52 protein-coding genes (1 of these 52 running past the window's edge) are annotated in these 55825 nt (G+C 72.9%); 24 read left to right on the forward strand and 28 right to left on the reverse strand.

Features of this window, described 5'->3' with window-relative positions; all coding sequences use genetic code 11:
- Nucleotides 1-250 precede the first annotated feature (250 nt).
- The 3 genes from ACFWBN_RS10630 to ACFWBN_RS10640 all read right to left on the reverse strand — a co-directional run bounded on the left by ACFWBN_RS10630 (nt 251) and on the right by ACFWBN_RS10640 (nt 2457).
- Complete coding sequence (locus ACFWBN_RS10630; protein ID WP_385173748.1) at nt 251-1471, reverse strand: PP2C family protein-serine/threonine phosphatase; 1221 nt, start codon at nt 1469-1471, stop codon at nt 251-253.
- A 164-nt stretch (nt 1472-1635) separates the two neighbouring features.
- Nucleotides 1636-1854 (reverse strand): three-helix bundle dimerization domain-containing protein, encoded by a 219-nt coding sequence (locus tag ACFWBN_RS10635; RefSeq protein WP_385173751.1) that lies wholly within the window; start codon nt 1852-1854, stop codon nt 1636-1638.
- 183 nt (nt 1855-2037) lie between these two features.
- The gene (locus ACFWBN_RS10640; protein WP_385173754.1) at nt 2038-2457 is read right to left on the reverse strand and encodes a MarR family winged helix-turn-helix transcriptional regulator; all 420 of its coding nucleotides are present in this window, start codon (nt 2455-2457) and stop codon (nt 2038-2040) included.
- A gap of 62 nt (nt 2458-2519) precedes the next feature.
- Here ACFWBN_RS10640 and ACFWBN_RS10645 point away from each other — a divergent pair, with 62 nt between their 5' ends.
- Nucleotides 2520-3371, forward strand: coding sequence for an alpha/beta fold hydrolase (locus ACFWBN_RS10645; protein WP_385173757.1), 852 nt, complete (start codon nt 2520-2522; stop codon nt 3369-3371).
- Here ACFWBN_RS10645 and ACFWBN_RS10650 read toward each other — a convergent pair.
- Nucleotides 3335-3715 carry a winged helix-turn-helix transcriptional regulator gene (locus ACFWBN_RS10650; protein WP_385173760.1) on the reverse strand — a complete coding sequence of 127 codons (381 nt, stop codon included), beginning with the start codon at nt 3713-3715 and terminating at the stop codon, nt 3335-3337. The genes ACFWBN_RS10645 and ACFWBN_RS10650 overlap by 37 nt on opposite strands.
- Before the next feature lie 144 nt (nt 3716-3859).
- Between ACFWBN_RS10650 and ACFWBN_RS10655 the strand changes: the two genes are divergently transcribed.
- Nucleotides 3860-4267: a RidA family protein gene (locus ACFWBN_RS10655; RefSeq protein WP_385173763.1), complete on the forward strand. Its 408-nt coding sequence runs from the start codon at nt 3860-3862 to the stop codon at nt 4265-4267.
- Nucleotides 4268-4309: 42 nt separating this feature from the next.
- Here the strand turns inward: ACFWBN_RS10655 and ACFWBN_RS10660 are convergent, their stop codons facing one another.
- Nucleotides 4310-6010, reverse strand: a complete 1701-nt coding sequence (locus ACFWBN_RS10660; RefSeq protein WP_385173766.1) for a serine/threonine-protein kinase — start codon at nt 6008-6010, stop codon at nt 4310-4312.
- Nucleotides 6011-6344: 334 nt separating this feature from the next.
- Between ACFWBN_RS10660 and ACFWBN_RS10665 the strand changes: the two genes are divergently transcribed.
- The 18 genes from ACFWBN_RS10665 (at nt 6345) to hypE (ending at nt 25388) form a co-directional block, all read left to right on the forward strand.
- Nucleotides 6345-7754 carry a family 2B encapsulin nanocompartment shell protein gene (locus tag ACFWBN_RS10665; RefSeq protein WP_385173769.1) on the forward strand — a complete coding sequence of 470 codons (1410 nt, stop codon included), beginning with the start codon at nt 6345-6347 and terminating at the stop codon, nt 7752-7754.
- A gap of 98 nt (nt 7755-7852) precedes the next feature.
- Nucleotides 7853-9250, forward strand: coding sequence for a family 2 encapsulin nanocompartment cargo protein terpene cyclase (locus tag ACFWBN_RS10670; protein WP_385173772.1), 1398 nt, complete (start codon nt 7853-7855; stop codon nt 9248-9250).
- A 2-nt stretch (nt 9251-9252) separates the two neighbouring features.
- Nucleotides 9253-10155, forward strand: coding sequence for a geranyl diphosphate 2-C-methyltransferase (locus tag ACFWBN_RS10675; protein ID WP_385173775.1), 903 nt, complete (start codon nt 9253-9255; stop codon nt 10153-10155).
- A gap of 206 nt (nt 10156-10361) precedes the next feature.
- Nucleotides 10362-12131, forward strand: coding sequence for an enoyl-CoA hydratase-related protein (locus ACFWBN_RS10680; RefSeq protein ID WP_385174080.1), 1770 nt, complete (start codon nt 10362-10364; stop codon nt 12129-12131).
- Nucleotides 12132-12227: 96 nt separating this feature from the next.
- On the forward strand, nt 12228-13283 hold the full coding sequence (locus tag ACFWBN_RS10685; RefSeq protein ID WP_385173778.1) for a hydrogenase expression protein HypE: 1056 nt from the start codon (nt 12228-12230) through the stop codon (nt 13281-13283).
- A gap of 70 nt (nt 13284-13353) precedes the next feature.
- A complete protein-coding gene (locus ACFWBN_RS10690; RefSeq protein ID WP_385173781.1) occupies nt 13354-15138 on the forward strand; it encodes a nickel-dependent hydrogenase large subunit in 1785 nt (594 codons plus the stop codon).
- Entirely contained in the window at nt 15135-15677 is a 543-nt protein-coding gene (locus ACFWBN_RS10695) for a hypothetical protein (protein ID WP_385173784.1), read from the forward strand. The genes ACFWBN_RS10690 and ACFWBN_RS10695 overlap by 4 nt, the downstream gene beginning before the upstream one ends.
- Nucleotides 15674-16339 carry a DUF5947 family protein gene (locus ACFWBN_RS10700; protein WP_385173787.1) on the forward strand — a complete coding sequence of 222 codons (666 nt, stop codon included), beginning with the start codon at nt 15674-15676 and terminating at the stop codon, nt 16337-16339. Before ACFWBN_RS10695 ends, ACFWBN_RS10700 begins: the two co-directional genes overlap by 4 nt.
- Nucleotides 16336-17040: a DUF6084 family protein gene (locus ACFWBN_RS10705; protein WP_385173790.1), complete on the forward strand. Its 705-nt coding sequence runs from the start codon at nt 16336-16338 to the stop codon at nt 17038-17040. Before ACFWBN_RS10700 ends, ACFWBN_RS10705 begins: the two co-directional genes overlap by 4 nt.
- On the forward strand, nt 17037-18467 hold the full coding sequence (locus ACFWBN_RS10710; protein WP_385173793.1) for a hypothetical protein: 1431 nt from the start codon (nt 17037-17039) through the stop codon (nt 18465-18467). Before ACFWBN_RS10705 ends, ACFWBN_RS10710 begins: the two co-directional genes overlap by 4 nt.
- Nucleotides 18464-19027 carry a hydrogenase maturation protease gene (locus ACFWBN_RS10715; protein ID WP_385173796.1) on the forward strand — a complete coding sequence of 188 codons (564 nt, stop codon included), beginning with the start codon at nt 18464-18466 and terminating at the stop codon, nt 19025-19027. The genes ACFWBN_RS10710 and ACFWBN_RS10715 overlap by 4 nt, the downstream gene beginning before the upstream one ends.
- Nucleotides 19024-19128, forward strand: a complete 105-nt coding sequence (locus ACFWBN_RS10720; RefSeq protein ID WP_385173799.1) for a DUF6893 family small protein — start codon at nt 19024-19026, stop codon at nt 19126-19128. Before ACFWBN_RS10715 ends, ACFWBN_RS10720 begins: the two co-directional genes overlap by 4 nt.
- A 131-nt stretch (nt 19129-19259) precedes the next feature.
- Complete coding sequence (hypA, locus tag ACFWBN_RS10725) at nt 19260-19655, forward strand: hydrogenase maturation nickel metallochaperone HypA (RefSeq protein ID WP_385173802.1); 396 nt, start codon at nt 19260-19262, stop codon at nt 19653-19655.
- 3 nt (nt 19656-19658) lie between these two features.
- The gene (hypB, locus tag ACFWBN_RS10730; RefSeq protein ID WP_385173805.1) at nt 19659-20465 is read left to right on the forward strand and encodes a hydrogenase nickel incorporation protein HypB; all 807 of its coding nucleotides are present in this window, start codon (nt 19659-19661) and stop codon (nt 20463-20465) included.
- Complete coding sequence (gene hypF / locus ACFWBN_RS10735; protein ID WP_385173808.1) at nt 20465-22885, forward strand: carbamoyltransferase HypF; 2421 nt, start codon at nt 20465-20467, stop codon at nt 22883-22885. The genes hypB and hypF overlap by 1 nt, the downstream gene beginning before the upstream one ends.
- A complete protein-coding gene (locus tag ACFWBN_RS10740; protein WP_385173810.1) occupies nt 22854-23186 on the forward strand; it encodes a HypC/HybG/HupF family hydrogenase formation chaperone in 333 nt (110 codons plus the stop codon). The genes hypF and ACFWBN_RS10740 overlap by 32 nt, the downstream gene beginning before the upstream one ends.
- The gene (gene hypD / locus ACFWBN_RS10745; protein ID WP_385173813.1) at nt 23183-24316 is read left to right on the forward strand and encodes a hydrogenase formation protein HypD; all 1134 of its coding nucleotides are present in this window, start codon (nt 23183-23185) and stop codon (nt 24314-24316) included. The genes ACFWBN_RS10740 and hypD overlap by 4 nt, the downstream gene beginning before the upstream one ends.
- Nucleotides 24309-25388 (forward strand): hydrogenase expression/formation protein HypE, encoded by a 1080-nt coding sequence (gene hypE, locus ACFWBN_RS10750; protein WP_385173816.1) that lies wholly within the window; start codon nt 24309-24311, stop codon nt 25386-25388. The genes hypD and hypE overlap by 8 nt, the downstream gene beginning before the upstream one ends.
- Nucleotides 25389-25398: 10 nt before the next feature.
- On the opposite strand, the gene ACFWBN_RS10755 is transcribed toward hypE, so the two are convergent.
- The 10 genes from ACFWBN_RS10755 to ACFWBN_RS10800 form a co-directional block, all read right to left on the reverse strand.
- Complete coding sequence (locus tag ACFWBN_RS10755) at nt 25399-25767, reverse strand: low affinity iron permease family protein (RefSeq protein WP_385173819.1); 369 nt, start codon at nt 25765-25767, stop codon at nt 25399-25401.
- 75 nt (nt 25768-25842) lie between these two features.
- Nucleotides 25843-26076, reverse strand: a complete 234-nt coding sequence (locus ACFWBN_RS10760; RefSeq protein WP_385173821.1) for a hypothetical protein — start codon at nt 26074-26076, stop codon at nt 25843-25845.
- 218 nt (nt 26077-26294) lie between these two features.
- The gene (locus ACFWBN_RS10765; RefSeq protein WP_385173824.1) at nt 26295-26468 is read right to left on the reverse strand and encodes a CsbD family protein; all 174 of its coding nucleotides are present in this window, start codon (nt 26466-26468) and stop codon (nt 26295-26297) included.
- A gap of 64 nt (nt 26469-26532) precedes the next feature.
- On the reverse strand, nt 26533-27780 hold the full coding sequence (locus tag ACFWBN_RS10770) for a methyltransferase domain-containing protein (protein ID WP_385173827.1): 1248 nt from the start codon (nt 27778-27780) through the stop codon (nt 26533-26535).
- 283 nt (nt 27781-28063) lie between these two features.
- Nucleotides 28064-30463: a protein kinase gene (locus ACFWBN_RS10775; RefSeq protein ID WP_385173829.1), complete on the reverse strand. Its 2400-nt coding sequence runs from the start codon at nt 30461-30463 to the stop codon at nt 28064-28066.
- 2 nt (nt 30464-30465) lie between these two features.
- Nucleotides 30466-32730, reverse strand: a complete 2265-nt coding sequence (locus tag ACFWBN_RS10780; RefSeq protein WP_385173832.1) for a PQQ-binding-like beta-propeller repeat protein — start codon at nt 32728-32730, stop codon at nt 30466-30468.
- Nucleotides 32731-32917: 187 nt separating this feature from the next.
- Nucleotides 32918-34207, reverse strand: a complete 1290-nt coding sequence (locus tag ACFWBN_RS10785) for an MDR family MFS transporter (protein ID WP_385173834.1) — start codon at nt 34205-34207, stop codon at nt 32918-32920.
- A complete protein-coding gene (locus ACFWBN_RS10790; protein ID WP_385173837.1) occupies nt 34204-35316 on the reverse strand; it encodes a PLP-dependent cysteine synthase family protein in 1113 nt (370 codons plus the stop codon). The genes ACFWBN_RS10785 and ACFWBN_RS10790 overlap by 4 nt, the downstream gene beginning before the upstream one ends.
- A 75-nt stretch (nt 35317-35391) precedes the next feature.
- Complete coding sequence (locus ACFWBN_RS10795; protein ID WP_385173840.1) at nt 35392-35844, reverse strand: hypothetical protein; 453 nt, start codon at nt 35842-35844, stop codon at nt 35392-35394.
- Nucleotides 35845-36020: 176 nt separating this feature from the next.
- On the reverse strand, nt 36021-36395 hold the full coding sequence (locus tag ACFWBN_RS10800) for a hypothetical protein (protein WP_385173843.1): 375 nt from the start codon (nt 36393-36395) through the stop codon (nt 36021-36023).
- A 220-nt stretch (nt 36396-36615) separates the two neighbouring features.
- Here ACFWBN_RS10800 and ACFWBN_RS10805 point away from each other — a divergent pair, with 220 nt between their 5' ends.
- Nucleotides 36616-36894 carry a hypothetical protein gene (locus tag ACFWBN_RS10805; protein ID WP_385173846.1) on the forward strand — a complete coding sequence of 93 codons (279 nt, stop codon included), beginning with the start codon at nt 36616-36618 and terminating at the stop codon, nt 36892-36894.
- A gap of 41 nt (nt 36895-36935) precedes the next feature.
- Here the strand turns inward: ACFWBN_RS10805 and ACFWBN_RS10810 are convergent, their stop codons facing one another.
- From ACFWBN_RS10810 to ACFWBN_RS10820, 3 genes are all read right to left on the reverse strand, one after another.
- Nucleotides 36936-37604, reverse strand: a complete 669-nt coding sequence (locus tag ACFWBN_RS10810) for a DUF305 domain-containing protein (protein ID WP_385173849.1) — start codon at nt 37602-37604, stop codon at nt 36936-36938.
- Nucleotides 37605-37684: 80 nt separating this feature from the next.
- Nucleotides 37685-38101, reverse strand: a complete 417-nt coding sequence (locus tag ACFWBN_RS10815; protein WP_385173852.1) for a DUF6153 family protein — start codon at nt 38099-38101, stop codon at nt 37685-37687.
- A gap of 43 nt (nt 38102-38144) precedes the next feature.
- Nucleotides 38145-39671 carry an aminotransferase class I/II-fold pyridoxal phosphate-dependent enzyme gene (locus ACFWBN_RS10820; RefSeq protein ID WP_385173855.1) on the reverse strand — a complete coding sequence of 509 codons (1527 nt, stop codon included), beginning with the start codon at nt 39669-39671 and terminating at the stop codon, nt 38145-38147.
- A gap of 72 nt (nt 39672-39743) precedes the next feature.
- On the opposite strand from ACFWBN_RS10820, the gene ACFWBN_RS10825 reads away from it, so the two are divergent.
- Complete coding sequence (locus ACFWBN_RS10825; RefSeq protein ID WP_385173858.1) at nt 39744-40667, forward strand: LysR substrate-binding domain-containing protein; 924 nt, start codon at nt 39744-39746, stop codon at nt 40665-40667.
- A 78-nt stretch (nt 40668-40745) separates the two neighbouring features.
- A complete protein-coding gene (locus ACFWBN_RS10830) occupies nt 40746-41300 on the forward strand; it encodes a YbaK/EbsC family protein (RefSeq protein ID WP_385173861.1) in 555 nt (184 codons plus the stop codon).
- A 21-nt stretch (nt 41301-41321) separates the two neighbouring features.
- Here the strand turns inward: ACFWBN_RS10830 and ACFWBN_RS10835 are convergent, their stop codons facing one another.
- The 7 genes from ACFWBN_RS10835 to ACFWBN_RS10865 all read right to left on the reverse strand — a co-directional run bounded on the left by ACFWBN_RS10835 (nt 41322) and on the right by ACFWBN_RS10865 (nt 51347).
- Nucleotides 41322-42692: a (2,3-dihydroxybenzoyl)adenylate synthase gene (locus ACFWBN_RS10835; protein WP_385173865.1), complete on the reverse strand. Its 1371-nt coding sequence runs from the start codon at nt 42690-42692 to the stop codon at nt 41322-41324.
- Between the two features lie 193 nt (nt 42693-42885).
- Nucleotides 42886-44985: a SpoIIE family protein phosphatase gene (locus ACFWBN_RS10840; RefSeq protein ID WP_385173868.1), complete on the reverse strand. Its 2100-nt coding sequence runs from the start codon at nt 44983-44985 to the stop codon at nt 42886-42888.
- A 223-nt stretch (nt 44986-45208) separates the two neighbouring features.
- The gene (locus tag ACFWBN_RS10845; RefSeq protein WP_385173870.1) at nt 45209-46324 is read right to left on the reverse strand and encodes an alpha/beta hydrolase; all 1116 of its coding nucleotides are present in this window, start codon (nt 46322-46324) and stop codon (nt 45209-45211) included.
- 75 nt (nt 46325-46399) lie between these two features.
- The gene (locus ACFWBN_RS10850) at nt 46400-47143 is read right to left on the reverse strand and encodes a carbonic anhydrase (RefSeq protein ID WP_385173873.1); all 744 of its coding nucleotides are present in this window, start codon (nt 47141-47143) and stop codon (nt 46400-46402) included.
- A 146-nt stretch (nt 47144-47289) separates the two neighbouring features.
- Nucleotides 47290-48921: an AMP-binding protein gene (locus tag ACFWBN_RS10855; protein WP_385173877.1), complete on the reverse strand. Its 1632-nt coding sequence runs from the start codon at nt 48919-48921 to the stop codon at nt 47290-47292.
- A 104-nt stretch (nt 48922-49025) separates the two neighbouring features.
- On the reverse strand, nt 49026-50264 hold the full coding sequence (locus tag ACFWBN_RS10860; protein WP_385174083.1) for a serine hydrolase domain-containing protein: 1239 nt from the start codon (nt 50262-50264) through the stop codon (nt 49026-49028).
- An 81-nt stretch (nt 50265-50345) separates the two neighbouring features.
- Nucleotides 50346-51347 carry a TetR/AcrR family transcriptional regulator C-terminal domain-containing protein gene (locus tag ACFWBN_RS10865; protein WP_385173880.1) on the reverse strand — a complete coding sequence of 334 codons (1002 nt, stop codon included), beginning with the start codon at nt 51345-51347 and terminating at the stop codon, nt 50346-50348.
- Nucleotides 51348-51546: 199 nt separating this feature from the next.
- On the opposite strand from ACFWBN_RS10865, the gene ACFWBN_RS10870 reads away from it, so the two are divergent.
- A complete protein-coding gene (locus ACFWBN_RS10870) occupies nt 51547-52683 on the forward strand; it encodes an FAD-dependent monooxygenase (protein ID WP_385173884.1) in 1137 nt (378 codons plus the stop codon).
- A 68-nt stretch (nt 52684-52751) separates the two neighbouring features.
- Here the strand turns inward: ACFWBN_RS10870 and ACFWBN_RS10875 are convergent, their stop codons facing one another.
- The 3 genes from ACFWBN_RS10875 to ACFWBN_RS10885 all read right to left on the reverse strand — a co-directional run.
- Entirely contained in the window at nt 52752-54239 is a 1488-nt protein-coding gene (locus ACFWBN_RS10875; RefSeq protein ID WP_385173887.1) for a cellulose binding domain-containing protein, read from the reverse strand.
- Between the two features lie 168 nt (nt 54240-54407).
- Nucleotides 54408-54779 carry a VOC family protein gene (locus ACFWBN_RS10880; protein ID WP_385173890.1) on the reverse strand — a complete coding sequence of 124 codons (372 nt, stop codon included), beginning with the start codon at nt 54777-54779 and terminating at the stop codon, nt 54408-54410.
- A 37-nt stretch (nt 54780-54816) separates the two neighbouring features.
- Nucleotides 54817-55825, reverse strand: the 3' portion of a protein-coding gene (locus ACFWBN_RS10885) for a PP2C family protein-serine/threonine phosphatase (RefSeq protein ID WP_385173893.1). Its footprint extends 119 nt past the window's final position; the window shows 1009 of its 1128 coding nt (coding positions 120-1128); its start codon lies beyond the right edge, outside the window; its stop codon occupies nt 54817-54819.

Here is a 55825-nt window from a genome sequence, read left to right on the forward strand (position 1 = left end):
GGGCCGGCGCACTCGGGGGGTGGTGCGCCGGCCCCCGGGGGAAGGCCGCCGGATCGGGGGCGGTGGTACGACGGCCGTGGTCGGCGGCCCGCGGTGCAGCTGAGCTGCGGGCGGACCGATGGTTGCACTGTAAACCATGTGGCTGTGGGGGCGTCGCTCGGATGTCCCGCGGGCCTGATGCGCAACGCCGACTCGCCCGCAGGGCCCAGGCCGGCGAGACCGGAGCCCGCGGGCCGCTGCCGACCCGCGATCAGGCGCCCATGCGCTCGGGCTGAACGGCATTGCCGCTGGGGTCGTGGGGTGGCCGGGGGCGGACGCGGGCGGCGAGGACGGCGACGTCGTCCTCGGCGTGCTGTGCGTCGAGTCCGTCGCAGACCGCGTCCACCACATCCGAGACCCCTGCTCCGATGGTCATGCGCAGCGCCGCGAGCCGGGCCAGCGAGGTGTCGATGTCCTCGCCGCGGCGTTCCACCAGGCCGTCCGTATAGAGGAGGACGGTCTGCTCGGGCGTGACCGGCAGGGCGACGGCTTCGTATCCGCCGAGTCCTGTGCCCAGGGGAGGGCCGACGGGAACGTCCAGCAGTTCGCCCGGTCCGTCGGCCGTGAAGACCGCGGGCGGCAGATGTCCGGCGCTGGCGTACACCGCCAAACCGCGGGCGGGATCGACGCGCACGATGAGGCAGGTCGCGGGGCGCCGGTTCTCGTCCGCCGCCGACAGCGCGTCCAGTTGGCGCAGCACCCGGTGCGGGGCGAGATCCGTGGAGGCGACGTCGCGCAGGAGGGAGCGGTAGGCGTTCATGTCGACGGCGGCTTCCAGGCCGTGGCCCATGACGTCTCCGACCACGAGCAGGGTCCTGCCGAAGTGCAGCCGCACGGTCTCGAACCAGTCGCCGCCGACGAGGGCGCGCGCTCCGAGCGGCAGGTAGCGGCTGGCGACCTCCAGGTTCGGGTGCGGTCGTCCCGGCTCGGCCACCAGGGCGCGTTGGAGGTCGATCGCGATCTTCTCGGTGGCCGCCAGGCGCCGTGCGTGTCCGATGTGCACGCAGGCGAGGCGTGCCGCGAAATGCAGGGTCGCCGTCTCGTGGTCGCTGAAGCCGCCACGCGTCCGGGCCGCGAGCAGCCTTCCGTAGAGCCGGCCCCGGCCGACGAGCGGCACGGAGACGAGATGGACGAAGCCTCCTGTGCCACGGCCGGTGTACGCGTGCACGGGATGCCCCTCGTCCCGGGCCCGGACCGCAGGGGTGGGTTCGGCGGGGAGACCGTCCAAGAGGTCCGTCGTGCCGGCCGCGGCCACGCGATCGGTCCTGCCGCCGCGGCCGATCACGTCCACAGCCGCGGCGTCGCACAGGGTTCGGAACGCGAATGCCGCCAGCTCCCGCCAGGTCGCCCGCTCGTCGAAGGACGTTCCGATCCGCTCGAGAGCCTCCTCCATCGTGCGCAGGCGTGCCTCCAAGCCATCGCGTTCCGGCACGACGCCTCCATATCCCCTGGTCCGCCCCAGGGAGCCCGACGAGGAAGGCATTTCATCACCCCCATCCGTTCCGGTGGGCCATGCGGGGCGAGGCGTTGCCCTGATCGGGGCCGCTGCAACCTGTCTGGGTGCGCCGGGCGCGCCACCCCGCGGCTCCGCGCCGATCAGGTACTGCGTTCCGCCTGTTCGTCGGGGGGCAGCAGGTCCTTGGCCCTGCGTTCCATCAGGACGGGCAGGTAGGTACGCACACGTGCGTACCTGAGCTCCTCGTACGCCGTCCGTACTGAGCTTTGTATGAGGCCGGCGTCCAGTTGAGGGTGCTCCTTCATCAGCCGCTCGGCGACGTGCCGGATGGTGAGGGCATCCTCCGATTCCGCCATCATGCACCTCAGTCTTCCTTCGGGGATCGCCTTTCCCCAGTCTCGCGGAGCGGTCTTCCGCCGGGAAGTCGATCTTTCGCCGCTCTGCGCGGGCGCCGGCGGTGCCCACCGGCCGGAACCTGCCGCACCGGATCCGGCCGGCCTACGCACCCGGTCCGGCCGGCCTACGCACCCGGTCCGGCCGGCCTACGCGCCCACGCCGCCGTCGATGCGTTGGAGCAGGTCGAGCAGGGTGGTGCGGTCGGTCGGGGACAGGCTGGAGTAGCAGGCGGCGAGGACCTCGTCGGCGATGCGGTGTCCTGCGCTCAGGACCTCTTCCCCGGCAGGGGTGAGGTAGTGCTCGATGCGCCGGCCCGTGCCCGGCCTGCGGTCGATCAGGCCCAGGGCCGTCAGCCGGCCGGCGAGCGTGCCGAAGGCCTGCTCGCTCTGGAACGTCGCCGCGGCCAGGGCGCGGGCCGGCGCCCCGGGCTCCCGGCTGATCGCGCGGAGGGCGTCCCATTGCGCCAGTGTCGTGCCGGCGGCGGCGAGGCGGCTGTCCAGTGCGCGGTGCTGCTTGTACTGGGCGTGCTTGACCGCTCTTCCAAGGGCCTGCAGTTCATCGGGCATGAACCAAGTCTAGGGCACAACTAAGCTTGTTTATATAAACAAGCTTAGTTAGTGTGCCGGGCATGCCCTCACCCAAGAGCGTCGCCTTGTACCCGGACCTGTCCCTCACCCTGACCGAAGCCGGAACCGGCAGGCCGTGCCTGATCCTGCACGGCGGCGGGGGACCGGCCACCGTCGCCGGGCTCTCGTCCCACCTCGCACGGTCCGCGCACGCCATCACGCCCGTCCACCCGGGATGGGACGGCACCCACCGCCCGGCATGGCTGACCGGCATCGACGATCTCGCCCTCGCCTACCTGCACCACCTCCACGACCGCGGGCTGCGTGACGTCCTGGTCGTAGGCTCCTCGATCGGCGGCTGGACCGCGGCGGAGATGGCCGTACGGGACGCCGGTGGCATCATCACCGGACTCGTCCTGATCGACCCCGTCGGAGTCCACGTGGAGGCCGAGCCGATCAGGGACTTCTTCGCGCTCGACGCGCGCGGTGTGGCCGAGTACGCCTGGCACGACCCGGCCCGCTTCCACCGTGGTCCCGAGACGCTGCCCGCCGGGCAACTCGCCCTCCAGCGCGACAACATGGCCGCCCTGCGCGTCCTCGCCGGCGATCCGTACATGCACGACCCGAAGCTGCTCCGCCGGCTGGGGCGAGTCGACGTTCCCGCTCTCCTGCTGTGGGGTGAGAGCGACCGCATCGTCACTCCCGCCTACGGTGCCGCGTACGCCGAAGCCTTCGGCGGTGGCCGGCTCCACGTCATCCCCGGGGCGGGCCACCTGCCACAGCTGGAACAGCCCGAAGCGACCTTCGCCGCGATCGACGGCTACCTGCGCGAGACGATCGCCGGCACCGGTGACCGCGCCGACCCCGCCGACTCCCGTCAGGCGTCGAAGCGGTGGCGGGAGGCTTCGATGTGACCGAGGTACCGGTGGGTCCAGTCGCACAGTCCGTCGATCGTCACCCGCAGGGCCTGGCCCGCTTCGGTGAGGGTGTACTCGACCCGCGGCGGCACGGTGGGATGCGCGGTCCGCACCATCAGTCCGTAGCGCTCCAGCATGCGCAGGTTCTGGGTGAGCATCTTGTGGCTGATGCCCTCGATCTCGTTCCGCAGCTCGCTGAAGCGCAGGGTGTCGTCACCCACGGCCTCGATGATCAGGAGCGCCCACTTGTTGGCGACTTCGGAGAAGATCTCCCGCGCCAGTGAGTCCGCGCGTCTCAGGTCCGCTTCGTCGGGCGCGCCCGTGAACTGCTTGGTTCCCATGAGGTTCCTCAGTCACCAAAAAGTGCGTTCTTCCATGTCAGTGGCCACTTTCCTACGGTTCCTGAGTAACCACAAGAGAGCGATCGCGCCGTGGCTCGCTGCGAGCGGGCTCGCGGGCTCTCATGACAATGGAGGCAGGAAACCATGCCCATCACCCTCGTGAACCCCAGCGGATTGCCGGAAATCGACGCCTACCGGCAGGTGTCGATCGCGACCGGGTCGAAGCTGGTCTTCGTCGCCGGGCAGGTCTCCTGGGACGCCGACGGCGTCACGGTCGGCGAAGGCGACCTCGCCGCGCAGGTCGAGCAGTGCTACCACAACGTCGCCACCGCCCTGGCCGAGGTCGGTGCCACTTTCGACGACGTGGCGAAGCTGACCCTGTACGTCGTCGACTGGACCCCCGACAAGATGCCCCAGCTCATGGAGGGCATCACCCGGGCGGCCGCGAAGCTGGGGGCCGCACCGGTCCCGCCGGCCTCGTTGCTGGGCGTCGCGGCACTGGACGTACCCGAGCACCTGGTCGAGCTGGAAGCCACCGCGGTCATCGACTGAACAGCCGGCGCGAGTTCGTGGGTCCGCCGCGGCCCACCCCGCTCACCCCTTCTTCTGCGGATCCTCGGCGTTGCGCCAGATGGTCAGGTCGAGGGTGATGTACTTGCTCGGATCGTTGCCGCCCGACTTGCCGCGGTACGTCGCCAGCGCGATGTGTCCGGCATCGCTCAGGACGCAGAGCTGGGAGCCGTCGCCGAGCTGGTCGAGGCGGATCGACTTGCTGTAACGGGTCTCCGAGCGGCAGGTGTCCAGAGATCCTTGCTGCCCGCTGTTCAGCAGCACCAGCTTGCCGTTGCCCGTGGTGATCTCGTCGCGGTCCACCACGTTGAGCACCCTCGGCTGGTAGTACACGTCGCCCTTGCTGCCGAAGCCGGCGCCCTCCTTGCCGGTCGGACGCGGCGGGTTGTCGGCCAGCATCACGAAGTAGTTCTCGGTCAGGTTGATGCCCTTGTACTCGACGGGCTGGGGGTCCGGCCGCTTCCCGCCCGACGCCGATGCGGAGCTGCCGGTGGCGGGGGGCTTGGAGCCGTCCTCGCCCGAGCCGTCGTGCAAGAACGGGTTGTAGACGAACAGCGCGACCACCAGCACCGCCACCGCACCGCCGAGGATCCGGCCGAGGGCCTTCCGTTCCCGGCGAGGCGGCGGGGTGGGCGGGAAACCAGGTCCCGCCGGCGGCATTCCCGGCCTGCCCGGCGCGGTCTGCGTGGGTGCGGACGGCGGCCCGAAGCCGGTCGGCGCGTACGGGTCGACCCCGCGGGGCGGCGGCACGTGAGGGGAGTACGCGGTGGGAGTCGGCGCGGCGGGGGGCGGCGGCGTGCGGGCGGGCTCCGGGAGCTGCCGGCGGGCGGTGAGGGACCCGGCCAGCGTCTGCGGCAGCCAGTCCCCGCCCTGCCGCAACGGTTCGGGGGAGAGGCCGTGACACAGCTCGATGATCTCGGTCAGGGCGGGCCGCCCGGCCGGATCGCGGCTGAGGCAGCGGGAGATCAGCGGCCGCAGCTCGGAGGGCAGCCGGCTGAGGTCGGGGTCCTCGTGGACGATCCGGTACAGGACGGCGTGGGAGGGGCCGTCGCCGTAGGCGGGCGCCCCGATCGCCGCGTAGGCCGCGATCTGGCCGAGGGCGAAGATGTCGGTCGCGGGCGTCACGGTGGCGCCCGCCGCCTGTTCGGGCGCCATGAACGACGGCGTGCCCACGCTGATGCCGGTGCCCGTGAGGGCCGTGGTGTCGGCGGCGCGGGCGATGCCGAAGTCGATGACGCGCGGGCCGTCCGAGGCGAGCAGGACATTGCCGGGTTTCAGGTCGCGGTGCACGATGCCGGCGGCGTGGATGACGTGCAGGGCCTCGGCGGCCCCGACGGTCAGCAGGAGCACGCTGCGCAGCGGCAGTGCGCCGTATGTCGACACCGCTTCGGCGAGCGAGGGCCCGGGGACGTAGAGGGTGGCGAGCCAGGGCTGTGCGCCGTCGGTGTCGAAGTCGATGACCGGTGCCGTGTACAGGCCCTGCACCCGCTGGGCGGACTGCACTTCCCGCTGGAAGCGGCGGCGGAACTCGGGATCCTCACCGAACTCGGGCCGGATCACCTTCAGCGCGACGGGCCGCCCGCCGGGCGTGAACGACAGGTACACCTTGCCCATGCCGCCCGCGCCCAGGACCGCCGCCAATCGGTAGCCGCCCACGACGACAGGGTCGTCGTCCCTCAAGGGCTGGAAGGGTTCCACGGACGGTGCACCGCTCATACGACTCATCCCCTGGTGACGACAGTTGCGCCCTACCCGTGCCCCGAACGCCGCAGAGAGCGTATCGAAGTCCTCCGACGCCTCCCGGCGGCGGGACGTCCGGCCAGATCCGGCCATCGCCAACCGGTGGCCGAATACGGTCCGCAGTCCTCGCAAACGCCACCGGAGACAAGATCACTGCATCGAGGTAATGCCGGGGGTTTCTCAAGGGCGTCCGGGCGCACGGGCCGTTAGTGTTCCCCGGGATCTGGATGGATTCCCGGATATTCGCCCCCTTTTTTCTCTTTCACCGGTGATGCGCACGCATGCCCATCGCCGCCCTTGCGAAGGAGCGCCCGCCCCGATGACCGTTGACACCAGCCCGGAAGCCCAGCTGGAAACGCCCCAGTCCAGCCTGAGCACGGCTGCCGCCCGCAACCTTGCCAGCACGACCAAGTCCGCCCCGCAGATGCAGGAGATCACCTCCCGGTGGCTGCTGCGGATGCTCCCCTGGGTGGAGACCAAGGGCGGCACCTACCGGGTGAACCGCCGGCTGAGCTACACCGTCGGCGACGGACGCATCGAGTTCATCCAGGACGGCGGCGACGTCCGGGTGATCCCCCGCGAGCTCGGCGAACTGGCCCTGCTGCGCGGCTTCGACGACGAGGAAGTGCTGGCCGCGATCGCCGGCCGGTGCGTCCAGCGCGACTTCCGGGCCGGCGAGGTACTGGTCGAGCGCGGTACCCCCGCCGATCAGATCCACCTGATCGCCCACGGCCGGATCAGCCAGACCTCCGTCGGCAAGTACGGCGACGCGGTCGCCGTCGCCGTCCTCGCCGACGGCGAACCGTTCGGCGAGAACGCCCTGCTGGACGCCGACGCCCAGTGGGACTACACCGCCACCGCCGAGACCCCCGGCACCCTGCTCACCCTGTCCCGCACCGAGTTCGCCGCCGTGCTGTCCTCGGCACCGAGCCTCCAGGCCCACATCCAGCGGTTCAGCTCGCTTCCCCACCAGCGGCAGAACAAGCACGGCGAGGCCGAGATCGCGATGTCGGCCGGCCACACGGGCGAGGCCGAACTGCCCGGTGCCTTCGTCGACTACGAGCTCAAGCCCCGCGAGTACGAGCTCTCCATCGCGCAGACCGTGCTGCGGATCCACACCAGGGTCGCCGACCTCTACAACGGGCCGCACAACCAGACCGAGGAGCAGCTCAGGCTGACCATCGAGGCGCTGCGCGAGCGCCAGGAGCACGAACTGGTCAACAACCGGGAGTTCGGTCTGCTCCACAACGCCGCCTTCAAGCAGCGGATCCAGACCCACTCGGGCCCGCCCACCCCGGACGACCTCGACGAGCTGCTCTGCCGCCGCCGTGGCACCAAGCTCTTCCTCGCCCACCCCCGGACGATCGCGGCGATCGGCCGCGAGCTCAACGCCCGCGGGCTCTACCCGGACCACGTCGACGTCGGCGGACAGTCGGTCCCGGCCTGGCGCGGGGTCCCGATCCTGCCCTGCAACAAGATCCCCGTCACCAAGGACAACACCAGCTCGATCCTCGCCATGCGAACCGGCGAGGACAACCAGGGCGTCATCGGCCTGCGCCAGACCGGTCTGCCGGAGGAGTACGAGCCGGGCCTGTCGGTGCGCTTCATGGGCATCGACGAGAAGTCGATCATCTCCTACCTGGTCACCACCTACTACTCCGCCGCCATCCTGGTGCCCGACGCGCTCGGCGTGCTGGAGAACGTACAGATCGCCCGCAGGCGCGACTAGCGGACCTGCCCGAGGGCCACGACCACCCGGACCCACCCGGGTCGACCGAGCATGCCCGGGATCAGGAACAGCCCACCCACCTCAACAAGGAGCCACGGATGCCCGATCCCGGGCCTTCCCCTCAGCAGTCGAGTTTGCCTGGCGCCGCGGCCCGCTTCGGGGCCCATGTCCTCGCCACCGCCCAGGGCGCCGGCTCCGAAGCGGCCGTCGCCACCCGGCCCGCCCTGCCGTCCCTGCCCTCCGTCCCCGGCGCGATGCGTCCCCCCGGGGCCGTGCCCGTACCGCAGGAGGGTGCCGCTCCGGCGTGGCAGCCGGACCCCGCCCTGGCACGGATCCTGCGCGGCCCGAGCGGTCTGGGAACGGAGGGGCTGCACCTGGCCCGGCGCGAGGAGCCCGCGGCGCCTCCGGAGCCCGCGGCGCCTCCGGAGCCCGCGGCGCCTCCGGAGCCCGCGGCGCCTCCGGAGCCCGCGGCGCCTCCGGAGCCCGCGGCACCTGCGGAGCCCGGCGCACCGGTGCCGGGCAATCCGATCCCGGGCCTCTACTACCACCCGGTGCCGGATCCCGATCCGGCGCGGGTGGAGGAGGTCAGCCGCAGGATCAAGGCGTGGGCGCTCGACGAGGTCGAGCTGTATCCCGAGGACTGGGAGGACCAGTTCGACGGCTTCCACGTCGGGCGCTACATGGTCGCCTGCCACCCGGACGCCCCCACCATCGAGCACCTGATGCTCGCCACCCGGCTGATGGTCGCCGAGAACGCGGTCGACGACTGCTACTGCGAGGACCACGGCGGCTCGCCCATCGGCCTCGGCGGACGCCTCCTGCTGGCGCACACGGCGCTCGACCCCCTCCACACGACGAAGGAGTACGAGCCGGAGTGGGCGCGGTCGCTCCATTCGGACGCGCCCCGGCGCGCCTACCGCTCCGCCATGGAGTACTTCGTCCAGCTGGCCACCGCCTCCCAGGCGGATCGTTTCCGGCACGACATGGCCCGCCTGCACATGGGGTACCTCGCCGAGGCGGCGTGGGCCGAGACGGAGTACGTCCCCGAGGTGTGGGAGTACCTGTCGATGCGGCAGTTCAACAACTTCCGCCCCTGCCCCACCATCACCGACAGCGTCGGCGGCTACGAACTGCCGGCGGACCTGCACGCCCAGCCCGCCATGCAGCGCGTCATCGCCCTCGCCTCGAACGCCACCACCATCGTCAACGACCTGTACTCGTACACCAAGGAACTCGCCAGCCCCGGCCGGCACCTGAACCTGCCCGTGGTGATCGCCGAACGGGAGGGCGTCTCCGTGCAGGAGGCCTACCTGAAGGCGGTCGAGGTCCACAACGACCTCATGCACGGCTTCGAAGCCGAAGCCGCCGCGCTGGCCGCCGCCTGCCCCGTCCCGAGCGTGCTGCGCTTCCTGCGGGGCGTGGCCGTATGGGTCGACGGCAACCACTACTGGCACCAGACCAACACCTATCGCTACAGCCTGCCCGACTTCTGGTAAGGATGGACTTATCCGTGACTGGCACCGATCTCACCACCGCCACTTCTGCCGACACCGCCGTGATCATCCCGTCCCCGGCGACGCCGTACCAGGGGGACATCGCCCGGTACTGGAACAACGAGGCCAGGCCCGTGAACCTGCGGCTCGGCGACGTCGACGGCCTTTACCACCACCACTACGGCATCGGCGACGTCGACCACGCCGCCCTCGGCGACACCACCGACAGCGAGTACGAGAAGAAGCTGGTCGCCGAGCTCCACCGGCTGGAGTCGGCGCAGGCAGAGGTCCTCCTGGACCACCTCGGCCCCATCGGGCGCGACGACACCCTCGTGGACGCCGGCTGCGGCCGCGGCGGCTCGATGGTCATGGCCCACCAGCGCTTCGGCTGCAAGGTCGAGGGCGTCACCCTGTCGGCCAAGCAGGCCGAGTTCGCCAACCAGCGTGCCCGCGAACTCGGCATCGAGGACCACGTCCGCGCCCGCGTCTGCAACATGCTCAACACGCCCTTCGAGACCGGGCAGGCCGCCGCCTCGTGGAACAACGAGTCGAGCATGTACGTCGACCTGCACGACCTCTTCGCCGAGCACTCCCGCGTCCTCTCGGTCGGCGGCCGCTACGTGACCATCACCGGCTGCTGGAACCCGCGTTACGGCCAGCCCTCGAAGTGGGTCTCGCAGATCAACGCGCACTTCGAGTGCAACATCCACTCCCGCCGGGAGTACCTGCGCGCCATGGCCGACAACCGTCTCGTACCGCAGGCGGTCATCGACCTGACTCCGGCGACCCTGCCCTACTGGGAGCTGCGGGCCACGTCCTCGCTGGTCACCGGCATCGAAGAGGCGTTCATCGAGTCCTACAAGGACGGCTCCTTCCAGTACGTCCTGATCGCGGCCGACCGCATCTGACCGACCGGCGACCCCAAGGGGCCGGGCCCGTCACCCGACGGGCCCGGCCCCGGCGCGCATCCACCAGGTGGCGGCCCACCCGCCCCCCTTCCGAGTGACACCCCCGCACCGCCTCGGCGTCCGGCGGGCGGCCGCGGCCGACGATCGCCAGCGGCCGTACCCGTTCCGGCTGACGATCACCGAGGTCCGGTCGCTTGGGAGATCACGTGCACGTCCTGCTCGCCGCCAGCGCGTTCAACAGCCTCACCCAGCGGGTCCACGCCGAACTGAGGGACCACGGCCACCACGTCGCGGTCGAACTCGTCCTGTCCGGCGACTCCCTGGCCGACGCCGTCCGCCGCCACCGGCCCGACCTCGTCCTGGCACCGATGCTGAAGACGGCCGTCCCCCGCGAGGTCTGGTCCGCGCACACCTGCCTGATCGTCCACCCGGGGCCCGTCGGCGACCGGGGTCCCTCCTCGCTCGACTGGGCCATCACCCAGGACGCGACGCGATGGGGCGTCACCGTCCTGCAGGCCGACGAGGAAATGGACGCCGGCGACGTCTGGGCATCCGTCGACTGCCCGCTGCCGCCCGTCGGCAAGAGCGACGCCTACCGCGGCGAGATCGCCGACGCGGCGCTGGCCGCCGTACTCCTGGCCGTCGACCGCTTCGCCTCCGGCACCCACGTGCCGCAGCCGCAGCGCTCCGGCCGCGCCCGGCCCTACCTGCGCCAGGAACAGCGCCGGATCGACTGGGCCCACGACACCACGGAGAGCGTCGTACGAGCCCTGCGCGCCGCCGACTCGCAGCCCGGAGTCCTCGACGAACTGCTCGGCGGCCAGTGGTACCTCCACGGCGGACATCCGGAGGACCGGCTGCACGGCCGTCCCGGAGCGCTCCTGGCCACCAGGGCGGGCGCGGTCTGCCGGGCCACGGCCGACGGAGCCGTGTGGATCCCCGAACTGCGGGCCCGGCGCGTCCCCGGGGAGCCCGCCCCCGTCAAACTGCCCGCCACGCTCGCCCTCGGGGACCGGCTCCCGCCGCTGCCCGAGATCCCCGCCCCGCCGTACGCCGACCCCCCGGTGCGGACCTGGGCCGACATCGGCTACCGGGAGCAGGGAGGCGCCGGCTTCCTGTCGTTCTCCTTCCCCGGCGGCGCCATGAGCACCGAGCAGTGCCGGCGCCTGCTGGCGGCCTACCGTACGGCCTGCTCCCGCCCCACCTCCGTACTCGTCCTCGGCGGCGGCCGCGACTTCTTCTCCAACGGCATCCACCTCGGCGTCATCGAGGCGGCCGCCGACCCCGCCGCCGAGTCCTGGGCCAACATCGGCGCCATGGACGACCTGGTGGAGGCCGTGCTGACCACCACCGACCGGCTCGTCGTGGCCGCCCTCGGCGGCAACGCGGCCGCCGGCGGGGCCATGCTCGCCCTCGCCGCCGACGAGGTCTGGTGCAGGGCGGGGGTGGTCCTCAACCCGCACTACCGGCTGATGGGGCTGTACGGGTCGGAGTACTGGACCTACACCCTGCCCCGCCGCGTCGGCACCGGAGTGGCGGAGCGCCTCACCACCGAGGCCCTGCCGCTCAGCGCCGACGCCGCCCGCCGGCTCGGGCTGACCGACCGCACCATCACCTGCGGCCCACAGGACTTCGCGGCCGAGACCGCCCGGCTCGCGGCCCGCCTGGCGGCCTCACCCGCCACACAGGCCGCGATCGCCCGCAAGAAGGACCGGCTCGACCGGGACGAGGCGGTCCGGCCGCTGTCCGCCTACCGGCAGGCGGAGCTGGCACGGATGCGGGAGACCTTCTTCGACCCGCAGGCCCCCCACCACGCGCTGCGCCGCGCCTTCGTGCGCAAGGAGCCCCCGGACCGGACCCCGCCACACCTGGCGCGGGCCGTGCCCGGCCGGCGCACGGCCCCGCTCCCCGCCCGGCGGCCCGCCGTCACTGGACCGGCCCAGCACGACAGGGCAACGGGCCCCGCGGACTGCTAGCAAGAAGGGTGAGGCGGACCGGAAACCCCCCGCCTCCACGGCACCCCCGGCCCCCGGCCGCACCCCTCCCGCATCCCTCCCCAAGGAGCGATCCTCATGGATGCAGCAACGCCCAGCACGGTAGAGGACCCCCCGATCCACATCCTCTGGATCAACGCCGGACTGAGCTGCGACGGCGACTCGGTGTCCCTGACGGCAGCGATGCAGCCCAGCATCGAGGACATCGTCACGGGCACGCTCCCCGGCCTGCCCAAGATCGCCGTGCACTGGCCGCTGATCGACTTCGAATGCGGTCCGGTCGGCGGCGCGGACACCTTCATCGAATGGTTCTTCAAGGGGGAGCGCGGCGAGATCGACCCCTTCGTGCTCGTCGTCGAAGGCTCGATCCCCAACGAGAGGATCAAGCCCGAGGGCTACTGGTGCGGCTTCGGCGACGACCCCGAGACCGGCCAGCCCATCACCACCAGCGAGTGGATCGACCGCCTCGCGCCCAAGGCGCTCGCCGTGGTGGCGATCGGCACCTGCGCCACGTACGGCGGCATCCACGCGATGGAGGGCAACCCCACGGGCGCCATGGGCGTGCCCGACTACCTGGGCTGGGACTGGACTTCCAAGGCCGGCATCCCGATCGTCTGCGTGCCGGGCTGCCCGATCCAGCCGGACAACTTCGCCGAGACCCTCACCTACCTGCTCTACCAGGCGGCCGGCTCCGCCCCGATGATCCCGCTCGACGACAAGCTCCGCCCGACCTGGCTGTTCGGCGCCACCGTGCACGAGGGGTGCGACCGCGCCGGCTACTACGAGCAGGGCCAGTTCGCCAAGACCTACGACTCCCCGAAGTGCCTGGTCAAGATCGGCTGCTGGGGTCCCGTCGTCAAGTGCAACGTCCCCAAGCGCGGCTGGATGAACGGCATCGGCGGCTGTCCGAACGTCGGCGGCATCTGCATCGCCTGCACGATGCCCGGCTTCCCCGACAAGTTCATGCCGTTCATGGACGAGCCCCCCGGCGCGAAGGTGTCGAGCAAGGCCAGCGGGGCGTACGGCGCCGTGGTCCGCAGGCTCCGTTCGATCACGGCGCACACCGTGGACCAGGAGCCGAAGTGGCGCCGCTCCGGCCAGAAGCTGACCACGGGCTACCGCCCGCCCTGGTGATACCGGCCCCGACGTCCTCACCCGCTACGAACTCCGCGCAAGAGCAGCAAGAAGGGTCACGGCAGACACGATGGCACCGAAGACGAAGGCGGCCGGCGACGGCAGCGGCCTGGTGGAGATGGCCTGGGATCCGATCACCCGGATCGTGGGCAGCCTCGGCATCCACACGAAGATCGACTTCAAGCAGAAGCGGGTCGCGGAGTGCTACAGCACCTCCTCGGTCTTCCGCGGCTACAGCGTCTTCATGCGCGGCAAGGACCCCCGCGACGCGCACTTCATCACCAGCCGCATCTGCGGGATCTGCGGCGACAACCACGCCACCTGCTCCGTGTACACCCAGAACATGGCCTACGGGGTGAAGCCGCCCCACCTCGCCGAGTGGATCATCAACCTGGGCGAAGCCGCGGAGTACATGTTCGACCACAACATCTTCCAGGAGAACCTGGTCGGGGTCGACTACTGCGAGAAGATGGTCCGCGAGACGAACCCGGGCGTCCTCGAACTGGCCGAGCGCACCCAGGCCCCGCACGCCGGCGAGCACGGCTACAAGACCATCGCCGACATCATGCGCTCCCTCAACCCCATCGAGGGCGAGTTCTACCGCGAGGCCCTCCAGGTCAGCCGCTACACCCGCGAGATGTTCTGCCTCATGGAGGGCCGCCACGTGCACCCCTCCACCCTCTACCCGGGCGGCGTGGGCACGATCGCGTCCGTCCAGCTCTTCACCGACTACATGAGCCGCCTCATGCGGTACGTGGAGTTCATGAAGCGCGTCGTCCCGCTCCACGACGACCTCTTCGACTTCTTCTACGAGGCACTGCCCGGGTACGAGGAGGTCGGCCGGCGCCGGGTGCTCCTCGGCTGCTGGGGCGCGCTCAACGACCCCGAGTACTGCGACTTCACGTACGCCAACATGTCCGACTGGGGACGGAAGATGTTCGTCACCCCGGGCGTGGTCGTCGACGGGAAGCTGGTCACCAACGACCTCACCGAGATCAACCTCGGCATCCGCATCCTGCTCGGCAGCTCGTACTACGACGACTGGCAGGGCCAGGAGCAGTTCGTCACCCACGACCCGCTCGGCAACCCGGTCGACCCGCGCCACCCGTGGAACCAGCACACCATCCCCGCCCCGCAGAAGCGGAACTTCGACGACAAGTACAGCTGGGTGATGTCCCCGCGCTGGTTCGACGGCAAGGACCACCTCGCCCTCGACACCGGCGGCGGCCCCATCGCCCGCCTGTGGTCCACTGCGCTGTCCGGACTCGTCCACACCGACTACGTCCAGGCCACCGGGCACAGCGTCGTCATCACCCTGCCCCGCACGATGACCAAGCCCGAGACCCGCTTCGAGTGGAAGATCCCGAAGTGGAGCAACGCGCTGGAGCGCAACCGCGCCCGCACGTACTTCCAGGCCTACGCCGCCGCCATCGCCCTGCACTGCGCCGAGAAGGGGCTCGCGGAGGTCCGCGCCGGACGCACCCAGACCTGGGAGAAGTTCGAGGTGCCGGACGAGTCCATCGGCGTCGGCTTCACCGAGGCCGTGCGCGGCGTGCTCTCGCACCACATGGTCATCCGGGACGGCAAGATCGCCAACTACCACCCCTACCCGCCGACCCCGTGGAACGCCAGCACCCGCGACACCTTCGGCACCCCCGGACCGTACGAGGACGCCGTCCAGAACACCCCGATCTTCGAGGAGAACACCCCGGAGAACTTCAAGGGCATCGACATCATGCGCGCCGTGCGCAGCTTCGACCCCTGTCTGCCCTGCGGAGTCCACATGTACGTCGGCGGCGGCAAGACGGTGAAGTCGATGCACGTCCCCACCGGCCTGAGCGGACTGGGCGGATGAGCGCCGGAACGACCGCGGCCAGGGAAGCGGGCCGGAGGGTCGAGGAGGCCCTCGACGCGCTGGCGGCCTCCGGCGACCGGCAGGCCCGCGAGGCCGCCGAGGAACTGGTGCGCGCGCTCATGGACTTCTACGGGGGCGGACTGGCCCGGATCGTGGAGCGGATCGGCGAACTCCCGCCCGGCGCCGACCCGCTCGCCCGGCTGCTCGACGACGAGCTGGTGTCGAGCCTGCTGGCCCTGCACGACCTGCACCCCGAGGACGTGCACACCCGGATCGCCCGCGCCCTGGACGCCGCGGCGCAGCCGGTGGAGCCGGTCGGCTTCGAGGAGGCCACCGGCACCCTGCGGCTGCGGTCCGCGGCCGCCACCGAGAGCGGCTGCGGCTGCGGGAGCACCGGTGACGCGGTCCGGCAGCAGGTCGAGGACGCCGTGGCCGCCTTCGCACCCGAGGTGACCTCGGTGGAGCTGGAGCCCGCCGCTCCGCAGCCGACGCTGCTCCAGATCGGGACCCGGCCGCAGACCCCGGCGCGGGTTTCGTGAGCACGGGCCACCCGCGGGCCGCGCCCGCGCGCGGCCTGCGGCGGTTCACCGGGCCCCGCGCACCGCGTCCCGAGAGCTGCGAACTGTGCGGGGTGGCGGTGGCCGAGGACGGGCACCGCCACCTGGTGGAGACCGAGAAGCGGTCGCTCGTCTGCGCCTGCACGGGCTGCGCCCTGCTGTTCGACCGGCCGGGCGCGGGCGCGGGGCGGTTCCGCGCCGTCCCGGACCGCTACCTGTCCGACCCCGGCCACCGGCTGGACGACGGCGCCTGGGAACTCCTCCAGATCCCGGTCGGCGTCGCCTTCTTCTTCCGCAACGCCGCCCTCGACCGGCTCGTCGCCCTCTACCCGAGCCCGGCCGGAGCCACCGAGAGCGAACTCGATCCGCGGACCTGGCAGCAGGTACTCGGCGCCGGCCGGCTGGCCGGACTCCTCGAACCCGACGTGGAGGCCCTGCTGCTGCGCCGCTCCGAGGGCCGGACCGAGTGCTACCTGGTGCCGATCGACATCTGCTACGAACTGGTGGGGCGGATGCGGCTGCTGTGGCAGGGATTCGACGGCGGAGCCGAGGCCCGCGCCGCGCTGCGGACCTTCTTCGACGAGGTCGAACGGCGCTCCAAGGCCGTGGCGCCCCCGGCCGCGGTCGCGGAGGCACGGCCGTGACCGAATTCGCCTTCACCTGTACCGGAGTCCGGGCCGATCCGTACGCCGCCGGCCCCACCCTCGTCTTCCGGCTGCGCATCACCGCCTCCCCGGACACCCGCGTCCACGCCCTCGCGCTGCGCTGCCAGCTCCGCATCGAACCGGCCGGACGGGGCTACGGACCCGGCGAAGCCGCCGCGCTGCACGACCTGTTCGGCGAGCGGTCCCGCTGGGGCAGCACGCTCCAGCCCCTCCAGTTCGCCCAGGTCGCCGTCATGGTCCCGAGCTTCACCGGGGAGACCGAGACCGAGGTGGCCGTGCCCTGCACCTACGACATGGACATCGCGGCCGCCCGCTACTTCGACGCCCTCGAAGAAGGCGAGGCACCACTGTTGATGCTGTTCTCCGGAACCGCCTTCACCGGGTCCGGGGGCTTCCACGTCGAGCCCGTGCCCTGGGACCGCGAAGCCCCGTACCGGATGCCCGTGGCCGTGTGGCGGGAGATGATCGAGCAGCACTTCCCCGGCTGCGGCTGGCTGCGCCTGCCGCACGACACGATGGCGGAGCTCCTCGCCTACCGGTCGCGGCACGCGCTCGCCTCCTGGGAGTCGACCGTACGGGCCCTCCTGGACGCCGCGGTGATCGCCGAGCCGCCGCCCCCGGACCCGCACCGGACCGGCGCCCCCGTACTGCAGCGCGTCACCGGGAGGGCCGCCCCATGACCACGACCTCCCTGCCCGCGGCGAACGCCCGCTTCGCGGCCGCCCGGCAGGTTGCCGATGCCGTCCTGTTCGAGGGGTACGTGCTGTACCCCTACCGGGCCTCGGCGGCCAAGAACCGGTTGCGCTGGCAGTTCGGCGTACTGGTCCCGCCCGTGTGGGGCACGGCGCACGACGAGCACTCCTGCCAGCGGACCGAGCTGGTGATGGAGCCCAGAGGGGCGGCGACCCTCGCCGTCGAGCTGCGCTTCCTGCACGCGCAGCGGCGTACGGTCGAAGAGGCCCGCGCCGACGGCGCCTTCGCGGCCGTGCCCGAGCTCCACCTGCCGGACCGGGTCCTGGTCCCCTGGGACGAAGGGACCGAGGAACGCGTCGAAATGACCGTCTCCGTGGCCGAGTTGGCGGCCGGAGAGATCACCCTCGCCTTTGCCCGGCCGGCCCGTACGGAGACCGAGCCCGTCCTCGGAGCCGACGGCCGGGAGCGGGGCCGCCTGGTCCGCCGCACCGAGCGGATCGACGGCGTGCTGCGGCTGCACGCCGAGGAACTGAACGTCCCCTACCGGGCGTTCAAGCTCACCGCCGTCGTGGAGAACACCAGCGCCTGGACCCCGGAGGCGGACGGCGCCGACCGGGACGCGGCCCTGCCGCGGTCGCTGGTCGCGGCCCACTTGCTGCTGGGTCTCGACTCCGGCTCCTTCCTGTCGATGACCGACCCGCCCGAGTGGGCCAGGGCCGCCGTCGCGACCTGCGAGAACCGGCACACCTGGCCCGTGCTCGCCGGGGAACCGGGCCGCGCGGACGTGGTCCTCTCCTCCCCGATCATCCTGGAGGACCACGCCGCCATCGCCCCCGAGAGCGCCGGCGCGATGTACGACGCCACCGAGATCGACGAGATCCTCGCCCTGCGCACGGCCGCCCTGACCGACCAGGAGAAGCGCGAGGCCCGCGGGACGGACGCCCGCGCCGCCGCCGTGATCGACCTGGCCGACTCCATGCCCCCCGAGGTACTGGAACGCCTGCACGGCGCGGTCCGGGCCCTGCGGGAGATCACCCACCCGGCCGCGCCCGACCTGCCGCTGGCCGTCGGCGAACTCCTCGGGGACGAAGCGGTGTTCAAGCCGGACACCCCCTGGTGGGACCCGGCGCACGCCGACCCCGCCGACCCGGCCCGCGACCGGATCCTGATCGACGGCACGTCCGTGGGCGCGGGCAGCCGCGTCCTGCTGCGGCCGGGCCTGCGCCGCACCGATGCCCAGGACCTGTTCCTCCACGGGCGCAGCGCACAGGTCGAGGGCGTCCTGCACGACGTCGACGGGGGAGTGCACCTCGCGGTCACCGTCGAAGGCGACCCCGGGGCCGACATCCGCCGGGAGCAGGGCAGGTTCCTGTACTTCCAGCCCGACGAGGTCACCCCCCTGGAGGACGCGTGAGGGCCCGGATCCTGGTCGCGGGCATCGGCAACGTCTTCCTCGGCGACGACGGCTTCGGCGTCGAGACGGTGCGCGCTCTGGGCGCGCACCCCCTGCCGGAGGGGGTGGAGGTGGTGGACTTCGGCGTGCGCGGGGTCCACCTCGCCTACCAGCTCCTCGACGGCTACGACACGCTCGTCCTCGTAGATGCCACCGCCCGGGGCGGCGCCCCGGGAACGCTCCACCTCATCGAGGCCGGTGCGTGCACCGAACCCGCGGAGCCCGACGGGGCCGGGGAGGCCGGGGAGGCCGCCGGGCCCGGCGCCGCCGTACTCGACGGGCACCACATGACCCCCGACGCCGTCCTGGCCCTGCTGGGCACCCTGTGCGCCGGCACCGGCTCCACCCCGCCCCGGCGCACCCTGGTCGTGGGCTGCGAACCCGCCTCCGTCGAGGAGGGCATCGGCCTGAGCCCGCCCGTGGCCGCAGCCGTGCCGCAGGCCGTCCGCATGGTCCTGGACCTGCTCACGCCCCAGACCGAAGACCCGAGGCCTCCCCGTGAACTGAGGAGAACCCCATGAAGAGAGCCTTCATCTGCGGGGCGGCGGCCGCCGCCCTGGCCGCCGTGGCGATCCAGGTCTTCCCCGACCTCAGGCGCTATCTGAGGATGGCCCGGATGTGACGTGACACTGGTGTGATGTGACACTGCCCGCCCGGGCGCCCGAATGGCGTACCGGGCGGGCGTGGTGTCGGCGTGCTTGCCCGCCGCGCTCCGGTCCCGCCGGTGTAATGGCCCCGGCAGGACGGAGTCCGATGCACGAGATGTCGATCGCCATGGCCGTCGTGGGCCAGGTGGAAGAGGCGGCGCGAGCCGGCGGGGCGCGGGCCGTGACCTCCGTACGGCTCCAGGTCGGAGAGCTGGCGGGCGTGGTTCCCGACTCCCTCGCCTTCTGCTTCGAGCTGGCCTGTGCCGGAACGGTCCTCGAAGGGGCCGAGCTCACCACCGAATCAGTCCCCGCCCGCGCGCGCTGCGGCTCCTGTACGGGCGAATGGGCCGTCGGGATGCCCCCCGACCTGTGCTGTCCCGGTTGCGGCAAGGCCACGGCGGTGGAACTGCTCGCGGGCCGCGAGCTGCAGATCCTCAGCGTCCACTGGGACGACGGCCCCGCCCGGCGCCCCGACCGCGAACCGATCCCCGAGGAGGCCTGAACCATGTGCCGAGTGGTCGACCTGCAGCAGGCGGTGCTCGCCAAGAACGAGGAGGCGGCGCAGGTCCTGCGCGCCGAACTCACCGCCCGCGGAACGACCGTCGTCAACCTGCTCTCCAGCCCGGGCAGCGGGAAGACGGCACTTCTGGAACAGGAGCTGCTGCTCGCCCGGCAGCGGGGAGTGGCCGTCGCCGCGCTGACCGCGGACCTGGCCACCGAGAACGACGCCGTACGGCTGGCGCGTTCGGGCGTCCCGGTCAAGCAGGTGCTCACCGACGGGCTCTGCCACCTGGAGGCCCGAATGCTCGGCCGCCACCTGGACGGCTGGCTGCCGGCCGACACCCGGCTGCTGTTCGTGGAGAACGTCGGCAACCTCGTCTGCCCGGCCTCGTACGACCTGGGGGAGTCCCTGCGCGTCGTGCTGGCCTCGGTGACGGAGGGCGAGGACAAACCGCTCAAGTACCCGACGGCGTTCGGACTGGCCCACCTGGTGGTGGTGACGAAGACGGACATCGCGCGGGCCGTGGAGTTCGACGAGGACGCCTTCCGCGCGCACGTCCAGCAGGTCAACCCCGGGGTGGAGGTGGTGCTGACCTCGGCCCGTGCGGGCGAGGGCGCGGGAGCACTGCTGGACCGGGCTCTGGCGGTCGGCGCCGGCGGTGCGGTGCACGCACCCGTGATGGCCCAGGAGCCCCAGGCGCACCACCACCACCACTACGAGGAGGGGCAGGCAGGTCACGTGCATCCGCATCCGCACCCTCACACGCACCCACACGCGCACCCGGACCCCGCCGTGGCGCAGGCCCGCTGATGGAGGCCGTCCAACGGCGCCGCGTGCTCGTCCGCGGGGTGGTGCAGGGCGTGGGCTTCCGCCCGTACGTGTACACCCGCGCGACCGGACTCGGCCTCGCCGGGCACGTCACCAACACCCCCGAGGGCGTCGTCGCCGAGGTCGAAGGCGCGCCCGCGGCCGTGTCCGCCTTCTGCGAGCGCCTCGCGGCGGACGCCCCGCCGCTGGCCGTCGTGGACGCCGTCGACCACTGCGAGGTCCCCGTCGCGGGCGGCGCCGGCTTCACCATCGTCGCCTCCCGCTCCGGCGGACCCGCGCGCACGCTCGTCTCCCCGGACGTGGCCACCTGTGCCGACTGCCTCGCCGAGCTCGCGGACCCGGCCGACCGGCGCCACCGGCACCCCTTCATCACCTGCACCCACTGCGGGCCCCGCTTCACCATCGTCACCGGGTTGCCGTACGACCGGGCCCACACCACCATGGCCCGGTTCCCGATGTGCCCCGACTGCGCCCGGGAGTACGCCGACCCGGCCGACCGGCGCTTCCACGCCCAGCCGGTGGCCTGCCCGGCCTGCGGGCCCCGGCTGCGGCTCCTCGCCGGGACGCCGCCGCGCGAGGTGGCAGGCGGGGCGGCGGGCGCCGACCCGGTGGCGGAGGCCCGCCGGCTGCTGGCCGAGGGGGCGATCCTCGCGGTCAAGGGCCTCGGCGGCTACCACCTGGCCTGCGACGCCACCCGGCCGGCGGCCGTGACCGAGCTGCGCCGCCGCAAGGCCCGGGGGGACAAGCCGTTCGCCCTGATGGTCCGCGCCCTCACCGACATCGAACCCCTCGTGCACCTCGACCCGGCCGAGCGGGCCCTGCTCACCGGTCCGGCCCGGCCCATCGTGCTGCTGCGCCGCCGCCCGGAGCCGGCGGCCCCGACGCCCACGGCGCTCGGCAGGGCCCTCGACGAGGTCGCCCCGCGCTGCCCCGACCTCGGCGTGATGCTCCCGTACACGCCCGTGCACCACCTGCTCCTCGGACTCCCCGGAGACCCGCCCGGCCCCCGCCTGCTCGTGATGACCAGCGGCAACCTGTCGGGCGAACCCATCGTCACCGACGACGCCGAGGCCCTGGAGCGCCTCGGCCGGCTCGCCGACGCCTGGCTCACCCACGACCGCCCCATCCACGTGCCGTGCGACGACTCCGTGGTGCGCGTCTGCGACGGCGAACCGCTGACCGTCCGCCGCTCGCGGGGCCACGCCCCGCTGCCCCTGACGCTGCCGCTGCCCGTACCGGCGACGCTCGCCGCCGGGGGAGACCTCAAGAACGCCTTCTGCCTCGGCGAGGGCCGCAAGGCCTGGCTGTCCGCGCACATCGGCGACATGGACGACCTGGCCACGCAGGAGGTCTTCGAACGCGCCGAGCGGCAGCTGGAGTCGATCACCGGAGTGACCCCGGGCCTGCTCGCCGCGGACAAGCACCCCGGCTACCGCTCCGCGCACTGGGCCGGGCGGCGGGCGGGCGCCCGTCCGCTGGTCCGCGTCCAGCACCACCACGCGCACATCGCCTCGGCGATGGCCGAACACGGACTGGACGGAACCCGCCGGGTGATCGGGATCGCCTTCGACGGCACCGGATACGGCGACGACGGCGCGGTGTGGGGCGGTGAGACCCTGCTCGCCGACTACACCGGGTACACCCGCTTCGCACACCTCGCGTACGTCCCCCTCCCGGGCGGCGACGCCGCGGTGCGCCGCCCGTACCGCATGGCCCTGGCGCACCTGTGGGCGGCGGGCATCGACTGGACCGCGGACCTGCCACCGGTGGCTGCCTGCCCGCCCGATGAACTACGGGTACTGCAGCGCCAGTTGGAGCGGAACCTGAACTGCGCGCCCACCTCCAGCATGGGACGCCTCTTCGACGCCGTCTCCTCCCTCGCCGGGGTCTGCCACCACGCCGGATACGAGGCCCAGGCCGCCGTCGAACTGGAGGCGGCCGCCCTCGCGGGGCCCTCCGGGGTCCCGGACCCGGCGGCGTACCGGTTCGCCCTGCGCCACCCGGAGCCCGCGACCGGGGCCCCGGTCACCGCCGACCCGGCCCCCCTGCTGGCCGCCGTGGTGGCCGACCTGAGCGCGGGCGCCGCGCCGCCGCTGATCGCCGCCCGGTTCCACGCCGCGGTCGCCGCGCTCGTCGGCGCGCTCTGCGTCTCGGCGCGCGAACGGCACGGCCTCGACACCGTGGCGCTGACCGGCGGAGTCCTCGCCAACACCCTGCTCTCGTCGGCCTGTTCCCGGTTGCTCCGGGAGCACGGTTTCACCGTACTGCGCCACCACCGGGTCCCCCCGAACGACGGGGGACTGGCACTCGGCCAGCTCATGGTGGCGGCTGCGGCCCCTGCCACGGAACACCCACAGCAAGGAGACGCCCATGTGCCTGGCGGTACCCGGCAGAGTGATTGACATCGGGGAGCAGGACGGCACCCGCATGGCCACCGTCGACTTCGGCGGTGTGGTCAAGGAAGTGTGCCTGGAATACCTGCCGGACCTCCAGGTCGGCGAGTACGCCATCGTCCACGTCGGGTTCGCCCTGCAGCGCCTGGACGAGGAGTCGGCCAAGCAGACCCTCGAACTGTTCGCCCAGCTCGGCATGCTCCAAGAGGAGTTCGGCGATCCCTGGGAGCTCGCCGCCGAGGCCGGCGGCGCCCCCTGGCCCTTCACCGACGATCCGGAAGACGTCCCGCAGGAGGTGGCGCAGCAGTGAAGTACATCGAGGAGTTCCAGGACCCGGCCCTCGCCCGCCGGCTGCTCGACGACATCCACGCCACCGTGACCCGGCCCTGGGCGCTGATGGAGGTCTGCGGGGGCCAGACCCACACCATCATCAGACATGGCATCGACCAACTGCTCCCCGACCAGGTGGAGTTGATCCACGGACCGGGCTGCCCGGTGTGCGTGACCCCGCTGGAGGTCATCGACAAGGCCCTGGAGATCGCCTCCCGCCCCGGGGTCGTCTTCTGCTCCTTCGGCGACATGCTCCGCGTCCCGGGGACCGGCCGCGACCTCTTCCAGGTGCGCAGCGAGGGCGGCGACGTGCGCGTCGTCTACTCCCCGCTCGACGCCCTGCGGATCGCCCGGCAGAACCCCGACCGCGAGGTCGTGTTCTTCGGCATCGGCTTCGAAACCACGGCGCCGCCCAACGCCATGACGGTCTATCAGGCGAAGCGGCTCGGCATCCCGAACTTCAGCCTGCTCGTCTCCCACGTCCGGGTGCCCCCGGCGATCGAGGCGATCATGACCTCCCCGAGCTGCCGGGTCCAGGCCTTCCTCGCCGCCGGGCACGTGTGCAGCGTGATGGGCACGGCCGAGTACCCCGAACTGGCCGCGCGCCACCGCGTTCCGATCGTGGTGACCGGCTTCGAGCCGCTCGACATCCTGGAAGGCGTACGCCGGGCCGTACACCAGCTGGAGCGGGGCGAGCACACCGTCGACAACGCCTACGCGCGCGCCGTCCGGTCCGAGGGGAACCCGGCCGCCCTCGCGATGCTGGAGGACGTCTTCGAGGTCACCGACCGTGCCTGGCGCGGGATCGGGGTCATCCCGCGGAGCGGCTGGCGGCTGTCGGACCGCTACCGGGAATTCGACGCCGAGCACCGCTTCTCCGTGTCGGGCATCACCACGCGCGAGCCGGCCGAGTGCCGCAGCGGCGAGGTGCTCCAGGGCCTGCTCAAACCGCACGAGTGCGAGGCCTTCGGCACCACCTGCACCCCGCGCACCCCGCTCGGCGCCACGATGGTCTCCAGCGAGGGCGCGTGCGCCGCGTACTACCTCTACCGGCGCCTGGACATCCCGACCGCCAAGACCGCACCGCTGGAGGCGAGCCCCGTTGTCTGAGACCGTACTGGACTCCGGGTCCGCACCGGACCTCGCCGGCTGGACCTGTCCCGCCCCGCTGCGCGACCGGCCCCGCGTGGTGATGGGCCACGGAGGCGGCGGCGCGCTCTCCGCCGAACTCGTCGAGCACGTCTTCGCCCCCGCCTTCGGCGGCGAGGTGCTCGCCCAGCTCGGCGACTCGGCCGCGGTCACCCTCGGCGGGGCGCGGCTGGCCTTCTCCACCGACTCGTACGTGGTGCGGCCGCTGTTCTTCCCCGGCGGCAGCATCGGGGACCTCGCCGTCAACGGCACGGTCAACGACCTGGCCATGAGCGGAGCCCGGGCCGCCTACCTGTCCTGCGGATTCATCCTGGAGGAGGGCGTCGAGATCTCTGTGGTGGCCAGGGTCGCCGAAGCGCTCGGCGCGGCCGCCCGCGCCGCCGGCGTGGAGGTGGCGACCGGTGACACCAAGGTCGTGGAAGCCGGCCACGGCGACGGCATCTACCTCAACACCGCGGGCATCGGGCTGATCCCCGACGGGGTGGACCTGCGCCCGCAGCGCGTCGTACCCGGCGATGTCGTCATCGTCAGCGGCGAGATCGGGCTGCACGGCGTGGCGATCATGAGCGTCCGCGAGGGCCTCGGCTTCGGTGTGGAGATCGAGAGCGACTGCGCGCCGCTCGGCGGGCTCGTGCAGGCGATGCTCGCGGTTACCCCCGACCTGCACGTACTGCGCGATCCCACCCGCGGGGGGCTGGCGGCCGCCCTGAACGAGATCGCGGCCGTCTCCGGGGCCGGGGTCGTGATCCACGAGGGCCGGGTGCCGGTCCCGGACGCCGTGGCCAACGCCTGCGCGATCCTCGGCCTCGACCCCTTCTACGTGGCCAACGAGGGCAAGCTGGTGGCGTTCGTACCCCGCGAACACGCCGAAGCCGTACTCGACGCGATGCGCGCCCATCCGCTGGGCCGGCGCGCCGCGGTGATCGGCGAGGCGGTCGAGGCCCACCCGGGCCTGGTCGTGGCCCGCACCGGCCTCGGCGGTACGCGCGTGGTCGACCTGCCGATCGGGGAGCAGCTGCCCAGGATCTGCTGACGCCGCGGCGCTACAGCTCCTCCATCCGGATGGCGGACTCCAGGTCCTCGTGGGCGTCGCCCTGCTTGCCCTCCTGCTGCTCCAGGAGGGCCGCGGCGATGGCGTCGAGCTTGCGCTGGATGGCGTGCTCGGCGCGCCGCTCGGAGTTCTTCAGCAAGGCCAGCAGCAGCAAGGACACCGCGCCGATCGAATCGCCGACGAGGTGCTGCCACTCGTTGGACAGGTGCAGGAGGTGCACGACCACGAAGCCCGCCACCAGGGCCACGCACAGCACGGAGAAGGCGGCGGAGCTCGTGAAATTGGAGGCGAGCTCGGCGAGCTTCGCGAAGCGGCCGGACTGCCCCCGGTCCCCGCTGTCCGCCGGGTGTCGGAAGGCCATGACGGGCGCCTACCCGTGGCGGGCCGCCCCACACACACCCTGGGTGCGACCTCGGCCGGATGCCGTGACCTGCGGCTACGCGGGTTCCTTGCGGCCGCTCGCCGGGTTCGATGTCCGCAGAACCGTTCCGAAGGCGGTCATGCAGGGGTCGCAGTATCGTTCGGTTGCCGCTGCGGCCCCGGGCTCGGCCGTGGGCACATACGGTGCGAGGCTGCCTCCGCAGAGGGTGCCGGCCGTCGTGTCCTTGGCCACGACGTGCCAGATGAGTTCGCATCGGTCGCCGGTGGACTCGGCGCGCATCTCGTACATGGGCGGGCCTTTCTGCGAGTGAGCGGGCTGGGACCGGCCCCGAGTCCATGAGAGGGCCGTCCGTCCCAAAGGGCTAGTCGGGGTAGGCCATCAGGGGGAAAAGTGGCTGCGGGGGGTTTGACGCTTCGCCCCGTGTCCGCGGCGCCCGCACGCACACACACCCCGGGGCGGTCGCTGCGGGCGACCGCTCCGGGGTGTCGGTGTGTGAGGCCGCGTGGTCAGCTCTTGGACCTCTTCAGGCGGTCCGCTGCCTTCTCGGCCGATTCCTGCGCCTTGCCGGTCAGACGCTCAGCGGCCCCTTCGGCCTCCATGCGCTTGTCGTCCATCGCGTCTCCGGCGGTTTCCTTGATCTTTCCCTTGATCTGCTTCGCCTTCGCCTTGGACTTGCTCATGAGTCCTCCTCCGGACTGTCACGCGCGACCCCCGATGAACGGCGGCTGCCCAGGACGCCGAGGACTATGCGTGCGGGAGCGGTGCGCGGACGGCGCGGGCGAGGAAGTGCTGCTCGGCGTCCTCGTAGGCGGCCAGCTGCCAGCCCGTGGTGTGCAGCATCGGTCGGAGGTTCGGTTCGGCGAGCGGGTCGTCGGGGCTGAGGGGGCGGCCGTGGCGGGCGGCCCGCTCGGCACGGCCCGACGGGTGGAAGAGGAGGAGGGTGGCGTCGGCTGAGCCGACGCGCGCCCATTCGCGCAAGGCCGTGTGCGGGTGGGGAAGGTGGTCGAGGAGGCCTGCGGCGAAGATGCCGTGGACGGATGCCGGGGGGAGGGGGAGGCGGGTGCAGTCGGCGAGGAGCAGCTGCCCGCAGTCGGTGCGGCCGATGCGGGCGGCCGCGGTGAGCATGGCGTGGGTGACGTCGATGCCGAGGACGGTGCCCTGGCTGCCGACCTGTGCCCGCAGGGCGGGCATGGCCCGCCCGGTGCCGCAGCCCAGGTCCATCGCGGTCTGGCCGTGCTGCAGTTCCATGCGGGCGACCGCGGCCTCGTAGGCCGGGGTCTGGTAGGCGAAGCGGTCCTCCCACGCGCCGGCCCGCTGGGTGAAGAAGGTACGGGTGGCGGTGTGTTCGGCACGGGCGGCCACCAGTGCGGCGAAGCGGGCCAGGACGCGTTCCTGCCACGGATCCGGGGCGGCGGGCGCGGTGTGTGCCCGCTCGTCGGCGGTTGTGGCCCCGGGTTCGGCTTCGAGGGGGAACCGCAGGCCCCAGGCGCTGGCGCCGATGCGGAACGCCTGTACGGGGTGGCGATCGTCGGAGGCCAGGACCACGGCCCGCGCGGGCAGTTGCAGGGAGTCGCCGTCCGGGTGCAGCACCTGCGGCCGTTCCGGCGCGGTGGCGAAGAGCGGATCGGAGCCCGCTGCCGGGGTGAGCCCCAGCGGCCCCCAGTTGTTCCCCGTACGCGACGGGGAGCGGGCGGCGCCGCCGGCCGCCACGGCCAGCAGGTGTGCGCCCTGGCACAGCCCGAGTACGGGTACCTCCGCGGCCAGTGCGCCGCGCAGCAGGGTGAGTTCGGCGCGGTGGGCGGTGGGGTCCGCGGCGGAGCGGGCCGGCTGCGGGCCGCCCGTCACTACCAGTGCGTCGACGCCGGCGAGGTCGTCGGGCAGGTCGCCCGTCCACGCCCGGTAGGCGCGCAGGTCGAGCCCGGCGGCCTGCACGGCGGCGCCGAGGGCGTGGGGGCGTGCCCCCGGTGTGTGCTGGAGGATGACGACTGCCACCGGGCCACTCCTTACCGGGCGAGTTCTGCATGCGACGGAGCCCCTGCTCGCCGAACACCGCGATCGGCGCGCAGGGGCTTCCTTCACCACGCCCGCCGGGACGGCGAGAGCCGTCAAGCAGTCCCGGGGCGGGTGGCCGCGGTCGGTGAACCGACCTGAACACAGTGAATCATTCAAGAGGGCAAGGCGCCAGACTGAGCCGCATATGCGATCTTAAAAATCGCCTCGACCTTGCAGTCGCCGACTCCGGCGAAGTTGCGCGGCCACTGCCGCGCGCCGGGGTTCAGGACGTCGTCGTACCCGTAGCGCTGATGGCCACCAGACCCTTCGCACCCATGCCGTACACCCGCCCGCCGCCCGCCCAGAAGGGGATCTGGCTGTACGTCACGGTCCCGTTCAGCTCGTACGACCAACGGGCCTTGCCGTCTTGGGCGTTCAAGGCCCACATCCGGCCGCCCGAAGCCAGGTAGACGGTGTCGTCGGCGCTCTGGAGGCCGAGCCCGCCGATGGTCAGCCCCTCGATCGAGCCCGCCCAGCGCACGTCGCCGGTGGCCGCGTCGAAGGCGGAGACGCTGATGGCGAGTCCGGTGCCGCGGCCGGCGGCGTAGACGGTCTTGCCGTCGGGGCTCGCCACCACCGCCTTGAAGGGGAACTTGGGGGAGTGCCAGGCGACTTGGCCGTTGGCCGGGTCGATGGCGTACACGGCGTCGGTGACGTGGAGGAAGAAGCCGCCGGCCGAGGAGTGCGGGCCGTCGTTCCAGGGGCCGCGGGAGCCCTGCGCGATGGCGTCGAGCATGCTTCCTCCGGCACCGGGCGCGGGCTGCTCCCAGGCGCTCTTGCCCTGGCCGCCGACCTGGATGCCCGCGATCTTGGCGGCGCTGCCGTCGGTGTTGGCGCTCACCCACATCAGGTGGGCGCCGGTGGACGGCAGGAACAGCGTGCCCTGGCTGTACTGGGTGTCCGGGTCCGTGATGTTCACCGCCCAGGTGACCTTCCGCTGGGCCGGGTCCACGGCCCAGACGAAGGGCCCGCCGCGGGACTGGAACTTGTCCTTCGGATCGCTCGCGGAGGGGTTGATGGTGACCGTGCTCGTCATGCCGGTGATGTAGATCCGCCCGCCCAGCACGCCGAGCACCGACACGTTGACCGCCGTCCGCTGCGGCAGGGGCAGGGTCCACGCGTCGGCGCCGGTGTCGACGCGGATGGCCCGCAGGGTGCGGTCGGTCGAGGTCGAGGCCGAGCCGCTGGGTACGACGGTGTAGGCGACGCCGCCGCTGACGGCGACGACCTGGCCCACGAGGCTTCCGTACAACGGGTCGGCCGGTTTGGGCAGCGGGCCCCAGACCGGTAGGCCGGTCCGGCCGATGGCCCAGACGTTCTTGGAGCTCAGCGCGAGCACCGTCTCGCCCTCGCCCGTGATCTGTACGAGGGGTTCGGAGACCGGCGCCGTCCAGAGCGGGGTCGCGGTGACGTCGGTGCCGAGCGGGCGCTGCGGGTCGGTGAGGGCGTGCGCGGATGACTTGGCGTCGGTGGGCTTGCCCGATCCGCCCCGCGCCAGCCACAGCCCGAGCCCCGTACCGCCGCCCGCCAGCGCCACCGTGCCGCCGGCGACCCCGAGCAGCAGGCGGCGACGGCTGGGACCGCTCGGCGGGCTCGTCGGGACGGGCTGGTCCGCGGGCTGGGCTCCGGTGTGCGGCGCGTACGCGGGCGGGGGAGTCGGCGGGACGGGCACGGCCGGAGCGAACGCCGCCGGCGGGGGAGCGGACGCGGTCACCGCGGGGGCCATCACCGCCGCGGCCTCCTCGATCGCGGTGATCAGGGCGGGAGGCAGCCAGGCCCCCGCGACGCGCGGGGCGGCCATCCGCTCGACGTACTCGACGACCTGCCGCGGGGTGGGCCGGTCGGCGGGCTCCTTCGCCAGGCACGCGGAGACCAGGAGCCGCAAGGAGTCCGGGACCGCCGAGAGGTCCGGCTCCTCCCGTACCACCCGCTTGAGGACGTCCACGGGCCGCCCGCCGTCGAACACCCCCGAGCCGCGCGCGGCGAAGGCGAGGGTCGCCCCCAGCGAGAACACGTCGCTCGCCGGGCCGACCGGGGCGGCCGTGGCCTGCTCCGGGGACATGTACGCCGGAGTCCCGAGGATCATCCCCGTGGCGGTCAGGGCCGTGCCGTCGGTGGCCCGCGCGATCCCGAAGTCGATGACGTGCGGGCCGTCCAGGGCCAGCAGGACGTTGCCCGGCTTGAGGTCCCGGTGGGTCAGGCCCGCCGCGTGGATGGACTCCAGGGCCTCGGCGATCCCGGCGGCGAGCGCGCCCAGCGCCGACTCCGGCAGCGGGCCGCCGATCGCCACCGCCCGCCCCAGGGAGACGCCCGGTACGAATGCCGTCGCCATCCACGGCACCGGGCCGTCGGGGTCCGCGTCGACGACCGGGGCGGTGAAGGCCCCGGAGACGGCCCGCGCGGCCGTCACCTCGGCGCGGAACCGGGCCCGGAAACCCGCGTCGGCGGCCAGCTCGGGCCGTACGAGTTTGACGGCGACCGTCCGGCCGCCGGCCGAACGCCCGAGGAACACCGCGCCCATGCCCCCGGAACCCAGGCGGCCGAGCAGCGCGTACGGGCCGATCCGGGTCGGGTCGGAGGGCTCCAGCCCTTCCAGTGACTCCTGCGGCTGGGACGACTGCATCCTCAGGCTCCGTTCGCGTGCAGGGCGGCGACCGTCGTCGTGCTCGGGTTCGACAGGGCGAGCCGGCCGTCGCCGGCGCTCCAGGCGAGGTTCACGGGGTTGGTCCCCTTCCAGCCGGTGAACTTCCAGCGGAACTTGCCGTTCGAGGCGTCGAAGGCCCACAGCACGCAGTCCGCCCCCATCCGGTACACGTTTCCGTCGGCGTACAGCAGCCGGGCGCCCAGCTGGGCCGAGCCCTTGGCGTCGGCCGGGACCGGCGTCTTCCACTTGGTCTTGCCGGTCGCGGAGTCCAGAGCGGCCAGCGAGAAGCCGCCGTCCTTGTCCCGCCACAGCGCGTACAGGACGCTGCCCTGTTCGTCGGTGGCGATGCCGTCGCCCCGGGCGGACGCGCCGACGGCACCCGCGGCCTGCCACGCCTGCCGGCCCGTCGCGGGTTCCAGGGCGGACATCGTGCCCTCGCCGTCGACGAGGACGAAGTACCGCCCCGCGGCGGCGACCGTGAAGGGCTTGAACCCCTTCGACCAGGCGACGGCGCCCTTCGCGTCGAGCGCGATCAGCTTGTCCGTACCGGCGTACAGGGCGCCGCCGCCGGTGTGCGGCAGGGCCCAGAAGACGGGCAGCGTCTCCGCGGTGTGGTACCAGGCGGTGCCGCGGGAGGCGAGGTCGAGCGCCCACACGCCGAATCCCCCGGACGCGGTTCCTTCCTGGTAGGTGAGGGAGATCAGGTGGGCGCGGCCGTCGCGGATGCCGCAGAAGCCGGACACCCCCATGCCGCCCGCCTCGTTCAGCGTGGCCTTCCAGGGGTCCTTGCCGTCGGCCATGCCCATGCCGAGGACGGCGGTCCGGGGAGGGGCCTTCGGGTCGGACATCTGCACGCCGGTGGTCCCGCCCACGTGGAGGCGGCCGCCGTCCACGGCGGCGACGTTCCTCGGATTGGGTCCCGTGACCGAGAAGGCGAGGCCGTGGTCGTCGCTGTTCACCGTCCACTTGGTGTGGCCCTGGTCGTCGACCCCCCAGACCTGGCGCAGGGACACGCACGCGACGATCCCGTTCGCGGAGAGCACCTGGGTGCTGCCGGCGGGCTGGCGCACCTGCCAGGCCAGCTTGGCCTCCGGGACGTCGTTCCCCGAGGGGCGCGGCGTGCCGCCGGCTCCCTTGGAGGTGTCCCGGTTCAGCGCCCACACCGTCCCGCCGCCCACGACGGCGAGGGTCCCGCCGGCCAGGCCGAGGAGCAGCTTGCGGCGGGTCGGGCCGCGGCCCGGCCGAGCCTGGTCCGGCGCCGTCGCGGAGCCGCCGGGGAGGACCTGCGTCGGGCCGGTGAGCGGCAGGGTCGGCGCGGGGGGTGCGAGGGCGGCGGTGGGCGCGTTCGAGGGGTCCGGTCCGGGCAACGCCGTGAGCACCGCCCGCAGGGCGAGGACGTCCGCCGCCACCGGCTCGGGGAGCCAGCCGGCCGAGGGGCGGGGGCGCTCGCCCTGCTCGACGTACGCGATCACCTCGCGCGGGGCGGGCCGTTCACCCGGGTCCTTGGCCAGGCACCGCTCGATCAGGTGCCGCAGGCTCGCGGGGAGGGCGCTCAGGTCCGGTTCGGTGTGCACCACCCGGAACAGGACGGCGGCCCCCGCGCCGTCCCCGAAGGGGCTCGCGCCGCTCGCGGCGAAGGCGACCGTGGAGCCGAGGGAGAACAGGTCGCTCGCCGCGGTGAGATGCTGCCCCAGCGCCTGCTCCGGCGACATGTAGGGCGCCGAGCCGATCACCGACCCGGTGGAGGTGAGCGCCGTCCCGTCGGTGGCGCGGGCGATGCCGAAGTCGATGACGTGCGGCCCGTCCAGGGCCAGGAGGACGTTCGCGGGCTTCAGGTCCCGGTGGATCACCTCGGCTCCGTGCACCGAGACCAGGGCCTCCGCGAGGCCCGCCGTCAGCATCCGCAACGCGTCCTCGGGCAGCGGGCCGTGGGCGGCGACCGCCGAGTGCAGCGAGAGGCCGGCGACGAACGAGGTCGCCATCCACGGAACTTCGGCGTCCGTGTCGGCGTCCACCACGGGGGCCGTGAACGCCCCCGACACCCGCCGCGCCGCCGCGACCTCCCGCCGGAACCGGTCCCGGAAGGCCGTGTCCCGCGCCAGGTCGGGCCTTACGACCTTCACCGCCACCGTCCGGCCGCCGGCCGACCGGCCGAGGTACACCTCCCCCATGCCGCCCGCGCCCAGCCGTCCGGCCAGGGCGTACGGCCCGATCCGTAACGGATCGGCGGCACCCAGTCGTTCCATGTGTCCCATCCCCTCCCGTGGGCCCCACAGGCTAGTTGCCGACGACCCCCTGGGTAGATCGTTCCCCGGTACCGGGGTGAAATGGGCGCCAATGTGTGCCCCGAGCAGGCGGCGGGACGATGCCCGCACGCGCTGACAGCCCACTCGCACTGCTCGGGGAGCGGGCTGTCAGACGCGCGCTACGGGATCAGACGGTCACGGGTGCGGACCGGGACCGCGTCGCGGGTGGTGCGAGGCGGCCGCTGCGGTGCAGTCCGTACAGTGCGCCGCCGCACACGAGGCCGAGCGCGGACAGCGCCGCCCACGGCAGCGCGGACATCCCGGCGTCGCGCGCCGCGTCCAGCGCCACGCCCGTGAGCAGGTTGCCGACGGTGATGCCGACCCCGCAGACGGTGTTGTACAGCCCGTAGTGGGTGGCCACGAGCCGGTCGCCGGCCAGCCGGACGATCGTGTCCATCTCGAAGGGGTACGCGATCATCGTGCCGAGCGCCAGCAACAGGGCGGACAGCGCGGGCGGTACGGAGGCCAGCAGCCACAGCCCCACCCCGCCGCCCGGCACCGGCACGGCCGAGGCCAGGAGCAGGGGCACGAACGCCACCCCCATGGTCAGCAGCCCCCACACCAGGGCCCGGCCCGGCTCCGTCCGGGCCTTGAACCAGGCGGTCACCCTCGTCTGGAAGAGGACCGTGCTCAGCCCGGAGACGGCGAACAGCACCGCCACCGCGGCCGTGCCGAACCGGCCTTCCCCGCCCAGCCGCCGGACCTCCAGCGGGAGGGCGAGGTAGACCTGGAAGGACATGACGTACGAGCCGATCATGGCCACGGAGAAGAGCAGGAACGGGCGGTTGGCGAGGATCCCGCGCCACTGGGCGAGGACGCCCTCCGAGCTCTTCCCGTCCGCCGCCCGGCGCGCGGGCAGGGCGCGGATCTGTACGAGGCTCAGCACGGCGAAGATCCCCGACGCCACCAGGCAGGTCACGCTGAAGTCGACGCCGGTGAGCACCATCCCCACCAGCGGGCCGAGCAGGATGCCGGCCTGGTAGAAGACGTTGAACAGGGCGAACGCCTCCACCCTGCGCTCTCCCGCGTCGGCGGCGAGGTAGGCGCGGGATGCGGGGTTGAACAGGGCCCCGGCCAGCCCCGTCGCGGCGGAGGCCGCGAGCAGGGCGGGTACGGACTCCACGAGCCCCAGGACCGCGAAGCCGACGGTCCGCAGCACGAGTCCCGCGATGATCATCGGCTTGTAGCCGAGCCGGTCGGCCAGGGTGCCGCCGATCAGGAACATGCCCTGCTGGCTGAAGTTGCGGACGCCCAGGATCAGCCCGACCAGCCAGCCGGCGAGTCCGAGCGGGCCCGCCAGGTGGGTGGCCAGGTAGGGCATGAGCATGTAGAAGCCGAGGTTGATGGTGAACTGGTTCACCATCAGCAGCCGGACGCTGGGCTCGTGGCTGCGGAACTGCGCGAGGGTCCCCTTCACAGTGCCTGCTCCTCGGACTTCTCGGACCCCTCGGCGCTGAGGGTGAGCGGGTCGACCACCGTCGTGCAGCGCGTCCAGCGGGTGACCTCCTTCTCGTTCAGGCGGCCGATGAGGTCCGGTTCGGGCGCCGGCGGGGCGTCGAGCAGCCCGTGGGCGGCGCAGTAGTCGTCGTCGTAGACGGTGCCGAGGTAGCGCTGAGGGCCGTCCGGGAAGACCGCCGCGATACGGGTGTCCTCGGGCAGCGTGCGAGCAGTCCAGCCCGCGACCAGCGCGACCGCGCCGACGCTCCATCCGCCGGTCGCGTAGTGGGAGCCGGCCAGCCGGCGGCAGGTCCAGACGGCTTCCGCCGGGGAGACCCAGTGCACCTCGTCGAAGTTCTCGTAGGCGACGTTGCGGGGGTAGATGCTGGATCCGAGCCCGCGCATCAGCCGGGGCCGGGCGGGCTGCCCGAAGATCGTCGAGCCGATGGTGTCCACGCCGACCAGCTTCAGGTCGGGATAGAGCCGGCGGAGCGCGCGGGAGATGCCCGCGGAGTGGCCGCCGGTGCCCACGCTGCACACCAGGACGTCGATGTGCTCGAGCGCGGCGGCGAGTTCGAGGGCCAGCGGGGTGTAGGCCGTGGTGTTGTCGGGATTGTTGTACTGGTCGGGGCACCAGGAGTCCGGGTGCTGCGCCAGCAGTTGGGTGACCCGGTCGCGGCGGGCCTGCTGCCAGCCGCCGGTCGGGTGCGGCTCGGAAACGACGTTGACCTGGGCTCCGTAGGCGGTGAGCAGCCGGGTCATGGAGGTCTCCAGGCCGGGGTCGGTCACGAGGGTGACCGGGTGGCCGTACACCATGCCGGCGAGGGCGAGGCCGAGCCCGAGGGTCCCGCTGGTGGACTCGATGATGCGCCCGCCCGCCTTGAGGTCGCCGCGGGCGCGGGCGCGTTCGACCATGTGCAGGCCGGGGCGGTCCTTGATGCCGCCGGGGTTGAAGCCCTCCAGCTTGGCCCAGAAGCCGCGGCCGGCCGGGGTGAGGGGCTCGGAGATCCGCAGCAGCGGGGTGTTGCCGACGAGCCCGGACAGGGCTGAGCGCGCGGCGGAAGACGTGTCGGTGATCGAGGAATGCATGACTGCGCTTTCGTTCGGTGATACGCATCGGGTACTCGTTCGGGAGCCGTGGGGAACGGCTGCGGGACGAGCGGCCTAGATGCGCCACCGACAGACGCTGGTGAGCGTGGTGCGGCCCGGGCGGGCTATGGGGGTTCTTCGGGAGCCGGGGGCCGCGGCCGGTGCTTGCGCCGTCGGCTGCCCGGGAGCCGGGGCGGCAAGCGGGGAGTGGGCGGGGCCCGCCGGTTGCGGGGACTCGGCCTGGGCGGCCTGCGCGGCCAGCCCGGGGAAGGTGCACGCGGCGCCGTGGTCGTGACGGGGGCGCTCGGGTGCGTGCCGATGGTCGGGAGAGGCCGAGGCGGGGGCGGGGGCGGGGGCGGAAGCCGAGGCGGACGCGAGCCCGGACCCGGACCCGGTCGCGCCGAGGGAGACGTGGCCGTGCGTGTCGTCGGAGAGGTAGGAGGAGCAGTGGACCACTGCGAGCAGCAGTCCGCTCAGCAGGCAGGCGAGCAGGGCGCGCGGCCAGGGCGCGGGGTGGTGGCGAGGCACAGTTCCTCCGTACAACAGTCACTGCCGCGCCCCGGTGGGGCCGGAAGTGTCGTCGGCGGTTCTCGTCGGCTGCGCGCGGTCGCGGGTGTCGGAGTGTCAGACCCTGAAGGGTTCTGAACATATCGCCCTGTTATGGGCAAATCCCGCAGCGCGTCGAGTGTCGTCGGAACCGCGGCCTACACCTGGAGGACTGCTCGCACTGCCGGGTGCGCGGGGGGTGGACAGGCCGGCCGCCGCCGCTCCCCGGTGAGCGCGGGGGAGTGGCCCGGAGGAAGCGCCTCCGCGCGGAGGGCGGGAGCGGTGCGCGGCGCGGCCGCGCCGAGCGCTGCCGCCGCCTGCGGCGAGAGCGGCGCACAGTCGTGCGAGGGCTCGTGGTGGTCTTCGCCGACGGGGTCGCCGGCGACCACCGGGGAGGCGGAGGTGGGGCTTCCCGGCTCGCTGCCGTGCGGGCACAGGAAGCCCAGGAGCAGCAAGGCCAGCGCGAGGACGACCAGCCGACCCGCGGACGGGCGGGCCGACCGGCAGTCGGAGCGCGACCAAGCTGTGACCATGCCGTGATCGTACGAGGTCTTGCGGAGGAGTCGGGGCCGCTTGCGCAAAGTAGGGTCGAACAACTCACGGGCGCGACAGGCCCCTTGGAGAAACCTACGATGCCGGCTTCGTTCGCCTTCCCCGGAGGGCGGACGCCGTACGAGGTCCACCCCCGCCGGTGGGCAGGCCCCGCGCGCGGGCCGTGGCTACGCTGGAACTGGGCAGAGGGAGGCGGCACCGATGAGACGACGCCATCACTTCCACATCGATCACGCCGGGCACTCCGTCAGTGCCACCGTCCAGACCGGCCACACCGCCGTCGTGGAGATCCTCGTCGACGGCAAGGAGACCGGGTACGCCACGACGCGCGACGACCATCCCGTGACGGTGCAGGTGGAGCTGCCGACGGATCCGCCGATACCGGTCTCCGTACGCGCGACGCCCGGCCCCGGACTGCCGCGCTGTCTCCTGGAGGCGCCGGGGGCCGAGCCCCACATCATGTCGCCGCGCCCGTACTGAGGTGCCGGCCCGAGGGGTGGGTCCCCTCGGGCCGGGGGCGGTCAGCTCTTGCCGAGGAGCGTGTTCATACGGGCGATCTCGGCGCTCTGGGAGGTGATGATGGCGCCGGCCATCTCCTTGGCCTGCGGGTACGCGCCGCCGGACTGCTCGGTCTTGGCCATGGCGACGGCGCCCTCGTGGTGCTTGATCATGAGCCGGAGGAAGGCCGTGTCGAAGGCCTTGCCGGACGCCTTCTCCAGGCTGCCCATCTCCTCGGCCGTCATCATCCCGGACGTGCCGTTCCCGCCGTGACCCCCGTGCCCGCCGCCTTCGGCGGGGAGCGGCTCGCCCCAGGCGGTCAGCCAGCCGGACAGGGTCTTGATCTCCGGGTCCTGGGCCTTCTTGATCTCATCGGCGAGCGCCTTGACCTCGGCCGATTCGGCACGCGTCGCGGCGAGCGCGGCCATCTCCACGGCCTGCCGGTGGTGGGGGATCATCCCCTGGGCGAAGGCGACGTCGGCCGCGTTGCGTCCGCCCTGCTGCGAGGCAGGGGCGGAGGCGGAGGCGGAAGGCGAGGGGGCGGAGGACGAGACGGGGGCGTCGTGGCCCCCGCTGTGGGCCGATCCGCTGTCGCCGGTGTCGTTGCCGCCGCAGGCGGCGAGGACGAGGGCGGCGGTGGTGGCCGCGGCCACGGCGGTGGCGCGGCGGACGAGGGAACGCTTGGCGGTCATGCTGGTGCTGCTCCTGGTGTGAGGGCACGCGCACGCGGGGCGTGCCGAAAGAGGGCGTTGGCCGAGGGGAAGGGGCCGCCCTATATGCGCAGGAGCTGCAGTTCGCTCAGTGACGGGGGAGCGCGTCCGCCGCAGGCCACGTCGGGAACGAGCCCGTGCCCTGCCGCCGTCGGAGTGGTGACCGTGCCGGGCAGTACGGCCGGTACGGGCAGGACGGGAGAACCCGCGGTGCCGGCGGCCGCACAGGTCGCGTCGGCGTGCTCGGCATGACCGCCGCCGCTTCCGCCGCCCGCCGGATCACCGGCATGGACGCAGCCGTCGTGCACCGCCGCGACCTCGGCGCCGTGGTGCGCGCCGGCCGTGGTGTGTGCGGCCGCGGGCAGACTCCCCGGGCCCAGGCCGTGCATGGCGACGAGGCCGAACAGTACGGTCAGGACGAGCAGCAGGCCGGAGCGCAGCCCGAAGGGCCTCACCGCTCGCTTCACCTGCCGACTCATACCCCGCATCGTAAGCGGACCCTCTCGGACCTGCGCGAGCGGGTCACACCGCGGACTCACCCCGGGGGTGGCCGGATTCGACGACCCGGAAGCGGGAGACGTCCGGGTCGAGGGCTCCCCGTACGTGCCCGCCGGGGGCTGCCGCGGTACGGCGGAGGAACTCGACGGCCTCGGCGGTGATGACCTCGCCCGGCAGCACGTTGGGGATACCGGGCGGGTACGCGGCCAGGGTGTCGGCTGAGACCATGCCGACGGCCTCCTCGGCGGGCACCACCCGGGCCGGGCCGAGGAAGGCCTCGCGGGCCGTGAGGCGTGCGGGCCCCGGCGGCGGCAGGCGCGGCGGCACCCCTTCGGCGAGGCCGGAGCCGGAGTCGCTCAGGGGAGCGGGCAGGCAGTGCAGCGCCTCCAGGAAGCGATCGGAGTCCGGCGCGGCCCCGGCGCCCACCACCGCCACGATCGCGGCGTCCGTGGCGACTTCGACCATGACCTGGTGGTCCCGGAAGAGCAGCCGCCGCGCCTCGTGCCCGGTGATCCCGCCGGCGCGGGTGTCGATCGCGATGCGCAGCGGATCGGCGGCCGTGATGTCGGGGAACCGGTGGAAGCCGTCGCTGACCACCCCGAACCGGCCCAGCGCCCGCACGACTCCCCGTATCTTGTCCGCCGCCTCCACCGAGCCGGTGATCCGGTCGGCGCCCGCGACGAGGGCCTGCCGCGCGAGGTCCAGCGAGGCGGTGAGCAGGGCGCTCGCGCTGGTCGACTGCACCAGCCGGAAGGCCCGGTCCACGAGGGGTTCGAGCCGGTCCGCGAAGGGCCCCTCGGCCAGGTGCAGCATGGCCGACTGGGTCAGGCTGCCGGCGAGCTTGTGGGTGCTGGAGGTCACCAGGTCCGCGCCGAGGGCCAGCGCCCCGTCGGGCAGCGCGGGGTGGAAACCGAAGTGCGATCCCCACGCCTCGTCGACGATCAGCGGCACTCCTGCGGCGTGCGCGGCGTCGGCGAGCGCGCGTACGTCGGCCACGGCCCCGAAGTAGCTCGGCGAGACGACGTACACGGCCGCGGCGTCCGGGGTCCGCTCCAGGGCCGCCCGTACCTCCGCCGCGGTGACCCCGTGGGCGATGCCCTGCCCGGGGTCGACGGAGGGCTGGACGAACACGGCGTTCAGGCCGGAGAGCACCAGCCCGTCGACGACGCTCGAATGCACACTGCGCTGCACGACCAGCGTGCGGCCCAGGGCGGGGGCGACCATCGAGGCGATCTGGTTGCCCTGGGAGGCGCCGTTGGTCAGGAACCAGGTGCGCCGGGCGCCCCAGGCTCGGGCGGCCAGCTCCAGCGCCTCGTCCAGCGGGGTGCGCGCGCCGAGGTCGAGGCCGTCGAGCAGCGGCGGGAAGTCCAGGGCCGTCACCCGCGGACCGAAGGAGGCGGAGAGGCCCGAGCCCGGGGCGGCCGCGTGGCCGGGGACGTTCAGCCGCAGCCAGTCCCGTCCCGCGTGGGCGAGGAGGGCCTCGGCGTACGGGGCGCGGAGCTGGTCCGGGGCCGGCGGGCGGCCGGGGAGTGGGGTGGTTCGCGTGTTCACACCGGGAGCGTGACAGCGGCACAGTCATAGAGGAATGCTGGATTTTTCGATGGCCCTCCATACTCTGTCTATATGCTTGAGATGCGGCACCTCCAGGTGCTCCGGTCCATCGCCCAGGAGGGTTCGCTCGCCGCGGCCGCCCGGGCGCTGCACTACACGCAGCCGACGATCACCCACCACCTGGCCGCCCTGGAGACCCACTTCGACGCCCGCCTCGTCCGGCGCGGACCGCGCGGCGCCACCCTCACCGAGCTCGGCGAAGCCCTGCTGCCGCACGCCGAGGCCGTCCTCGAACGGCTCCGCCACGCCGAGCTGGAGGTACGCGGCCTCGCCGAGCGCGGCATGCGCACCCTCCACATCGGCACCTTCCCGACCGCCGGCGCCCTCCTGCTCGCCCCCGCCGTCAAACGCCTCCACCAGCAGGGCGTCCACATCTCCCTCACCGAGGGCGAACTCCCTCTGCTCCTGCGCGGATTGAGGGCCCGCGTGCTCCAGACCGCGCTCGTCTTCTCGCAGCCCGGGGACCGGCTCGACCTGGACGAGGAGTTCGAGCTCCACCCCCTCCTGGTCGATCCGCTCCTCCTGGTGATGCCGAGGGACCACCCGTGCGCGGCCCTGGAGCGAGTCCCGCTCACCGCGCTGCGCGACACCGAATGGGTGGGGGCCGCCGACCCCCACGACCCGTGCGACCGGGTCCTGTCCTGGGCCTGTGCCCAGCAGGGCTTCGAGCCCGTCCACGCCATGCGCACCGACGACTACGCGGTCGTCCAGGGCCTGGTGGCCGCCGGCGCGGGCATCGCCCTGGTGCCGCGGCTCGCCCTCGGCGCACCCCACCCCGACCTGGTCCTCCGCCGCCTCGAAGGCCCCGACCTCACGCGGGAGATCAGTGTCGTCGTCCTGCGCTCCACCGCGGCCCGCAGCGCCCGGGAACTGGTCTCGGCGCTCCAGGAACAGGCCGCGCTGATCACGGACCGCTGGGCGCTCGCGGACGCCTGACCTGGGCGGCCGGGGTGTCCGGACCACCTGATGAGACGGCGGAACCGGCAGGTGTGCGGGCCCTGTTACCGTGCGGGTATGCGTGCTCCCATCGGTCCCTTCGACCTCGCCAGGCCCGCCCCCGACTGCCTTGCCGAACTCGTCCGGCCGGTGGCCGAAGCGGTCCGCGCCTGGCGGGGCGCGATCCCCGCCGAGCAGATCCTCTACGTCGACACCGACCCGGAGATCGCCGACACCGCCGCCTTCGTCGCGCACCACGGGCAGGAACTGCTGGACCAGTCGGCCAACTGCGTGGTCGTGGCCGCCAAGCGAGGCGGCGAGACCAGCCTCGCGGCCTGTCTGGTGCCCTCGGCGGGCCGGGTCGACGTGAACGGCGCCGTCCGCCGCCACCTCGGCGCCCGCAAGGTGTCCTTCGCCCCGATGGCCACGGCCGTGGAGCTGACCGGCATGGAGTACGGCGGCATCACCCCCGTGGGCCTCCCGGCCGACTGGCCGCTGCTCGTGGACCCCGCGGTCGCGGACATGCCGTACGTCCTCGTCGGCAGCGGCCGCCGGCGCGGCAAGATCATCGCGCCCGGCAAGCTGTTCGCCGAGCTGCCCGGCGCCGAACTGGTCGACGGCCTCGCCCTCTGAAGGACGCTCAGGAAGGCGTTCTCAGTCGTCGGCCGGCCCCGGGACGTCCTTGAGGCGGCCGGTCACCACCAGGTTGCCTTCCGGGGTGCGCCGCGCGAGGTCACCGGTGCGGAAGTAGCCGTCGGTGGTGAAGGAGCGTGCGTTGTGGTCGGGCGCCCGGTAGTAGCCCCGCACGGTGTACGGACCGCGGGCGAGGAGTTCGCCGGGCTCCCCGTCGGGCACGTCCTTGCCGTCGGCGTCGACGAGGCGGATCTCATCGTCGGGCGAGAGCGGGCGGCCCTGCGTGCCGAGCACGGTCTCGTCCGGATCGGCGGGCCGGGTGAGCGTGAGCGGCCCCTCGGCCCTGCCGAAGACCTGCTGCGGGCGACAGCCCCATTCGGCGCCGATCCGTTCCGTGGTCGCCCGGTCCGAGGGTGACGCGCCGCCGCCGATCTGCACGAGACGCAGACTGCTCAAGTCGGCCTGCACCGTGGGTAGTACGTCGAGCCAGAGCCGCGCGACGGCGGGCATGAGCGATGTGACGGTGACCCGCTCCCGTCCGATGGCCGCGAGGCATGCGGCGGGTTCCGGGTTCTCGACCAGGACGACGGTGCCGCCGACGGAGAGGGTGCCGACGATGCCGGGGCAGCCGAAGGCGAAGTGGGACTCGGCGGGCAGCGCGGCGAGATACACGTCGTTCTCGGTGAGCGACACCAGCTCGGCGGCGGCCCGCGCCTGGTAGGCGTAGTCGTTGTGGGTGCGCGGAACGAGCCGGGGCGCCCCCGGGCCGGCGCCGGAGAGCAGGAAGAACGCCACCTGGTCGGCGCTCTGCGCGAGCGCCTGCTCGGGCGCGGCGTCGATGGAGCCCAGCGGGCTGTACTGGCAGCCCGACGGGTCGGTCGTCATGCCGCCGCCGTACGGGGACGCGGCGCCCGGCGCCTCAAGGGTGAACACCCGCCGCAGGAACGGGCCTTCGGCCGCGATGTCCGCGGTCATCGCCGTGTGGTCGAAGCCCTCGTACGTCGAGGGGCCGACGTAGCCGACGGCCTGGGTGACCCGCACGAGGTGGGACACCTCGGGCGCGCGGTGCGAGAGCGGGCAGAACACGGGGACCGCGCCGGTGCGCATCAGCGCGAACACCGTGATGACGAACTCGGGGACGCTCGGCAGCTGGACGACGACCCGCTGCCCGGGCCGGAGGCCGCGCAGCCGGAATCCGGCGGCCATGCGGTCCACTCGCCGGTTCAGGTTCGCGTACGTGAAGCGGGTGTCGCCGTGCACGAGCGCGGTTCGCGGACCGTACTGCAGGGCCCAGCCGCGCAGGAGGTTGTCCAGCGTGTAGCCGCGCCAGTGCCCGGCCGCCCAGTAGCGGTCGACGAACTCCTCGGGCCAGGGTGTGCAGCCGTCGAGCATGGATGCCCTTCGCTTCCTTCTGTCTGTACCGGTCGGGGGCCGGTCCGTACGATGGCGTCCTCCCCGCCGTCCTGATCTTGGCAATCCAATCCGGCAACACCCGCACACGCCATGTACGTTCCGAACCAGGGCCGCCGCAGTCCCTCAGCGGAAAGCCCAATGAGCGCCGCTGACCAGGGGGAACGCTCGGGGCTCAGGCCGGCCGGCTCGCGTCGAAGGGGCGGACCCGGGCGATGACCAGGGCGACGTCGTCGTGGTCGTCCGGGTGGCGCAGGGAGTCCAGGAGCCGGTCGCACGTCTCCTCCAGGGTCCGGCCGGTGCCGGCGAGGAGCTCCAGCAGCAGGGCGAGCCGGTCGTCGATGGGCCGGTCGCGGGTTTCGACCAGGCCGTCCGTGTAGAGGACCAGCTGGTCGTCGGCCTCCATGGGCACCGTGGTCGCCTCGAAGGGGATGCCGCCCACCCCCAGCGGTGTGCCCGTCGGCAGGTCGAGCAGCCGGGGCGCCCGGCCCTTCCGGATCAGGACCGGCGGCAGGTGTCCGGCGACGGCTATGCGGCACTCCGAGCGGTGCGGGTCGTAGACGGCGTAGATGCACGTCGCGATGGTCTCGTCCAGTCCGGCGGTGGTGCTGTCGAGGTGCTGGAGCACCTGGGCGGGGTCGAGGCCCAGCTCGGCGAGCGTACGGGTGGCGGTGCGCAGCTGTCCCATGCTGGCGGCGGCGTTGATGCCGCTGCCCATGACGTCGCCGATGACGATGGCGGTCGTGTCGTCGGATTGCGCGATGGCGTCGAACCAGTCGCCGCCGATCTCGCTGGTGGCCGCCGCGGGCTGGTACCGGTAGGCGACCTCCAGACCCGGGGTGAAGGGCGGGTGGTGCGGCAGCAGGTGGTGCTGGAGGGCGAGCGCGGTGTGGTGCGCGTTGCGGTACCAGCGGGCGTTGTCTATGCACACGGCGGCGCGGGCGGCCAGCTCGCCCGCCAGGACGATGTCGTCGTCGTCGAAGGGCAGCGGGTTGCGCGTCCGCTTGAGGTCGAGCGCCCCGAGGACCTCGCCGCGGGCGATGAGCGGCACGGCCAGGTAGGAGCGCAGGCCGGCGCGGGCCAGGAGGGCGGCGGCGTCGTCGTTGCGGGCGATGCGCGTCAGGTCCCGGGCGTGTACGTGGGCCACGAGCACCGGGTGCCCCGTGGTCACGGACTGGGTGACCAGCCGGTCCGCCTCGTAGCGGGCGATGTCACCCGGCGGGTCCGCGGCGCGCACCGCCTCGCTGGGGTAGGCCGCGGCCACCGCCAGCGCCCGGAAGACGGCCGGTCCCCGGGACGTCTGGGCCATGCTGGGGCGGCCCTCCAGGACCGAGTCCAGGATGTCCACGGCCGCGATGTCGGCCAGCTCCGGCACGACGACATCGGCCAGCTCACGGGCGGTCTGGTCCAGGTCGAGGGTGGTGCCGATGCGGACCGTGGCGTCCGCGATCATGGCGAGCCTGCGGCGGCTGTGGCCGATCTCCTTGGCCGCCTGGTGGCTCTGGGTGACGTCCACCACCGAGGTGGCCACGCCCAGCACCCGGCCGGCGGCGTCCTCCAGCCGGTAGTACGACACCGACCAGGCGTGCTCGGAGCGCTGATCGGCATGGGTGTGGCCGGCGGTGAACTGCTCCAGCAGCGGCGTACCCGTGGCCAGCACCTGCCGCATCGCGGCCTCCACGGCCTCCGCGTCGTCCAGGAAGGACAGGGCCTCGCGGACCCGGCGGCCGATGTGCGCGGCGGCCGGCAGCCCGTTGATGCGCTCCAGCATCGGGTTGACCAGCACGTACCGCAGGTCGGTGTCCAGGACCGCCAGCCCGATCGGGGACTGCGCCACCAGGCGCGCCGAGAGGGCCAGGTCCCGCTCCAGGTGCTGCAGCCGGGCCCGGTCGGTCGCGATCCCCAGGGCGTACCGGTCCCCGCGCTCGTCCAGCAGCCGCATGTTGCGGAACTCCACGAGGGCGGAGCTGCCGTCCTTGTGCCGCACCGGGAACGCCCCGGCCCAGTCGCCGGCCCCGCCCATCACCCGCGCGAACAGCTCCATGACCAGGCCCACGTGCTCCTTGGAGGCCAGCAGCCGGGCGGCGGGGCGGCCCAGTGCCTCCTCCGCCGTCCAGCCGAAGAGCTGCTCGGCCTGCGGGCTCCACAGGGCGATCCGCCCCTGCGCGTCGAGGACGACCGCGGCCACGTTCAGGACGTCGAGCAGCCCGCTGGGCGGGGAGAGGCCGGCCCCTGCGCGGTCGGTGTCGGCCCTCGGCGCATCGGCTGCATCCATCGCGATGGCTCCCTTCCGGCCGTCGGCCCGGCGCCGTGGGACCTGTGGCGGACGAGCCTCGCGGGGCTACCCCCCATCGTCTCTCGGGACCCGCGGTCCTACAGCCCGCGGCGCCGGCCACCCCGCCCGGCCCCGCGTCCGCACGGCCGGAAAACCCCGTGTCACCTGGCAGTATCGGAGGAACCTCCAAGGTCCGGCACCCGGCGGATCCCTTCCCTCGGGTTCACTCGGCGGCGAGGCGCCCGCTGATCCACACCAGGGCCGGGGGGACCTCCCGCAGCCAGGTGTTGAAGCTGTGTCCGCCGCGGTCGAGGGTGATCGACGAGACGCGCGCGGGCGCCTTCACCTTCTCGATGAACTTCTGCGTGGGCTGGAAGTTGTCCTCGCCCTGGAGGGAGGTGGTCACCAGGAAGGAGGACGCGCCCTGCGGCAGGTGGTCCAGGCTCCACAGCAGGTCGGATCGTTTCTCCAGGTCCTTGTTGCCGTGGAAGAGGTCACCGGAGTACTTGTCCACCTCCGGCTTGTAGTCCGCCGACAGGCCGACGCCGGCCGCGTAGCTCTCCGGATGCTCCAGAGCGATCTTCAACGCGCAGTAACCACCGGTGGAATCCCCGATGATGCCCCAGCCGCGGGGAGAGGAGCCGACGCGGTAGGTGCCGGCCATCGCCCGGGGCAGGTCGGTGCCGAAGAAGGTCTCGCTCGACGGGCCGCCGGGAATGTCGACGCACTGGGTGTTGCGCGGCGGCGCGACGGTCGGCCGCATCATCACGAGGATCATCGGCTGCATCTTCTTCTGCTTGGCCTGCGCCCAGGCGATCTGCGGGTAGCGGAGCTTCTCGATCAGGTTCTCCGCCATGCCGGGGAAGCCGGTGAGGACGACGGCGGCGGGGAACCTCCGCTGTTCGTTCCCCTTCTGGAAGTACTCCGGCGGCAGGTACACGTAGGCGGGAGTGGCTATCCCGGACTCCCGCCCCTGCACCATGACCTTCTCGATCTGCCCGCCCACCTGGGGCGTACCGCCGCCGGGGACGTCCGTCCGCTGCCGGCCGAGCACCTTCACGACCGAAGTGCCGCCGTCCGCGTCCGGGGCGGCGACCCCGGCCGTGCCCTTCCCGCCGAGCAGGTCCGACCACGACGCGTAGATCAGGAAGCTCCGGTTCGCACCCAGCCCGACCGAGGCGAACAGCAGCACCTGCACGGTCAGGATCAGCCCGATCCGCCCCAGTACCGCTCTCGCGCTCCTCCGCGACAACCGTGGCCACAGCCATACGGTGACCGCGAAGGACAGTGCGGTGCAGAGGACGACGATCGCGAGGAGCGCGGTGCTGGTAGGACTCATGCCCGGGTAGAGCGCCGTCCGGCAAGATCCGTTCCAGGGCGGGAGGCCGGATTTCCCGCGGCCGCCGTCACCGCGTCAGGACAGGGTGCGCACGCGCTGGTCGCGCAGCTCGTAGCGGGCGGCGACCACGGCCAGTTCGCCCGAGGCCACCTTGGCGGCCAGATCCGGCTCGGCCGCCAGCCGTCCACGGACGCTCCGGACGTGCGCGTTGACCGTGGCGTCGATGCGGGCCTCGCCGTGCTGGCCGTGGTCGATGGACGGCCGTATCTGGTCGGCCAGGTACTGGATGTGGGCGGGCAGCGGCTCGCCGGTCTCGTCGGCGTGGACCGCCGCGGCGACGGCTCCGCACGACTGGTGGGCCAGTACGAGCACCAGCGGTACGTGCAGTTCGAGCACCCCGTACGCGATGCTCCCCAGGACCGCCTCGTCGAGCACCTCGCCGGCGGAGCGCACGGTCATCAGATCGCCCAGCCCCTGGTCGAAGACCAGCTCGGGAGGCACGCGCGAATCGATGCAGCCCAGCACGACCGCGAACGGCTGCTGCCCCGCGACCAGTCGGCGGCGCAGGGACGCGGACTCGTGCGGGTGCTCCTGCCGCCCGGTGCGCCAGCGCTCGTTTCCCGCCGCCAGCCGGCGCAGCGCCTGCGCGGGCGTGGTGGGCCGCTCCCCGCCGTCCGCCTCCCGGGAGGCGGCGGAAGCGGGGAAGGCGGGGCCGAGGGCCAGCCCCGCGCCGGCGACCGCCGTACCCGCCACGGCGGTGCGCAGCAGGGCGCGTCGGCTGGGCGGGGGAGCGACGGCGGTCCGCGTGTTCGAATTCATGGCCGGACGGTAACCCGCCCCAGGGGCACCGGTGTTGATCCGCCTCCCGCAATGGCGGGATCCGCTCGGCAGCAGGCCGAATGGTGGCGAGATGATCTCAACATGCGGATGTCGCCCCCGGCGGGGCCGTGCGGGCCGCGTCGGGATCAGTCGGACGCGAGACCCAGCAGGCGGACCGCGGCCTCGCGCATCTCGATCTTGCGGATCTTCCCGGTGACGGTCATGGGGAACTCCTCGGCGACGTGGACGTAGCGCGGGATCTTGAAGTGCGCCAGCCGCCCGTCGCAGTACGCGCGCACGGCCGCGGCGGTCAGCGGCTCGGCTCCGTCGCGCATCCGCACCCACGCCATGAGCTCCTCCCCGTACTTGGGGTCGGGCACGCCGACGACCTGCACGTCCAGGACGTCCGGGTGGGAGTGGAGGAACTCCTCGATCTCGCGCGGGTAGACGTTCTCGCCGCCCCGGATCACCATGTCCTTGATCCGGCCGGTGATGCTCAGGTAGCCGTCGTCGCCCATGACCGCCAGGTCGCCCGTGTGCATCCAGCGGGCCGCATCGACGGCCTCGGCGGTCCGCTCCGGCTCGCCCCAGTAGCCGAGCATGACCGAATAGCCGCGCGTGCACAGCTCGCCCGGTTCCCCGCGGGGTACGGTCCGCCCGGACTGCGGGTCGACCACCTTCACCTCCAGGTGCGGCCCGACCCGTCCCACGGTCGACACCCGGCGCTCGACCGAGTCGTCCGCCCGGGTCTGCGTCGACACGGGGGAGGTCTCCGTCATCCCGTAGCAGATGGACACCTCCGCCATGCCCATCCGCTCGATGACCTCCTTCATCACCTCGACCGGACAGGGCGAACCCGCCATGATCCCCGTCCGCAGACTGGACAGGTCGTACGCGTCGAAGCCCGGCTCCGCCAGCTCGGCGATGAACATGGTGGGGACCCCGTACAGCGAGGTGCACGACTCCGCCTCGACCGCGGCCAGCGTGGCCGCCGGGTCGAAGGAGGGCGCGGGGATCACCATGGCCGCGCCGTGGCTCGTGCAGGCGAGGTTGCCCATCACCATGCCGAAGCAGTGGTAGAAGGGCACCGGGATGCAGACCCGGTCCTGCTCGGTGTAGTGGCACAGCTCGCCGACGAAGAAGCCGTTGTTGAGGATGTTGTGGTGCGAGAGGGTCGCACCCTTGGGGAAGCCGGTGGTCCCCGACGTGTACTGGATGTTGATCGGGTCGTCCGGGCTCAGCGAGCCCTGGGCCCGGGCGAGTTCGGCCGTGTCGCCCTGCCGGCCGCGCTCCAGCAGGGAGGTCCACAGGGGGCCGCCGAGCAGGGCCGTGAACTCCAGCTCCGGGCAGCGCGGCCGCACCTCGTCGATCATCGCGGCGTAGTCGGAGGTCTTGAAGCGGTCCGCCGCCACCAGCAGCCGGATCCCGGACTGCCGCAGTACGTACTCCAGTTCGTGGGCGCGGTAGGCGGGGTTCACGGTGACGAGGACGGCCCCGATCCGCGCCGTGGCGTACTGGACCAGCGTCCACTCGGCGCAGTTGGGGGCCCAGATCCCGACCCGGTCCCCCTTGGCGATGCCGAGGTCCAGCAGCCCGAGCGCGAGCGCGTCGACCTCGGCGGCCAGTTCCGCGTACGTCCACCGGCGCCCGGTGGCCCGGTCGATCAGGGCGTCGCGCCCGGGGAACCGGCGGACGGTCCGGTCCAGGTTCTCCCCGATCGTGTCGCCCAGCAGCGGCACTTCGCAGACACCGGACGCATAACTCGACGCGGAGGACACACGTATCTCCTGGACTCGGTGGCGGGGCGCGGGCCCCGGCGGGCCGGCGTGTTCTCATGATCCCCGCCGCCCGGTCCGGGGGCTACCCCCCCCGGTGCGCGGGCTCAGCGCGCGTGCCGTTCCGGCAGGTCCACCTCCGCCGGGGTCGACGCGAAGCCGCGCGGGCCGGCCGGCGCGGAGCGCTTGCCGCAGAACGCGGCTTCGAGGGTCCCGCCGAGGGCGGTGTTCGCGGTGCCCCGGTTCGAGGTGTTCGCCATGGCGGCGAGGCTGCGGCGGCCGTCCCGGGTGGAGAAGGCGTAGGTGTAGAAGCCCTGCACGGTGCCCGTGTGGCCGTACACCGAGGTGCCGCACGAGAGGTCGTAGCGGCGCAGCCCCAGCCCGTACGAGCGGGTGCCGGTGGGGTCGGTCGGGGTCATGGTGAGCATCAGGTCCAGCGTCCGCGCGGGCAGCAGCCGGCCGCCGAGCAGGGCGGAGGTGAAGGTGTTCAGATCGGCCGCGTCCGAGATCATCGCCCCGGCGGACTGCGCCCAGGAGACCGTCTGTTCGGTGGAGTCGACCAGGGGCCCGCCGGCCTCGTCCGGGTGGAGGTAGCCGCGGGAGTGCAGCCCCCTGATCTTCGTGCCGGGGTGGACGTACGAGGTGTTCCGCAGCCCCAGCGGCCGGATGATGCGGCGGTCGTACTCCTCGGCCACGGGGTGCCCGGTCGTCTTCTCGATGAGCATGCCGAGGACCACGAAGTTGGTGTTCGAGTACTGGTACGAGGCCCCCGGCTCGGTGGTCCTCGGCTCGCGGAGCGAGAGCGCCACCAGGTCCCGGTAGCCGAACACCTTGTTCCGTACGGCCTCGAAGCCGGGAACGGTCCGGGCGAACATGGCATCCGTGTAGTCGGCCAGCCCGCTCCGGTGGCTCAGCAGGTGGCGCACGGTGATCCGGTCGTCCGGCAGCAGGCCCGGCAGGTGCCGGCCCACCGGATCGTCGAGCCGGATCCGCCCCTCGGAGACGAGTTGCAGCGCCACCACGGCCGAGAAGCTCTTCGTGACGCTGCCGATCCGGAAGCGGGCCCGGGGGTCCATGGCCGCGCCCGTGCTGCGGTCGCGTACGCCCACCGCCCTGGTCCGGACGCCGCCGGGGCCGGTGAAACGAGCCATCGCACCCGGCGCCCCGGCGTCGGTGGTGTTCCGCAACGCCCGCACCAGGGCCGGGAGATCGGCGGCCGGTGCCTCGGCGGCGTGGGCGGCGGTGGCCGTGGAGACGGTGAGGGCGACCGGCGCCACACCGGCCACCACGGCCAGCAGGGCGGCACCGAGGGCCAGGCGTCGGTTCAGGGGCAGCGGCAGGGACAGGAACACGTGGATCCTCGACTCAGCGGGTACCGGGCAGGGGTACCGACCCTACGGAAGATCCACCGGCCGACGGGTGTGCGGTCAGGGCGTGTTCCGTGGATTCCGCCGGCCTTCGACGATGTCCGCGATCCCGTCGAGCAGGGGACGGAGGCCGAACTCGAAGAGGTCGTCGAGGTCCAGGTCGTAGCCGTTGCGGAAAGATTCAACCGTTCGGGTGAACACGGGATAGCGGTCCGACTCGGTGATGGCCCGCATCGAGGTGGCCTGGTGGTCCAGCCACTGGTCCTCGGTGAGGCCCGTCGAGGCCTGGGCCTGCGCCTCCCACTCCAGGTTGACGGCGATGCCCTGGACGTAGCTGTACAGCAGCACGTGCAGGTCGAACATGGTCACCGGGTCGAGGCCGTGGCCGTCCAGGGCGCTGAGCGTCCACTCGGCGTGCACCATCAGCTGGGGCAGCATCAGGGGCCGGTTGAGCGGGGAGAGCTGCGCCAGCCAGGGATGCCTGCGGTACAGCCGCCACATGGTGCGGCCGCCGAGTTCGAGGCGGGCCCGCCAGCCCTCGGGTCCCGGGTCGGGGTAGGACATCTCGCCGAAGGCGGTGTCGGCCATCAGCAGGACGAGCTCCTCCTTGCCGTCGACGTGGCGGTACGGGGACATCGCCGCCACGCCCAGCCGGGAGGCCACGCCGCGCATGGTCAGTGCCGCCAGCCCCTCGCCGTCGGCGATGTCGAGGGCGGCGCGGACGATCCCCTCGCGGGTCAGCTCCTGGTCGGCGGCCTCGGGACGGCCGCTCCGCTTCGGAGCCCTCGGCGCCGGCGCCGGCACCGAGGGCGGTGCCGGTTCCGCCGCTGCCACCGGCGCTCGCCCGGCGACGATCGTCGCGGCGCGCGGGCGCGTGGTGACGAGCCCCTCCGAGCGCAGCGCGGTCAGCGCCTTGGTGGCGGTGGCCAGGGCGACGCCCCAGTCCCGGCAGATCTGGCGCGTCGAGGGGACCCGGTCGCCCGGGGCGAGTTCGCCGTCGAGGATGCGGCGCCGGATGCCGGCCGCGATGCGCAGGTAGGGCGGTTCGGACGCATCGGTCACGTGGGTCCCCTTTCCGTCCTCGGTCTTTTCCGAATTATTTTTCCGGCCCGTCAGGACCTGTACTAGTGCAGAGGCTAGCAGCGCAGATGGCTGCGGCGGGACAGCCTGAGCTAGGACAGGTAGCGGGAAACGGCTGTTGGCGGGGGTCGGAGTACGCCGTACATTCAGTTGCGTACAGCGTATCCAACAGGGGGTTCTGATGAAGACGGTCCTCATTTCGGGCGGCGGCATCGCCGGATCCGCACTCGCCGGGCTGCTGCGCGACCGCGGCCTCGTCCCCACGGTCGTGGAGCGCGCGCCCGGCCCGCGCCGGGGCGGCCAGGCCGTCGACATCCGAGGCGTCGCCCTCGACGTCGTCGACCGCATGGGCCTGCTGGAAAAGGCGCGGGAAGTGCGCACCCGGATGCGCGGGATGTCGGTCCTCGACGCCGACGGCAACGAGGTCCACCGGTCCACCGAGGCGACCTTCAGCAGCGGCCGGCTCGACAGCGCCGACATCGAGGTGCTGCGCGACGACCTGGTCCAGCTGCTGCAGGACCACACCCGCGACGGCGTCGAGTACCTCTTCGGCGACAGCATCACGGCGCTCACCCAGGAGGAGGACGAGGACGAGGGCGAGGCGGCGGGTGGCGGCGTGCGCGTCGACTTCGCGCACCACCCCTCCCGCACCTTCGATCTGGTGGTGGCGGCCGACGGCCTGCACTCCTCGGTACGCCGGCTGGTCTTCGGTGCCGAGGAGCAGTTCTCCCGGCACCTCGGCAGCTACCTCTCGGTGTTCGGCGCGGACAACTTCCTCGGGCTGGACAACTGGCAGACGTGGCTCCGGGACGGTGACGCGGGCTTCGGGATCATGCCGGTCCGCGAGAACACCGAGCTGAGGATCGCCTTCGGCTTCGCCTCCGAGCCGCTCGACGGCGACCGACGCGACCCCGAGCGGCTGCGCCAGCTGGTCGTCGAGAAGGCCGCCGCCCTGCGCTGGGAGGGCGAGCGGCTGGCCAAGGCCGCTGCCGAGGCGCCCGACTTCTACTGCGACGCCATGGCCCAGATCCACATGGACCACTGGTCGCGCGGCCGGGTGGTGCTGCTCGGGGACGCGGGCTACTGCCCGTCCCCGCTGTCGGGTCAGGGCACGAGCCTGGCCCTGGTCGGTGCCCACGTCCTCGCGCAGGAGCTGCCCCGGCCGGGCGCGGACCACCGGGCAGCCTTCGCCCGGTACGAGGAGCGCATGCGGCCGTACGTCGAGCTCAACCAGGCCCTGGCCACAGAGAACGCGGGCGGACCCGCCTCCGAGGAATCGGTGGAGCGGGCCAAGAACGCCATCGACCTCGACGCCTGACCCCGCGGCGGGGCCCGGCAGACAGGGCCGGGGGTGTCCGGCGGGGCCGCCGGACACCCCCGGAGCCGCTACTTGAAGGCCGAGAACGCCTTGGTGAAGGCCAGCGGCTGCTGGAGGATCGAGCTGCACGTGGCGTCCGCGTAGCCGACGGCCCCGGCCGCGCACTGCCGGTCCCGGGCCGAGGACCACATGGCCAGTCGGCCGATGCCCTTCGCCGCCGCGAAGTCCACGAGCTGGGTGGCGTCCGAGACGGTGAAGATCTCGCTCGCCACGTCGTTCACGCCGATCATCGGCGTGACGGCGACCGCCTTCCAGGCCGCCGCGTCGGACAGCCCGAGCACCCCCTTGAGCTGGGCCTGGGTGGCCGTCGCGGCCTGTATCGCGTACGCGCCCATGTCACCGCTGTACGCCGGCCCGTAGTCCATCGCCATGATGTTGACGGCATCGATCCGCACCCCGTTCTTCCGGGCGTCGGCCAGCAGCGCCACTCCCGGCTGGGTCAGGCCCTCCGGCATCACGGGCAGGGTGAAGGCCACGTCCAGGCCCGGGTGGGACTTCTGCAGCTGCGCGATGGCCTGGGCGCGGCGTGCGTTGGCGGCGGTGTCCGGCAGGGCCGCGCCCTCGATGTCGAAGTCGACCTTGGTGAGCCGGTACTGGTCGATCACCTTGCCGTAGGCGGCGGCCAGCGCGTCGGCGGTGGCGCAGTTCAGCGCCAGCTCGTGCCCGGCGGCCCCGCCGAAGGACACCCGGACGTCGCCGCCCTTGGCGCGCAGCGCGCCGATCTGGGCGGCGACCTTGTCGCTCGCCAGGTCGGTGACCCCGCCCCACAGGGGAGCGCAGCCGCCGCCGGAGGTGATGAAGGCGAGGTGGAACTCCTTCACGCCGGTCGTGGCCGCCGTGTCGAGCAGGTCGTACGCCGGGTAGAGCGAGGTGTCCACGTACGGGGCGAAGCGCGCGCCCGCCACCGGGGCGGTCGGCGCGGGGGTGGCGGTCGGGGTGGCCGACGGGCTGCGGGTGGGCTGCGCGGAGGTCGGAGCAGGCGACGCGGGGGTGGTCGGCGTGGCCGTGGGCGTGGGCCGGGCGGTGGGGCGCCCGCTCGGGCCGGCCGTCGCGCCCGGGTCCACCGAGCACTTCAGCCCGTCGATACGGCAGCCGGTCGGGTCACCGGGGGTGCCGGATCCGCTGGTCACGAAGCCGACCGTGACCGAGGCCCCCGCCGCCAGCTCCCGGTTCCAGCTCGCAGGCCTGACCGTGACGTGCTGCCCGTCGACCGTGTGGGTCCCGTTCCACAGCGAGTCGATCTTCGTGCCCGCCGGGAGGTCGAACTGGAGCGTCCAGTCCGACCGGCTCGCGCCGGTGTTGTTGGTGATGACGTACTGGCCGGTGTAACCGCCGCTCCAGGAGCTGGACTTGGTGTACACGGCTCCGACGGAACTGGCCTGGGCGGTTCCGGTGAACGCGAAGGCCGCGCCACCGATCACCGCCGCCGCCACGATCGCGCCGGTGACCTTCGCCGTACGGCTCGCCTTGCGCCGGTGCCCGCCTGTGCTGCTCATCGCGTGCCTGCCTCTGGTTACTGGGGAGTTGGGGGTGCGGCAGCACGCTAGCCGCCCCGAAACGGACATTCGTTCGCTTCGGGGCGGCAGTCGAGAACTTACGTTCCGCTTAAGGAAGGGATCGGCGGCCATTAAGCCGGGGCGGGCGGGCCGGGCGCCCGCGGGGGGTCAGCCGTGGGTGGAGTCGATGACGCAGAAGCGGTTGCCCTCGGGGTCGGCCAGCACCACGAAGTCGGGGTCGTCGGGGTAGGAGTCCCAGTCGACCCGCAGGGCTCCCAGCGACACCAGGCGCGCCACCTCCGCCTCCTGCTCGGCCGCGTCCGCGACGTACAGGTCCAGGTGGACGCGCGGATGCTCCTGTACGGGGGTGGTGCTGCGGCCGAGGGCCAGCCCGGGCCCGGCGCCCTCGGACGGGACCAGGACGGTCCAGCCGTCGTCGACCTCGCCTTCGCGCGGGACGTACCCCAGCGCCCGGCCCCAGAATTCCGCCGCCCGCCGTACGTCCGCGGCGCCCATCACGATCGTTCCGATGCTCAGCATGATCCGATTGTGGCAAAGGGGCCGGAGCCGGCGGCGGCTACCCGAGGCGCTCGATCGCCACCATCGCCGCGTCGTCGCCCAGGGTGCTGCCGGCCGCGTGCGCGAGCAGGTCCTCGCACAGCCGTTCCAGCAGGGCGCGGGGGTGCAGGCCCGACCAGGCGGCCGCGCGTTCGGCGAGCGGGTAGAAGACCCCCGACCGGTCGCGTGCCTCCAGGACGCCGTCCGTGTACAGGAGAAGGACGTCGCCCTCCTCGAAGGCGAACGTCTGCGCGGTGACGGGAGGTCCCGCCGCGCGGAGGCCCGCGGCGGATCCCACCAGCCCGGCCAGGCCCAGCGGCGGCGCGGGCTGGTCCACGTCGAGCGGCTCGACCCGTCCGCCGCGGCGCAGCACCAGCGGCGGTGGATGCCCGCAGCTGACCAGGTGCACCACGGGCTCGTCGTCGGGGATGTCCAGAACGGCCGCGGTGACGAAGCTTTCGCCGCGCTCCCCGCCGTCGTCGAGGTCGGGGGAGACCGCGCCCTCCAGGTAGTCCACCAGCCCGGGCAGCCCGGCCTCCTGGTGGGCGGCGGCCCGGAAGGCGCCGAGGACGAGCGCGGCGTCCCCCACCGCCTCCAGGCCCTTGCCGCGGACATCGCCGATGATCAGCCGGGAGCTCCCGCCCCTCCGCGCGGCGGCGTACAGATCGCCGCCGATCTGGGCCTCGGCCGCGGCCGCCAGGTACACGGAGGCGACACCCAGCGGACCGATCCGGTCGCGCAGCGGCCGCAGCACCACCTCCTGCGCCGTCTCGGCCACCGAGCGCAGCTGGACCAGCTCCTTCTCGTGCACCTCGCGCAGGTGGGCGAAGAAGGTCACGAACACCGAGATCATGATCAGCGCGCCGATCTGGAACGTGTGGTTCAGATCGGTCAGAGTGGTGCGCACCGCCGCGACCACCGCCTGGGCCAGTACGGCGACCAGGCCCACGAAGCCCGTCATCCGCGGCCCGGCGAACGACGCGGTCACGGCAGGCGCGGCCACCAGGAGCGGACCGAGGTGCACGTCG

This window comes from Streptomyces sp. NPDC059989 (assembly GCF_042736975.1).
GTDB lineage: Bacteria > Actinomycetota > Actinomycetes > Streptomycetales > Streptomycetaceae > Streptomyces.

Excerpts from the sequence above, each read along its gene's own strand:
- ACFWBN_RS10815 (WP_385173852.1), bottom strand. The coding sequence starts at position 38,101 with ATGAGTCGGCAGGTGAAGCGAGCGGTGAGGCCCTTCGGGCTGCGCTCC.
- ACFWBN_RS10755 (WP_385173819.1), bottom strand. The coding sequence starts at position 25,767 with ATGGCCTTCCGACACCCGGCGGACAGCGGGGACCGGGGGCAGTCCGGC.
- hypB (WP_385173805.1), top strand. The coding sequence starts at position 19,659 with ATGTGCCGAGTGGTCGACCTGCAGCAGGCGGTGCTCGCCAAGAACGAG.
- ACFWBN_RS10695 (WP_385173784.1), top strand. The coding sequence starts at position 15,135 with ATGAGCGCCGGAACGACCGCGGCCAGGGAAGCGGGCCGGAGGGTCGAG.
- ACFWBN_RS10875 (WP_385173887.1), bottom strand. The coding sequence starts at position 54,239 with ATGAGCAGCACAGGCGGGCACCGGCGCAAGGCGAGCCGTACGGCGAAG.
- ACFWBN_RS10810 (WP_385173849.1), bottom strand. The coding sequence starts at position 37,604 with ATGACCGCCAAGCGTTCCCTCGTCCGCCGCGCCACCGCCGTGGCCGCG.
- ACFWBN_RS10780 (WP_385173832.1), bottom strand. The coding sequence starts at position 32,730 with ATGGAACGACTGGGTGCCGCCGATCCGTTACGGATCGGGCCGTACGCC.
- ACFWBN_RS10635 (WP_385173751.1), bottom strand. The coding sequence starts at position 1,854 with ATGATGGCGGAATCGGAGGATGCCCTCACCATCCGGCACGTCGCCGAG.
- ACFWBN_RS10690 (WP_385173781.1), top strand. The coding sequence starts at position 13,354 with ATGGCACCGAAGACGAAGGCGGCCGGCGACGGCAGCGGCCTGGTGGAG.
- ACFWBN_RS10850 (WP_385173873.1), bottom strand. The coding sequence starts at position 47,143 with ATGAATTCGAACACGCGGACCGCCGTCGCTCCCCCGCCCAGCCGACGC.
- ACFWBN_RS10805 (WP_385173846.1), top strand. The coding sequence starts at position 36,616 with ATGAGACGACGCCATCACTTCCACATCGATCACGCCGGGCACTCCGTC.
- ACFWBN_RS10775 (WP_385173829.1), bottom strand. The coding sequence starts at position 30,463 with ATGCAGTCGTCCCAGCCGCAGGAGTCACTGGAAGGGCTGGAGCCCTCC.
- ACFWBN_RS10640 (WP_385173754.1), bottom strand. The coding sequence starts at position 2,457 with ATGCCCGATGAACTGCAGGCCCTTGGAAGAGCGGTCAAGCACGCCCAG.
- ACFWBN_RS10710 (WP_385173793.1), top strand. The coding sequence starts at position 17,037 with ATGACCACGACCTCCCTGCCCGCGGCGAACGCCCGCTTCGCGGCCGCC.
- ACFWBN_RS10650 (WP_385173760.1), bottom strand. The coding sequence starts at position 3,715 with ATGGGAACCAAGCAGTTCACGGGCGCGCCCGACGAAGCGGACCTGAGA.
- ACFWBN_RS10760 (WP_385173821.1), bottom strand. The coding sequence starts at position 26,076 with ATGTACGAGATGCGCGCCGAGTCCACCGGCGACCGATGCGAACTCATC.
- ACFWBN_RS10830 (WP_385173861.1), top strand. The coding sequence starts at position 40,746 with ATGCGTGCTCCCATCGGTCCCTTCGACCTCGCCAGGCCCGCCCCCGAC.
- ACFWBN_RS10835 (WP_385173865.1), bottom strand. The coding sequence starts at position 42,692 with ATGCTCGACGGCTGCACACCCTGGCCCGAGGAGTTCGTCGACCGCTAC.
- ACFWBN_RS10740 (WP_385173810.1), top strand. The coding sequence starts at position 22,854 with ATGTGCCTGGCGGTACCCGGCAGAGTGATTGACATCGGGGAGCAGGAC.
- ACFWBN_RS10765 (WP_385173824.1), bottom strand. The coding sequence starts at position 26,468 with ATGAGCAAGTCCAAGGCGAAGGCGAAGCAGATCAAGGGAAAGATCAAG.
- ACFWBN_RS10670 (WP_385173772.1), top strand. The coding sequence starts at position 7,853 with ATGCCCGATCCCGGGCCTTCCCCTCAGCAGTCGAGTTTGCCTGGCGCC.
- hypA (WP_385173802.1), top strand. The coding sequence starts at position 19,260 with ATGCACGAGATGTCGATCGCCATGGCCGTCGTGGGCCAGGTGGAAGAG.
- ACFWBN_RS10655 (WP_385173763.1), top strand. The coding sequence starts at position 3,860 with ATGCCCATCACCCTCGTGAACCCCAGCGGATTGCCGGAAATCGACGCC.
- ACFWBN_RS10790 (WP_385173837.1), bottom strand. The coding sequence starts at position 35,316 with ATGCATTCCTCGATCACCGACACGTCTTCCGCCGCGCGCTCAGCCCTG.
- ACFWBN_RS10870 (WP_385173884.1), top strand. The coding sequence starts at position 51,547 with ATGAAGACGGTCCTCATTTCGGGCGGCGGCATCGCCGGATCCGCACTC.
- ACFWBN_RS10660 (WP_385173766.1), bottom strand. The coding sequence starts at position 6,010 with ATGAGTCGTATGAGCGGTGCACCGTCCGTGGAACCCTTCCAGCCCTTG.
- ACFWBN_RS10720 (WP_385173799.1), top strand. The coding sequence starts at position 19,024 with ATGAAGAGAGCCTTCATCTGCGGGGCGGCGGCCGCCGCCCTGGCCGCC.
- hypF (WP_385173808.1), top strand. The coding sequence starts at position 20,465 with ATGGAGGCCGTCCAACGGCGCCGCGTGCTCGTCCGCGGGGTGGTGCAG.
- ACFWBN_RS10880 (WP_385173890.1), bottom strand. The coding sequence starts at position 54,779 with ATGCTGAGCATCGGAACGATCGTGATGGGCGCCGCGGACGTACGGCGG.
- ACFWBN_RS10845 (WP_385173870.1), bottom strand. The coding sequence starts at position 46,324 with ATGAGTCCTACCAGCACCGCGCTCCTCGCGATCGTCGTCCTCTGCACC.
- ACFWBN_RS10840 (WP_385173868.1), bottom strand. The coding sequence starts at position 44,985 with ATGGATGCAGCCGATGCGCCGAGGGCCGACACCGACCGCGCAGGGGCC.
- ACFWBN_RS10825 (WP_385173858.1), top strand. The coding sequence starts at position 39,744 with ATGCTTGAGATGCGGCACCTCCAGGTGCTCCGGTCCATCGCCCAGGAG.
- ACFWBN_RS10675 (WP_385173775.1), top strand. The coding sequence starts at position 9,253 with ATGGACTTATCCGTGACTGGCACCGATCTCACCACCGCCACTTCTGCC.
- ACFWBN_RS10800 (WP_385173843.1), bottom strand. The coding sequence starts at position 36,395 with ATGGTCACAGCTTGGTCGCGCTCCGACTGCCGGTCGGCCCGCCCGTCC.
- ACFWBN_RS10685 (WP_385173778.1), top strand. The coding sequence starts at position 12,228 with ATGGATGCAGCAACGCCCAGCACGGTAGAGGACCCCCCGATCCACATC.
- ACFWBN_RS10645 (WP_385173757.1), top strand. The coding sequence starts at position 2,520 with ATGCCCTCACCCAAGAGCGTCGCCTTGTACCCGGACCTGTCCCTCACC.
- ACFWBN_RS10665 (WP_385173769.1), top strand. The coding sequence starts at position 6,345 with ATGACCGTTGACACCAGCCCGGAAGCCCAGCTGGAAACGCCCCAGTCC.